The sequence below is a fragment of the Methylobacterium sp. FW306-05-D genome (assembly GCF_058782155.1).
In genome coordinates, this window is the sequence record NZ_JBYSXL010000022.1 from 1 (window position 1) to 55,499 (window position 55,499).

A 55,499-nucleotide genomic window follows, 5' to 3' on the forward strand; every position below is an offset into this window, starting at 1 on the left:
ATCGAGCGGGGGCCGGATCGGCGGCCGGGACCTCCGGGATCAGGTCGGGGTGTCGATGTCGTTCCAAGCCGTCCCGGAATCGTGCTGTTAGCCCGGGAGGCCATTCAGGGCGACATGGCGGTCCGCCACGACATCGCCGTCGAGCGGAGGGCCCTTCTGCCGGCTCCGCCGGACGGTCCCGGGTCGCTCTGCGCGATGCGGGCGGTGACGAGGCCGAGAGCCCGGAACGGGGTGCTGGCCGTCTCGCTTCGCTCGAACAGTCGCTGGAGGAGGTTCACCCTGGCGCCTCGTGCCGGGGCGTCGCGCCCCTCGTGCCGGTCACGAGGCGTCGCGGGACGCGCTGCAGGATCGGTCGTTTCGAGAGGGCCTTCTAAGCGGGTTCGCGCCAGCCCGCCACCGGGAACCGGGCTGAAATCTCGACGCGTCACGGGGCCGGCAGCCGAACCTCGGAAACGCCGGCACTCCTGAGACGCATCGCTCCCGGTAGACGGGCCGGATGCGGAAACGCCCCGCGTGCCGGGGGCGCGCAGGGCGTTTCGTTCCTTCGGTGCGAGGCTCGGCCTGCCGGGCGTGCCCGCGTCCGCGCTCAGCAATTGTCGGCTTTGTCACCCTTCACGACCTGCCCCTCGGCGGGCTTCTTCTCACCCGGCGCGGGCTGCGTGTTGGCGCCGACATTGTTCATCGCCCCGACGGTGCCGGGCGACTCGGCCTTGGCGCCGGGCGTCACCTTGGCAGCCGAACCGCCATCCACGTTGGAGGACTTGTCCATCGCGGCGGACTTGTCCTTCATGGAGCTGGTGGTGCCGGTCGCGCAGGGGGCTGCGAATGCGGTGGTGGCGGTCAGCATCAGGGCGGCGGTCGCGAGGGTAAGATTTCGCATGGTCGAATTTCCTCCAGGGATCATTGTTCTGGAGATCAAACCCGGTGTGCGCCCACACGTTCCAAAATTGGTCTTCTGCGACGCGGTCAGATATTCCGGCGGATACAGGCCGCCGGAATGCAATTTTGGGTTTTCGACTGGCCTCAGGCCGTCGCCAGAGCGGCCGCCATCTTCTGGGCGAAGGCGACGGGATCCCGCGGCGTGTCGCCATCCTGCACCCGGGCGAGGTCGAGAAGCGTCCCGGCCGCCTCGGTGATCGCTTCCTGCGCCTCGACCTTGGCGCTGAGGGCGCGGATCAGCGGATGGCGCGGGTTGATCTCCAGCACCGGCATGCCGCCACCGCCCCGGCCGGCCCGGCGCAGGAGGCGCTGCATCTGCAGGTCCGGGCCGTGGCCCGAGGCGGAGAGCACCACGGCGCTCTCGACGAGGCGGTCGGTGGCCCGCACGTCGGAGACGTCGGGGCCGAGCGCTTCCTTGAGGGCCGCGACCAGGGCCTCGACGGAGGCCGGTGCCTCTTCGCCCTCGGGCGTCTCGCCCGCGAACTTCGAGAGGTCGACGGCCCCCTGCGTCACCGAGCGCAGCGGCTTGTCGTCGAAGCGGGCCAGGGCTTCGGGCCAGAAGGCGTCGACGTGGTCGGAGAGCAGCAGCACCTCGATGCCCCGGGCACGGAAGCCCTCGAGCTGAGGTGAGCGCTTCAGGGCGTCCGCATCGTCGGCGACGAGGTAGTAGATCGCTTCCTGGCCGTCCTTCATCCGCGAGACGTAGTCGGGCAGAGAGGTCCAGCCCTCGACGGCCGAGGAGTGGAAGCGCAGCAGCGGGGCGATCTCGGCACGGCGCTCATGGTCCTCGTAGATGCCTTCCTTGAGGACGGGACCGAAATTCTCCCAGAACGGGCGGTAGCCCTCGGCATCCTTGGCCCGGGTGGTGAGTTCGGAAAGCACGCGGCCCGTGACCGCGCGGCGGATCTTGGTCAGCACCGGCGTCGCCTGCAGCATCTCGCGGGAAACGTTGAGGGGCAGGTCCTCGGTGTCGACCACGCCCTGGACGAAGCGCAGCCAGGAGGGGAGGAGCTCGGCCTCGTCGGTGATGAACATGCGCCGCACGTGCAGGCGCACCTTGCTGGCGCGCTCGCCCTCCACCGCCTGGAACGGCTTCATGCCGGGCACGAACAGCAGGGCCGAGAATTCCAGCGCGCCCTCCGCGCGCCAGTGCAGGGTCGCCCAGGGCTCGTCGAAGTTCATGCCGACATGGCGGTAGAACTCGGTGTACTGCTCCGGTGTGACCTCGGACTTCGCCTTGCGCCACAGGGCCGTGCCCTGGTTGGCGTTCTCCTCCTTGCCGTCCTCGCCGCGGATCGCGATCGGCACGGTGATGTGGTCGGCCCATTTGCGCACGACGTGGTCGAGCCGGTAGCTCTCCAGGTACTCGTCGGCATCCTCCTTGAGGTGCAGGACGATGTCGGTGCCGGGCTCGGCGCGGGTGGCGGGCTCGAGCGTGTAGCTGCCCTGGCCCTCGGAGGCCCAGGTCCAGGCCTCCTCGGAGCCGGCCCGGCGCGAGGTCACGGTGACCCGGTCGGCGACCATGAAGGCCGAGTAGAAGCCCACGCCGAACTGGCCGATCAGGCTCGGCTTGTCCTCGGGCTTGGCGTCGCTGAGGGTCTGGCTGAAGGCGCGGGTGCCCGAGCGGGCGATGGTGCCGAGGTTCTGGGCCAGTTCCGCCTTGGTCATGCCGATGCCGGCATCCGAGAGCGTCAGGGTGCGGGCGGCCTTGTCCGGAACGATGCGGACCCTGGCGTCGGCGGGCAGCGCGGAGGCCTGATCGGTCAGCGCCTCGAAGCGGCGCCGGTCCATGGCGTCTGCGGCGTTGGCCACCAGCTCGCGCAGGAAGATCTCCCGGTCGGAATAGAGGGCGTGGACCACTAGGTCCAATAGCCGCCCGACCTCGGCACCGAATTCGTGCCGTTCCACGGTGTCGCTCAAGGGAACGTCTCCTGATGTCGAAGAATGAATGAAGCGTGCGCGATATGCCGTCGCGTCCCGGCGAATTCAATGGCGGCCAAGGTCGAGCCGGGTCCGGACGCCTTCGCGGCGGAGGGTACCCGGGTCGACGCTCGGTTCATGGGAACGGTTCACGGGCACAGATCATGGGCACGGATCAGGGGGACGCACATTCGCGCCCCATTGCCTCGGATTTCACCGCGCCGGCACGCAACCTTCGCGGGTCTCGGGCGTAGCCGTGCCTTCACACGAAAGCGGGACGATTCCGATGGAACCGATGAAGCCGATGAAGCCCATGGAACCGATGAAACCCATGGAGCCGATGAAGGGCTCCGAGCCCTGGTGGCCACAGGAACTGGGGCAGCCCTCCACCAGCGGCGGCCAGAACGACATGCGCTACGCGTTCTTCCCCGACAAGCACCGCCTGCTGATCGAGCGGGACGGCAAGCTGACGACCTACGACAGCGGCGACCATCAGATCAGCGGCGTCTCGCAGTCGAACGGTCGCTCGCCGACCTTCTCGAGCCAGAACGGCGACGTCGCCCTGGACGACCTCAAGGTGGTCGACTGATCCGAAAGCCGCGCGCCGCACCGGCGCCGGACCCGCGATCGGGTTCGGCCGGCGGACCTGCTCGCGAGACTTGCTCGCGAGACGTGCCGGCAGGATGTCCCGCCGGCCTCGCGTCCGCGTCGGCCGGAACCGCCCCTCAGGCTACGGCTCGGGCGGCGTCGGTGTGCCCGCGCGACCAGCGCTCGATCGTCTTCGGTACGTCGGAGGCGGGGCTCGGCCGCGCGAAGAAGTAGCCCTGCCCCTCGTCGCAGCCCTCGCTGCGCAGCCGGTCGAACTGCGCCTCCGTCTCGATGCCCTCGGCGGTGGTGCGCATGCCGAGGCTGAGGCCGAGCCCGATCACCGCCCGGACGATGAGGCCGGAATCGGTCTTGTTGGTGATGTCGCGCACGAAGGACTGGTCGATCTTGATCTTGTCGAAGGGGAACGAGCGCAGGTAGCTGAGCGACGAGTAGCCGGTGCCGAAATCGTCCATGGCGATCCGCACTCCGAGGCGGCGCAGGGCGTAGAGCGTCGCCAGGGTCGCAAGATTGTCCTTGAGGAGCACCGATTCGGTGATCTCCAGTTCGAGCCGTCCGGGCGGCAGCCGACTCTGCGTCAGGGCCTGGCGCACGGCCTCGACGATGACCTCGTCGCGGAACTGCACCGCCGAGACGTTGACCGCCACCTTGATGCCGTCGGGCCAGCGCATCGCCTCGGTGCAGGCCTTGGTGAGGCACCAGGCACCGAGCGGCACGATGAGGCCGATCTCCTCGGAGACCGAGATGAACTCTCCCGGGGGAACGAGGCCGCGCACCGGATGGCGCCAGCGGACCAGCGCCTCGAAGCCGCCGATGCGCCGGGCGCGGAAATCGTAGATCGGCTGGTAGTGCAGCTCGAATTCCTCGCGCGCCAGGGCCTCGCGCAGGTCGAGCTCAAGGGCCCGGCGTGCCTGGAGGCTGACGTCCATCTCCGCCTCGAAGAAGCGCCAGGTGCCGCGCCCGTCCGCCTTGGCCCGGTAGAGGGCGACGTCGGCGTTCTTGAGGAGCTTGTCGCAGGTGGTGCCGTCGCCCGGCGCGAAGCAGATGCCGATGCTGACGCCGACGCCGGCCCGGTGCCCGTCGAGATCGTAGGGCGCGCTGATCACGTCCACGATCCGGCGGGCGAGCACGGCGGCATCCTGCGGCCGCTCGGCCTGCGACAGGATGATGGCGAACTCGTCGCCGCCGAGCCGGGCCACGGTGTCGACCTCGCGCACGCAGGCCCGCAGCCGGTCGGCCACCGCGCGCAGCAGGGCGTCGCCCACGGGATGGCCCAAAGTGTCGTTGACCTCCTTGAAGCGGTCGAGGTCGAGGCAGAGCACCGCGAACGGGCTGCCGCGCCCGAGATGGGCGACCGCCTCCTCGATCCGCTCGCCGAACATCGCCCGGTTCGGCAGGCCCGTGAGCACGTCGTGGCGGGCCATGAAGGCGATGCGCGCATCCGCCTCCCGGCGCTCGGTGACGTCCTCGTAGGTCGCCACCAGGCCGCCCCCGCGCACCGCCTTGTGCGAGACCGCGACCACGCGCCCGTCGCCGAGGTGCAGGAAGTCCGAATCGACCGAGCCTCCGCTGGCGGTCTCGGCCTGGGCCAGGGCGAAGGCGTCGGAATCCGGCTGCGGATAGTCGCCCCGCGTCGCGCTCAGGCCGGCGACCTCCCGGTAGGACAGGCCGAGGGGAAGCTCGTCGGCCCTCAGGCCGAAGATCTCGCAGTAGCGCCGGTTGACGACGATCAGGCAGCCGGCGGCGTCGAACAGGCAGAGCCCCTGGGACATGTTGTCGAGGGCGGTGTCGAGGCGCAGGTTGGTCGACTGGAGGACCGCCTCCTGCTGCTTGAGCAGGGTGATGTCGCTGCAGACCGCGATGAAGCCGCCCGTGCGCGTGGCGCTCCGGCTGATGCGGAGCCAGCGGCCATCGGCGAGGCGCAGTTCGCTGCGCTCGTCGGGCGTGGACAGGAGCGCCTGGGCGAGGCTGCCCGGACCGGATTCGGCCTGCGCGAGGGCGGCGATGGTGCGGCCCGAGGGCAGGGTGCCGGCGCGAAAGCCGAGGTAATCCTCGGCCTGGCTGTTGGTGAGCGAGATCCGCCCGGCCTCGTCGACGACGACGATGCCTTCGCGGGAGGTCTCCAGGGCATCGGCGAGGCGGTCCTCGGCGGAGATCCGCTGCGCCACCTCCTTCTCCATCGCCTGGCGGATGTTGTCGCGCATGGTGCCCATGGCGGCCAGCAGCGTTCCGACCTCGTCGGCCCCGCCGGCCGGCATGGTGCCGCTGAGGTCGCCTCCGGCGATGCGGGTGGCGGCCTGCGAGGCATCGGCCAGGGGGCCCATGATGCGGCGCGCCAGGCAGAAGGCCACGGTGCCGGAGAGGAGCACGGCGATCAGGGTGCCGATGAGGTTGAGCCGGGTCTCGCGGGCGACGATGGCCCGCGCCTGCTGGCGATAGATGAAGCCGTCGCCGGCCGTGTAGTTGATGAACAGGTCGAAGTTTTCCTCCGCCACCGCGGCGTGGCGGTCGAGTTCGGCGTAGGCGGCCTCGCTCCGGCCGAGATCCGTGATCCTGGCCCGGGCCTCCGTCCATTCGGACACCGCCCGCTCGGCGGCCTGCGCCGCGCCGGTCGCCCGCTCGGACTGCGCGCGCTCCACGGCGATCTCGAGGTCCTCGGCGAGGAGGCGCTGGAGGCTGGCGAAGCGCTCGTCGAGGAGCGTGCGGGCCGCCGGATCGGTGATCATCCAGCGTCGCGCCTCCACGGTGCGCATCCCGGCGAAGTCGGTGGCGGCGGCGCGGGCGTAGTTGATGGACATCAGCGAGCGGTCGAAGGTCTGGCTGACGAGCTCGTCCGCCCGGCGGATGCTCGACGCCGCCGAGAGCCCGAGGGCGCCCGTGATCGCGCTCATCACCAGGAACGCGATCACGATCCGGCCCCGGATCGTGCCGAGCATCGCACCCAGCCGGTCGACCAGCCAGCGGCCGGTGCGCGAACGCGATGGCATCGGGGTTTCGGGCGATGTCATCCAGTCTGTCCCGTCCAATGATGGAGGATAGGATGAATGATAGTTGTTAAGGCCGTCTTGAGATGCCGTGCGCGGATTCGGTTCTTAACCGGCAGTTCATCGGGGTATGAAACCCTATCTGCGGACGGGGCCGGCCTGATCTGTGACGCGGCTCGTCAGATTTCCACCGGGGATCATCTCGACCCTCATCATCGGATAACGGACGGAACGCGGATGCGGCGCCTCACACTCGTATGCGTGGCCTTTGGGATTGCCGGTGCGACCTGCGGTGGGCTGGCCTTGGCGGCCGTCGGAACGCCGAGCCTGCACGTGTCCCAGAAGGGGCGCGCCTTCCAGCCCAACGCCCTCACCGTCCGGCAGGGCACCCAGGTGGAGATCGTCAACGACGACGGCGACCTCCTCCACCACGTCTACATCGATTCGCCCGACTTCACCTTCGATTCCGGAGACCTGAAGCCCGGTAGCCGGACCCGGGTGGTCTTCGACGTGGGCGGGACCTTCGCGGTGCTGTGCGGGATCCATCCGAAGATGAAGCTGACGGTGCGGGTGGACGGCCGCTGAGGCGGCCGATCCCGGTGCCCGCGCCGGCGGCTCCTCAGGTCAGGGGCGCGCCCTGCAGCACGGCATGGGCGCCGTAATAGAGCCCGATGAAGGCCGCCAGGGCCGCTCCGTATCCAAAGGGGGTCACGGCGAGGTTGCGCAGGCGGTAGGGCGCGGAGGCGTTGTCGGCGGCCAGGGCCACCATGGCGACGATGATCGGCGCGTGCCCGATGGCGTCGACCTTCCCGAACTCGAAGATCGCCGAGATGAAGGTCGCGGCGAGCAGGATCGCGGAGATCCGACGCACCAGCGGCGTGCAGACCAGGGCGAAGGCGAGGGCGAATTCCACGGCGCCGGCGGCCTTCATGAAGTACTCGCCGGTGAATCCGAAGGTCATGCCCGGATGCTCGACGAAGAGCGGGAACGACCATTGCGGGTAGGCCCACTTCTCGACGGACGCCCACATCAGCGTGATGGCGGCGGTGTAGCGCACGACGTCGAGGGGCCGGATGTTGCCCGGCAGGGAAAGGCTGAGGCCGGTGAGCGCGCAATAGGCGGCGACGCCGAGGAACACCGGATAGTCCGCGAGGTGGAACGCGCCGTACTGGACCACGGCGGTCGTGAACAGCACGACGATGCCGAGGGCCGAGAACACCATCGTGCGCCGCCACAGGAAGCCGGCCGCGATGGCGAGCTGGAACCAGGGCAGCACGGTGTTGGCGGTCTTGAGCTCGGGCGTCAGGATGATGCCGCCCAGCGTCCACAGCGAGACGAAGAAGCCGCCCAGCACCGCGCGGAACAGAAGCTCGGTGTTTTCGCGCGCCCAGGCGGTGGTCCGGTCGAGGGATCGGGTCAGTGCTGCCCCCAGCACCGTTCCCTCCAGGAGACCGCCCACGATCAGGGCGAGGACGGACAGGCCGACCAGCTTCTCGAAGTCGGCGCACAGGACTTCGCCGAGATCCCGGGGCGCGCCGACGAGATCGTAGGCGCAGAACCATTTCACGTGAGCCATCGCGGCGCCGGAGCCCGCGACGGTGAGGACAGCCGTCGTCATCATGACTGCGACACGCGGCAGCCAGCGTCTTCCAGGTTGCATGGGGGGAGGCCCTGTTCACGAAACCGGCGCGGGGGCTTGCCGGCGCGATGAAAACTACGCGCCTTCTCCGGTTTGCGGAAGGAACTTGTTAATAGTCCTTGCCAAATGGTTAACCTGTGGCGTCTCGGCATCGGACGCCCGAGCGGGCTCGTCCGCACGAATGCACGGGGCCGTGTAACGGTTCGGTGACGATGCTTCTGAAAAGCTTTCGCGCGGAGAGCGTTTGCTAACCGTCCCGGCGCTAGCGAGGGGGACGAACCGTCTCACCCGAAGAGTTCGATGATCGCGACCCTGAGCCTGTCGAGCCTGATGGTGGGAACCGGACTGTCTTACGCGGCGATCCGGACGCCGAGCCGGGCCGAAAGCCTGGAGCGCTGGTCCGGGCGGCTCCTCCTCGGAGGGCTGGGACTGCTCGGGGCCGCGCTGCCGCTCTTCCGTTGACGGCGAAGTCACGGCCGGCGGAGGATCGCGGACGGGCCCGCCCGCTCAGTTGAGGCGGGGCGGCACCGCGAGGCTGGCGGTCCCGTCGGCGCTCAGGGTCTTCAGGAAGGCGATCAGATCGTGCTTCTCGGCCTCGGTCAGGCCGAGCGGCTTGATCGCCGGCGAGCGGCTCGGCCGGTCGATGCCGCCGCGATCGTAGAGATCGATGACCTCGCGCAGGGAGGCCAGCGAGCCGTCGTGCATGTAGGGCCCGCGCGTGGCCACGTCCCGCAGGGTCGGGGTCTTGAACGCGTAGCGCAGCTGAACCGAATCCGGAAAGAACGCGGCCCGGCCGATATCCGTGCCGGTGCCGACGCCGATGTCGTGGAAGGACCCGTCCGTGAAGGTCCAGCCGGAATGGCAGCCGGCGCACTGCGCCTTGCCGTTGAACAGCACGAAGCCGGCCCTAGCGCTCGGACCGATGGCGCCGGCGTCGCCCGCCACCCAGCGGTCGAAGGGCGTCTCGCCGGAGACGATGGAACGCTGGAAGGTCGCCAGGGCCAGCTCGACCGTCCGGCGGCCGATCGCGCCGTCGGAGCCGTCCGCGCCGACCCGGTCCGGGAACGCGGCCGCGAAGGCGCGGACGTAGCCGGCATCCGCCTTGAGACGCGCGATCAGCGTCTTCTCGGGCAGGTTCATCGCGTTCGTGCCGGTGATCGGCGTGAAGGCGACGTCCTCGAGGCTGCGGAACTTGCCGTCCCAGCCGAGAATCGGGATCTGGGCCACATCGAGCAGCGTCGGCGTGCGTACCTTCATCGCCGCGCCGGTCTCGCCGATGCCGCGGGGGCGGCCGTCGCTCCAGGACCGGGTCGTCTGGTGGCAGCTGGCGCAGCTCATGGTGCGCCCGCCCGAGAGCAAGGTGTCGAAGAACAGGCGCCGGCCGAGATCGGCCTTGGCCGGGCTGTAGGGATTCTCGGGCGGATGCAGCGCCTCGTCGACGCGCCGATAGGCCTCGCGCAGTGCCGACAGTTCGGCCTGCGTCGTGCTGGTATCCGCTCGTTCCGGCTCGCCAGCGCCCGAAGCGCGTAACCCGAGCCCGGTCGCCGCCAGGGCGACGAGGGCAAGGCCGGCGAACGCGGCGCTGACCTGTCTGCGCATCGCGATCTCCTGACCCCGCCAGCGCTATACCGAACCCGTTAACGAAGTCTCACGACGCTTGCCCCGGCCGATCTGTCGCATGATCGGTAATCGGCGAATTGGCGCGAACGTTGCTTATGCCGCCCCAGCCAGCGATGGCTGCGAATCCCGTCAGGTGTCCTGGGATGTCGCATCGCTTCAGGACGAGAGGCTCGGAATGACGAAATACAAACTCGAGTACATCTGGCTCGACGGCTACACTCCGGTGCCGAACCTTCGCGGTAAGACTCAGATCAAGGAATTCGACGCGTTCCCGACCCTTGAGCAGCTTCCGCTCTGGGGCTTCGACGGCAGCTCGACGATGCAGGCCGAAGGCGGCAGCTCCGATTGCATGTTGAAGCCCGTGCGCCACTTCCCGGATTCCACGCGCAAGAACGGCGTTCTGGTGATGTGCGAAGTGATGATGCCGGACGGCGTCACCCCGCACGCCTCCAACAAGCGCGCCACCATCCTCGACGATGACGGCGCCTGGTTCGGATTCGAGCAAGAATACTTCTTCTACAAGGACGGCCGTCCCCTCGGCTTCCCCGTCTCCGGCTACCCGGCCCCGCAGGGCCCGTACTATTGCGGCGTCGGCTACAAGGAAGTCGGCAGCATCGCCCGCAAGATCGTCGAGGAACACCTCGACCTCTGCCTCGATGCCGGCATCAATCACGAGGGCATCAACGCCGAGGTGGCCAAGGGCCAGTGGGAATTCCAGATCTTCGGCAAGGGCTCCAAGAAGGCCGCCGACGAGATGTGGGTCGCCCGCTACCTGCTCCAGCGCCTGTGCGAGACCTACGAGATCGACGTCGAGTACCATTGCAAGCCGCTCGGCGCGACCGACTGGAACGGCTCGGGCATGCACGCCAACTTCTCGACCGAGCACATGCGCACGGTCGGCGGCAAGGCGTATTTCGAAGCCCTGATGGCGGCCTTCAAGGAGAACCTCGACGACCACATCGCGGTCTACGGCCCCGACAACCACATGCGCCTGACCGGCAAGCACGAGACCGCGGCCATCGACCAGTTCAGCTACGGCGTCGCCGACCGCGGCGCCTCGATCCGCGTGCCGCACAGCTTCGTCAACAACGAGTACAAGGGCTACCTGGAAGATCGCCGTCCCAACAGCCAGGGGGACCCCTACCAGATCGCCTCGCAGATCCTGAAGACCATCGCCTCGGTCCCGACCGAGACGAGCCAGCAGGCAGCTGCCTAAGTTTTAATCTGTCTCGGGCGAAATTTGCTCCCGATCTAAGCAGAACCCGCCGCGGCGCCCGCGGCGGGTTCTTTTTTTGCCTCTCCAATGAACAGATCCACCGGGCAGCCAGCGGGTTCAGGCCCCGAAGATCGACCAGCCGAGACGCTTCGTCAGCATCTCCAGGGCGATCCGCCCGAGATGGGAATTGCCGGAGGCGTCGAGCCCGGGCGACCAGACGGCGATCGAGGCCTTCCCCGGCGCGATCGCCAGGATGCCCCCGCCGACGCCGCTCTTGCCCGGCAGGCCGACCCGGTAGGCGAACTCGCCCGAGCCGTCGTAATGCCCGCAGGTGAGCATCACCGCGTTGATCCGGCGGGCCCGCTCGGGCGAGACCACGGACAGCCCCGTCAGCGGGTTGCGGCCCGAATGGGCGAGGAAGCGTCCGGCCTGGGCGAGCTGCCGGCACGACATGCTGAGGGCGCAATGGTGGAAGTAGACGCCGAGGGTGAAGTCGACTGGATTATCGAGCACCCCGAAGGACTTCATGTAGTGGGCCAGCGCCATGTTGCGGAAGCCGGTGCGCAGCTCGGAGGCGGCCACCGCCTCGTCGATGGCGATGGTGGGGTCCTGCGCCAGGAACTGCATGAAGCGCAGGATCTCGCCAATGGCCTCGCGGGGCTGGTGCCCGGACAGGATCAGGTCCGTCACCGCGATCGCACCGGCATTGATGAAGGGATTGCGCGGGATTCCGCGCTCGCGTTCGAGCTGGACGATGGAGTTGAACGGGCTGCCGGAAGGCTCGCGCCCGACCCGGCGCCAGAGCCGGTCGCCGGCCATTCCGAGGGCGAGGGTCAGGGTGAAGACCTTCGAGATGCTCTGGATCGAGAAGGGTTCGTCGCAGTCGCCGGCGGCCGCGACCCGTCCCCCGGCGTCGATCACCACGAGGCCGAAGGCCTTGGCGTCGACCCCGGCGAGTTCGGGAATGTAGGTCGCCACCTCGCCCCGATCCGGCCTCTCCCGCATCGCGTCGGCGATCTCGCGGACGACAAGGTCGAGATCGGGCAGGTCTGACGGCATCGGGCAGCGCTTCCGTGGCGTGGACGAGGGGCGGGCCGACGCGCGCAAGCGCCGGGCCACGCTGGGGCTAGCGGAGTATCGTCCTGTACGATGAAGACCCGGTTCCGCGGGGCGCTTCACAGCCGCGGGCCGCCCGGGCCGCGCCCGGCTACTGTTCAGCTTGCCGACAGAATTACGAGACTATAGATTTTCAACGGCGACGCTTGACCGATGTATCGGCATTGTTTCTAACTGTTTCCAATCGATGCTCATGATCTTTCGCCTGCATTCGGCGGCTTAAGATCATATGAATGCTTTTTTCAGAGGTCGTTAAATCGCGCCGCCGTAGCACGGCCGCCGAAATGACGGCGCTCCGGACTCTCCGGCCCCGGCCGTCGAGCGATGAGCAGCAATGAGCATTGATTCGAGCGACCCGAACCGCCGCGGCGGACCTGGCGAGATCCAGCTCGCGGCGCCGACGACGTCCCGCCTCGCCGGGGCGACGTCGGTCCCGGCGGCAGGGGGGTGCCCGGACTTCGCCAAATCCGAGATCAGCGAGCCCGAAGTCGCGAAAGCCGACATCGCGCGCGCGACCGATCCCGGGCCCGCGCCTTCCGCTTCGGCCCCGTCCGACCCCGGCGAGGCCAGGATGACCGTGGAAGCCCGCCGGCGCATCGGACGCAACCTGCGCCTCCTCTACGCCGAGGTGCTGAACCAGCCGCTCCCCGACCGCTTCGACGCCCTCCTCGCCGATCTGGCCGCCCGCAGCACGACGCGAGGATCCTCATGAACAACGCGATGCCCAATCCTGTCGGCACGCCGCAGGGTGCCGACGACGAGATGCGCGAGCTCCTGCTTGGGGCGATTCCGGCCCTGCGGGCCTTCGCCTTCTCGCTGACCTACGATCTCGACCGCAGCGACGACCTCGTCCAGGACACCCTGGTCCGGGCCTGGACCAAGGCCGAGAGCTTCACCCGGGGCACCAACCTCACGGCGTGGCTGTTCACCATCCTGCGCAACCTGTTCTACTCCGAGCAGCGCAAGCGCAAGCGCGAGGTGGAGGACGCCGACGGCGCCCTGGCCGGGCGTCTGACGAGCCTGCCCGAGCAGGAGATCCGGGTCGAGATGCGCGAGTTCCAGGAGGCCCTGAACGAACTGCCGTTCAGCCAGCGCGAGGCCCTGGTCCTCGTCGGCGCGCAGAACTTCACCTACGAGGAGGCCGCGGAGATCTGCGGCGTCGCCGTGGGCACCATGAAGAGCCGCGTCAGCCGCGCACGCGGCCGGCTGATCGAGAGCCTCGGGATGAACGGCACCGACGATATCGGCGCCGATGCGTTCACCCGGGCGGCCTTGGGGCCGCCGCCCGGGTAGCGCACCTCATCGGCTGGGCGCCGGGCGAGACGCGCCCGACGCGCTCAGATCAGGGCGGCCCGCACCGCGCGGGCGATCTCGGCGGGCGGAGCCTCGTTGCGGTCGCCCAGGAGGCGCCGTCCGGAGGCGATCACCTGCAGGGCCTCGCGGCTGCTACCGTCGCGCAGGGCCACCGCCTCCAGGTCGCGCAGATACTCGATCACGCCCTCCCGGGCCTTGGCGTGGCGGGCGAGCACCGGCTCGACCCGCGACGTGACGTCGTTCGCCACCGAGGCCCAGAATGCGGCCGGTCCGGCGGAATTCTCATGCATCGTATCGCCTCCCTGACGTGTGCGGTCACGGCCAGGATCGAGGAGCCGCCGATCGGGCGGGGTGGCTTGCCCCGACGCGCGTTCGACCCTGCACCGGGTTAGCAAGGGAGAAGCGAAGTCCTGAATAACTTGGATCAAAGCCGAAGCAAAAACCACCGTTGGTTGTCGTTTGGCCGATTTCAAGAGTGTCGGTCGTGTCTGCTCCAAGTTCTGGATAAGTGTTCCCGGAGTTCCGTCTTCGGAACACGAAGCACGGGTGTCGGGTTTTCAAGATCTGCTCGAACCAACGCAGCGGCCGATCGGGCGCTCCCGCGGCGCGGCCCCTGAACCCGGGCATCCCGGTGGTGCGCCGCCGAGCAGGAAGGGCCGCCCGCCTCGGCGTGCGGCCCTTCGATTCCGCATCGAGGATGCCAGTGGAGGCAGCCATGGGCCTGTTCACCCGCGATATCAAAACGCTCGACGACCTCTTCGTGCACACGCTTCAGGACATCTACTATGCCGAGCACCAGATCACGAAGGCATTGCCCAAGATGATCGGTAAGGCGACCCATCCGGAACTGAAGCAGGGTTTCGAGACCCACCTGCGCCAGACCGAAACCCAGATCCAGCGCCTGGAAAAGGTCTTCCAGATGCACGGACACAGCCCCAAGGCAGTCACCTGCCCGGCGATCGACGGCATCATCGAGGAGGCGAACGAGCTCGCCGGCGAGATCGCCGACAAGGACGTGCTGGACGCCGCCCTCGCGGCCTCGGCCCAGGCTGTGGAGCATTACGAGATCACCCGCTACGGCACCCTGATCGCTTGGGCCAAGCGCCTGGGGCGGGACGATTGCGCCGGTGTCCTCCAGCAGAACCTCGACGAGGAAAAGGCGACCGACCACCTGCTGACCGCCCTGGCGGAGCGGCAGGTGAATCAGCGCGCGGCCTGATTCCGACCGGAGGCGCTCGTCGTTGCGCTGATCGGAGCCGTTGCTTTTTGGGCCGCGTCCCGCGCACCCTGGCGCGGCCCGGTCGTCCGTCCGCGGCGGATCGAGACCCCCCGACGAGAGGCCCATGGCCCGCAAGCGCGCGCGACCGACGAACGAGATCCTGCTGGAGGCAACGGTCCGCCTCGGCCTGCCGCCCCGGAGCGTCGAGGTGGATGCCCTGCGGCTCCATCTCGGCCTGCCCGACTATGGCGGTCTCGTCGAGGATGCGGTGGTCGCCAAGGCGCTGCGCGAGCTGAGGGCACGGCGGGCCTTCGCCGAGGGTGGCGCCACGGCCGTGAAGAAGGCGGTGCCGGCCCTGCGCGCCGCGGTGATGCGCGACGGCGGCATCGCCTGGACCATCCGGACCCTGATCCCCGTCCTCGATGGCGGGCGCCTCGACCTGCGGATCGACGCGACACCCGAGACCGCGATCGCCGGCATCCTCTCCGGCATGGCCTACCGCAACGATCCGAACTGGCGCCTTGAGGAATTGCGGGCGGCCGTCGCCGAGACCCAGTTACGCACCGCCAAGTCCCTTCGCCGTGCAGTGGAGCGGTTGCGCGACCAGGTCGCCGAGGATCTGCGCGAGGTCGGCGCCGATGCCGCCACCTATATCGACCATCTCGACCGGTCGCTGCGCTCGCGTGCCTTCCTGCTCTCGCCGAACCTCAACCAGTCGCTCACCGACACCCTGAAGGGCGTGCGCGCCCGCGCCCGCAGCGTGGCGCGGGAGGATTCGCGCCTGCGCCGCCTGCGCGACCAAGTCGGCTTCGGGGCCTATATCGAGAAATTCACCGCGGCCCGGCGCCTCGGCCGGCGCATCATCTTCCATATGGGGCCGACCAATTCCGGCAAGACCTACGCGGCCCTGGAGATGCTGCGTGCCGCCCCCACCGGCACCTACCTCGCCCCCTTGCGCCTGCTGGCGCTCGAAAACTACGAGGCCCTGGCCGAGCGCGGCCTGCGCGCCGGCATGGTGACGGGCGAGGAGACGCTGGGCGACCTCAATCCGACCCACACCGCCCGCACCATCGAGACCGCCGACCTCACCCGGCCCGTCGACGTGGCGGTGATCGACGAGATCCAGATGATCGGCGATCCCGACCGGGGCTGGGCCTGGACCAATGCCCTGTTCGGCGTGGCCGCCCATACGGTGGTGGTCTGCGGCTCGGACGATGCGCTGGCCGCCGTGCGCCGCGCCGCGGAGGCCGCCAACGAGTCCCTCGAGGTCGTCACCTTCGTGCGCAAGACGCCGCTGGTGCTGCAGGAGACGCCCGTCCCCCTGGAGAAGGTGATGCCGGGCGACGCGGTGGTGGCGTTCTCGCGCCGGTCCGTCCACGAGAACCGCGAGATCCTGGTGGCGGCCGGCCACCGGGTGGCGACGATCTACGGCGCACTCTCGCCCGAGGTGCGGCGCGCCGAGGCCGCGCGCTTCCGGGCCGGCGAGGCCGATGTCCTCGTCACGACCGACGCCATCGGCATGGGCCTCAATCTCGGCCCCCTGAAGCGGATCGTCTTCTCGGCGGTGCGCAAGTGGGACGGGGTCGGCGAGCGGGCGCTGACCAATTCCGAGATCCGCCAGATCGCCGGCCGCGCCGGCCGCTTCGGGCACCAGGACGAGGGCTACGTCGCCGCGATCGACGAGACCGGGCTGGAGCCGATCCGGGCCGCGCTGGCCGGCGCACCCACGGCCCCGGCCGCCGATACGCGCTTCTTCGTGCGCCCCGACCTCATCGCGATCAATTCCGTGGCCGAGGAGATGCGCACCGACAGCCTGCGCGAGGTGCTGGCGCACTTCGCCCGCGCCACCTTCTATGCCGGCTCGCCGTTCCAGCCCTCCGCCCTGGAGGAGATCCTGGAGATCGCCCGCGTGGTGGACAAGGCGCGGCTGCCGATCGCGGAGAAGTTCGCCTTCTCGGTCTGCCCGGTGGATCGGCGCGACCCCGTCTCCCTCGGCATGCTGGAGCGCTGGACCCAGGCCCGGGCAGCGGACACCACGGTGCCGGCCCTGCGGGCGAACCTCGCGGGGGAACTGGACTACCAGGAACGGACGGTGAAGCTCGCCAGCGCCTATCTCTGGCTGTCCCGGCGCTTTCCCGAGACCTTCGACGACGCCGAGGCCATGCGCACGATGCGGGCCCGCGCCAACGGTGAGATCGAGCGCCATCTCCGGGAGACGGCGACCCGCAAGGTCGAGCGTCGGACGCGGCGGGCCGGCACACGGGGCTGATGTCTGCCTCAGGCGGGCCGGGACGACCGGTGGGCCAGGGGAGGGACGATCCCTCCCCGACGCCGATCCGGGTTCTGCGCGCGATAAGCTTCGCTCAGGCCGACTTGAGGTGGGCGGCCAGGTGCTTGTTCATCTCGAACATGGTGCACTTGTCCTTGCCGAAGACCTTCTTCAGCTTGTCGTCGGCCAGGATCTCGCGCTTGTTCTCGGGATTCTGGAGGTTGTGCTTCTTGATGTATTCCCAGACCTTGCTGACCACCTCGCCACGCGGCAGGGCGGCATCGCCGACGACGGCGGCGAGTTCCGAGGAGGGCTTCAGCGGCTGCTGCAGCGCGTTGGGCTTGGCGCCGTCGCCCTTCGGCGCAGCGACCTTCTTGCCCTTGGCGGCGGGCTTCTCGGCGTCCTTCGGGGCCGCCTTGGGAGCGGCTTTCGGGGCGGCCTTCTCGGCGGTCTTGGTGGTGCTCTTTGCCATGGGGTCTTCCTCCGGATGTCGACGGTGAGCGCCGGTACGCCCACGGCCGGTGGCCTCGCAGCGCATAGCTGCAACAACTAAGCGGTGCCGCGAGCGTTCCAAGGGGAAACCGCCCGCGGCCAGCCCGTCATCCACAGGCGCGGGGCGCCGTGTGCGGACGAGGCGACCCCGCGCCGAGATCGAAGGCCCACGACTTGGCCCTGAACTTGATCGGCCCCGCACTGTACTTCGCGACGGCATCGACGTGGGCCGACGGCGCGACGACACAGGCCGGCCTCCGGAAAAGCGGTGTGGATCAGGAGTTTAAGCCGCCGCCGCCGCCGAGGCGCCCGTCTCGGCCCGGGCGGAGACGCGCCCGCTTCGCCCGCTCGGACCGCGTCGCGCCGGGGCGATGCAGACCCGCGCGCGCGCCCGGTCCTGAAGGGCGCCCCCATCCGATCAAATATTTCGCGCTGCGATCAAGAATTTCGACCCACGACGAAGAATTGAAGGGAATAACGAGGTGCCCGCCGGCTTCAAGGCCCGGTCGGCGGCCGGGCGATCGAATTCGGGACAGGGCCGGGCCGGAGGCATCATCGAACCTTAAGGGCGATCGGCGACGCTGCGGGCATGATCCTCATCGCGTTCACGCTCTCGCTGGGTGCCGCCGTCGCGCTCATCATCGGCCTCGGCACGCTGGTCTCGATCGAGGCCGAACCCGCGACGGCCGCGCGCGTCGATGCCGGCCTGATCTGACGGCCGGCGCCCGAACCGGCCGCCGCCTCGAAGCGTTGCGCCAGGGTTCCTTCCCGGTCCCGATCGCTCCTGCATGTTCGACAACTCCGTCGCCTCGTCCCTCGACAGCACAGCCCACATCATCCAGATCGCGCTGACGCCCGTCTTCCTGCTCTCGGGCATCGCCACGCTTCTGAACGTGTTCGGTACCCGCCTCGCCCGGGTGGCCGACCAGGCCGAGCGCATCTCCCAGGCGATCGACGGCGCCTCCGGTCACGAACAGGTCCGCCTCGCCCGCCGCATGAACGCCCTGCGCCGGCGCTCCCTCGCCCTCGACGCCGCCGTGATCCTCGGGGCGCTCGGCGGGGTCGCCACCTGCGGGGCGGTGCTGACCCTGTTCGTCGGAGCCCTGCGCGACGCCACCGTGGCCGACATCCTGTTCGTGCTGTTCGGCCTCGCGATCCTCTGCACCCTGAGCGCCCTGATGGTGTTCGGCTTCGAGATGCTCCTGGCGAGCCGCGGCATGCGCCAGTGGGTGGCCGTGCGCCAGATCGAGGTGGCCGAAGAGACCGGGGTGCCGGTGGACGAGCGGGCGTAAGGCCGGAACCCCTGCGCGGCTCGCGGGCTTGTCCGGTCTGGCGCCGCGCGCGGCGCCCCCGGGTCGCCGAACCCATCCTCAAGATTCCATCCACCAAGAGGAATGCGCATGCCGACGGACCTCCCGAACGAGCGCAGCATCCGCCCGGCCGGCTCCATGGAGCTCGATCCCTCGGCCGAGGGCGTCGCCATCGACGAGACCCGGCGCCTGATCGCCTCGAACAAGGTCGAGGGCACGGCAGCCTATAGCCGCGAGGGCGAGTCGATCGGCACGGTCTACAACTTCATGGTCGACAAGGTCTCGGGCCAGGTCGCCTACGCCGTCATCGCGTTCGGCGGCTTCCTCGGTCTCGGCGAGAGCTACCATCCCGTGCCCTGGCGGGCGCTGACCTACAGCGTCGAGCTCGGCGGCTACATCGTCGACATCGACCGCGACACCCTGGCGGGCGCGCCGACCCATGGCCCCGGCGAGGACCCCTTCGCCGATCCGGCCTTCGGCGAGCGCGTCGATGGCCATTACGGTGGCGCGAAGGTGCCCACCGCCTGAGGCGCCGAGGGGGGGCTTCAGCTCTCGGGCCGCGCCAGGATCCGGTCGAAGTCGAGGAGCGCCGTCTCGATGACGATCTGCGTGCGGCTGATCACCTCGAGCTTGCGCAGGATCTCGGAGACATGCGCCTTCACGGTGGAATCCCCGACCTGAAGCTCGTGCGCGATCTGCTTGTTGAGCTTGCCCTGGCGGATCATCACGAGCACCCGTACCTGCTGGGGCGTCAGGCTCGCGACCCGCTCGGCGATTGGCGCCTTGCGGGCCGATGGGGGGGCGAGCGTCCCGCTCGTCAGGCTGGCCGGCACCGAGAGGCCTCCCGCCAGCACGTCCGCGATGGCCCGCGTCAGCGTGGCCTTGTCGACGGCCTTCGGCACGAAGCCGGCCGCGCCGTGGTCGAGCGCCTCGCGGATGATGCGCGGATCCTCCAGGCCCGAGACGACGAGGATCGGCACCCGCGGCGCCTGGGCCCGGATCGCCAGCAATCCCTCGAAGCCGGTGACGCCCTGCATCGACAGGTCGAGGAGGATGATCTCGATGGCGGGCTGGGCCGCCAGCACCGCGCAGGCGCCGGCGATGCCGTCGGCCTCGTGCCGCGTCGCGTCCGGGTAGGCGAGGCCCACGGCACTGGCGAGCGCGTCGCGAAACAGCGGATGATCGTCGACGATGAGGAGATGCATGCCCGTTCCGCCCGGTGCGCGCGCCCCTGTCCCGGAGCTGTTCGGTGCCGCATTGCGCCGGTACCGGCCGACCGCCATACTCGTGTCATCGCGTAGAACCGGGCGTCAAGTGCGGCCCGCGTCGAGACAGCGGGGGAACGCGACGTGGCAGGGGGGACGCAGATGCGCACGCATCTGTGCGGCATCACGACGACCTGGACGGACGCCGCCACGGCCGAGGCGGCGGTCGCCGAGATCGGCGCGGCCGTCGGCCCGCGCCCCGTCGCCCAGATCGTGGCCTTCTTCTCGGCGGATTACGACGTCGAGACCCTCAATCGTGCCCTCTGCGCACGCTTTCCCGAGGCGGGCATCGCCGGCTGCACCATGTCGGGCGGCATCTCGCCGGCCGGCGGCCTCGACCGCGGCCTCGTCGTCATCGCCTTCCCGAAGGCGGGCTTCCGCATCGTCTCGACGCTGCTGGACGCCATCGACCACCTCGACGTGGAGCGGACCGCCTCCAGCGTGCGGGCCCTGCGCCGGAGCCTCGACGGCGCGGGCGCCGATCCGCCCTCCGGGCGCCGCTTCGCCCTCTCGCTCATCGACGGGCTCACCAACGCGGAGGAGACGGTGGTCTCGGCCATTGCCTGGGCCCTCGACGGCATTCCCCTCGTGGGTGGCTCGGCGGGGGACGACCTCACCTTCCGCGAGACCGTGCTGCTCCATGACGGCCGCATCCACCGGCGCGCCGCCGTGCTGCTGCTGGTCGAGACGGATTTCCCGATCCAGATCTTCAAGAGCGACAATTTCGAGCCCACCGACACGAAGTTCGTGGTCACCGCATCGGATGACGAGCAGCGCACCGTGCACGAGCTCAACGCCGAGCCGGCGGCGCGCGAATACGCCATGGCGGTGGGCCTCGATCCCGAGCGGCTCTCGCCGATGAGCTTCGCCGCCTATCCCCTCGCGGTGAAGGTGGGCGGCGAGTATTTCTGCCGGTCGATCCGGCGCATGAACGCCGATGGCTCGCTCAGCTTCTTCTGCGCCATCGACGAGGGGGTCGTACTCACCCTGGCGCGCCCCCGCGACATCGTGGCGGCGACGGAGGCCGAACTCGCGCGTCTCGACGCGGCCCTGGGCGGCATCGATCTCGTCATCGGGTTCGAATGCGTGCTGCGCCGCCTCGACGCCGAGAGCCGGCAGGTGCGCCACGGCATCGTCGACCTCTACCGGCGCTACGACATCGTCGGCTTCGACACCTACGGCGAGCAGTACCGGTCGATGCACCTCAACCAGACCTTCACCGGCATCGCGATCGGACGAGGCGAACCGGAGTCGGGCGAGGCGGGCCACCGCGGAGCCGGACCATGATCGTCCCGCCGTCGGCGGCCGCCCCGCCCGCCGCGGGGGAAGACGCGAACCTGCAGCGGATCGCCAAGCTGGAACGCATCAACGCGGCCCTGATGGCCCATGTCGAGCGCAGCATGGACCAGCAGGGCGGCGCCTATTCCCTGTTCCAGACCGCCACCATGCTGGAGGGCCGCGTCCGCACCCGCACGGAGGAGCTGACCGGGCTGATGCACCGTCTGGAGCGCTCCAACGAAGCCCTGGTGGCCGCCAAGGAGGAGGCGGAGAACGCCAACCGCTCCAAGACCCGCTTCCTCGCCGCCGCCAGCCACGACCTCCTCCAGCCCCTCAACGCGGCCCGGCTCTCGGCCTCGGCCCTGGCCGACCTCCCCCTGGGGCCGGAGGCGGCGGCGATCTCGGGCCAGATCGAGCGCGGGCTCCAGATCATCGAGGACCTGATCAAGACCCTCCTCGACATCTCGAAGCTCGATGCCGGTGTGGTGCGCCCGGTGATCAAGCCGGTGAGCCTCGGCGAGATTCTCTCCGGTATCGTCGCGAGCTTCCGGCCCTTCGCCGAGCGAAAGGGCCTGCGCCTCGCCCTGCGCGGGCCCGACCTCGTGGTGGCCAGCGATCCGATGCTGCTCCAGCGCATCCTGCAGAACCTCGTCTCGAACGCCATCCGCTACACCCGGCAGGGCGGCGTGCTGGTGGCGGTCCGGCGGCGCGGGGACGCCTGCCGCATCGAGGTGCTCGACACGGGCTGCGGCATCGCCCCGGCGGAGCAGGACCTCGTCTTCGAGGAATTCTTCCGCGGCGGCGCGGAAGGCGAGGGGGGCGAGCCGGGCCTCGGCCTCGGCCTCTCCATCGTGCGCCGCATGGCCCAGGCCCTCGACCATCCCCTCGCCCTCGCCTCGCGGGTCGGTCGCGGCACCCGCATGACCCTGACCGTGCCGGTGAGCCCGACGCCGCCGGAGCGCGCGGCTCCGGCGGTCCCGGTGGCGACCCGGCTGACGGGCGCGCGGGTCTTGGTGGTGGAGAACGACCCGCCCACGGCCGATGCCCTGGAGCGGCTGCTGCGGGCCTGGGACGCCGAGGTCTCCGTCCACCGCGACCTCGCCGCGGTCGAGGCGGCGTGCGCGGCCGACTTAAGCCCGCCCGATCTCTTCATCCTCGACTATCATCTCGACAACGGCGCCTGCGGGCTCGACGTGGCGACCCGTCTCCGGGACCGCACCGGGTCCCGTCTGCCGGTGATCGTCACCACGGCCGATCACTCCCCCGAGATCGAGGCGCAGGTCGCCGCCCTCGGGGGCCAACTCGTCCACAAGCCGGTCCGGCCGGCCCAGTTGCGGGCGCTCCTGACCTACTTGCTGGCGTAGGGGCATATCCCGCGCGGCGCACCCAAAGAGTATTTTGAATAATCTTGGCCGTTCCGGAGGCATCGTTCCGTTTTGGTGGCGCTCGGAGGGAGAAACGGGAAATCTTCTGCCGCCCGCGTTGAGTTCAGTTTGATCCTCGATTGAAAAATTTGCATTGCACCAAGATCAAATTGCGCTGCAACGACACTTGAAGTGCCCTTGCGGAGATTCCTGGTGATCTTTACCCTGGCCCGCCAGAACAAGACTTCCCCATGCGCCCCGCTACAGGCTCCGACCTGTCGCCCGTCGTCGGCCTGGGGTGTGGAGGACGGCCCGGTTCATGAAGAAAAACAAGGTCATCACGGCCGGCGAGGCGATCGCGCTGATCCGGCACAACGACGTGGTCACCACGACGGGCTTCGTCCAGAGCTGTATTCCCGAAGCCCTGCACGCGGCCCTGGAGAAGCGCTTCGTCGACACCGGCGCGCCCCGCGACCTCACCCTGATCATGACGGCGGGGGCCGGTGACAGCAAAGGCCTCGGCACCGGGCGCCTGCACCACGAGGGCCTGCTCAAGCGCGTCATCGCGGCCAATTTCGGCCGGATGCCGAAGGTCGCCAAGGCCGCGCAGGAGAACAAGATCCTCGGCTACAACCTGCCCCAGGGCGTGATCTCCCAGCTCTACCGGGCCTGCGCCGCCGGCCAGCCGGGACTGTTCTCGAAGGTGGGCCTGCACACCTATGTCGATCCGCGCCACGGCGGCGCCCGGGTCAACACCGTGACCCAGGACGAGATCGTCAAGCTCGTGGAGGTCGATGGCGAGGAGTGGCTGTTCTACACCGCCACCAAGATCGACGTGGCCTTCATCCGCGGCACCTCCGCCGACCCGTCGGGCAACATCTCCTTCGAGAAGGAGGCACTGACGCTGGATTGCCTCGCTCAGGCCATGGCCGCCCGCAACAACGGCGGTATCGTCATCGCCCAGGTCGAGCGTATCGTCGACGACGGCTTCCTGCTGCCCAAGGACGTCCGCGTCCCCGGCATCCTGGTGGATTGCGTCGTCCTGGCCGAGCCCGAGATGCACCGCATGAACTACGGCGTGCAGCACGATGCGGCGCTGGCCGGCCAGATCCGCGTCCCCGTGAGCGGCATGAAGAAGATGCCCCTCGATGCCCGCAAGGTCATCGCCCGGCGCGCGGCCTTCGAATTGCCGCCCAACGGCGTCGTCAACCTCGGCGTCGGCGCCCCCGAGGGCATCTCGGCGGTGGCCAACGAGGAGAAGGTCACCCCCTACATCACCCTGACCACCGAGGCCGGTGCGGTGGGCGGGGTGCTGGCCTCCGGGTCGAGCTTCGGCGCGGCGACGAATGCCGACTGCGTCATCGACCAGAACCAGATGTTCGACTTCTACGACGGCGGCGGCCTCGACATGACCTGCCTGGGTCTGGCCGAGTGCGACCAGCACGGCAACGTCAACACCAGCATGTTCGGCGGCCGTCTCAACGGCTGCGGCGGCTTCATCAACATCAGCCAGAACGCGCGCTCCGTGGTCTTCGCCGGCACCTTCACGGTGGGCGGCCTGGAGACCGTGATCGAGGACGGAAAGCTCCGGATCGTCACGGAAGGCCGCTCGCAGAAGTTCCTGCCGCAGGTGGAGCAGATCACCTTCAGCGGGCACTATGCGCAGATGCGCTCGCAGCCGGTCATCTACGTCACCGAGCGCTGCGTCTTTCAGCTCACCGACGAGGGCCTGGAGCTGATCGAGGTGGCGCCGGGCATCGACATCGAGCGGGACATCCTACCCCACATGGGGTTCCGGCCGATCATCAAGCAGCCGATGCCGATGGACGCGCGCCTGTTCCGCGACGAGCCGATGGAACTGCTGGCCGACCTGCTCAACCTCAACCTGGCCGAGCGCGTGAGCTACGATTCCGAGCGCAACATCCTGTTCGTGAACCTGGAGGGCTGGCACGCCCGGGCCAAGAGCGACCTCGACGACCTGCGCATGGTGCTGGTGGGCGCTTGCAAGAAGGCCGGCCAGCGGGTCAACACGGTCGTCAACCACGACGGGTTCCGCATCAACGAGAACCTGTACGACGACTACGCGCACATGATCCAATACCTGCAGGCGAACTACTATCTCACCACCACGCGCTACGCGACCAGCGCCTTCCTGCGCCTCAAGATGGAGGAGGCCCTCAACCGCCGCGGTCTCGCCCCGCACGTCTTCGAGCGCAAGGAGGACGCGCACGCCTTCCTCGAGGGCGCCGGCAAGGTCCGCCGCGCCTCGACGGCCATCGCCTCGGCGGCGTGAGCCGGGGCGCGAGGCCGGACTAGGCGCCGGCATCGCGCCACGGTGAGGCGCGCTCATGGTGCTTGCGTCGGCGTCCCCGCGCCGGCACAACCGGTCCGTGCCGCCCCCTCGTCCCAGCCTGCCGGCCCTCGGCGCTTTCCTGGCGATCGCCAAGCATCGCAGCTTCCGGCGGGCGGGTCTCGATCTGGGCGTCAGTGCATCGGCCCTGAGCCATGCCCTGAAGGGCCTGGAGACGCAGCTCGGCGTCCGCCTCCTCAACCGGACCAACCGGAGCGTCACCCTCACCGCCGCCGGCGAGGACCTCTTCGCGTCCCTCGACGGACCCTTCGCGGCGATCGGGCAGGCCATCGAGGCGCTCAACCGCCATCGCGGCGCGCCGGCCGGGCGCGTGCGCCTCAACGTGCCGGAGCACGCCAGCACGCTCCTCTTGGGTCCGGTCCTCCCGGTTTTCCTCGAACGCTACCCGGGCATCGCCATCGATCTGCGCGTGTCGAACAGCCTGCTCGACGTCGTCGAAGCGGGTGCCGATGCCGGAATCCGCTACGGCGACACGGTCCCGGAGGACATGATCACCCAGCGCCTTTCCGCCGACCTCCGCTGGGTCGTGGTCGGCGCGCCCGCCTATCTGGAGCGCTTCGGGACGCCGGCGCATCCCAACGACCTCCTCGCCCATCGCGGCCTTCGCATCCGGCTCGGCGACGACCGCATCTATCGCTGGGAATTCGAGCGGCGCGGCGAGGCTGTCGCCGTCGATGTGCCGGGGGCGCTGACTCTCGACGATACCGGCCTCGCCATCGCGCTCGCCCGGGCCGGCGCCGGCCTCGCCTACCTGCCCGAACCCTGCGTGACGCCGCTGATCCGCGAGGGCGCGCTCCGGTGCGTGCTCGGAGACTGGTCCCCGGTCGGCGCCGGTTTCCACCTCTATTATCCGGGGCGCCGGCAGCTTCCGACCGGACTGCGCCTGCTCATCGCCCTCATCCGCGAGATGCGGCCGCTCGGTCTCTAGGATGCCTCTGATCGGCCGGGCACGATGAACGCCCCTCATCGCTCCGATGAGGGGCTGCCCGCTCACGCCCCCCGGCCGCCCCGCCTAAATCCAGGCGGGCGCTCCGGGACGAGGGGCCGATGGCGACGCGGCCATCGGGACACCCTCCGGATCCGGGGCGCCCAGCTCCCCGAACCCGTAAGGTCCCGCCATGTCCCGTCCCGATCGTTTCACCGGCCGCGTCGCCTTCGTCACCGGAGCCGCCAGCGGCATCGGGCGTGCCACCGCCGTGGCCTTCGCCGAGGAGGGGGCCCGCGTCGCCATCCTCGACCGGTCGAGGGAGGCCCTGCAAAGGACCGCAGAGGCGGTCCGGGAGGCCGGCGCCGAGGTGCTGGTCCTCGCCTGCGACATCGCACGGCCCGAGGAGGTCGCGGCGGCGGTCGCCGAGACCGTCGCAACCTTCGGCCGGCTCGACATCGCCTTCAACAATGCCGGCGTGGAGAACGTCGCCGCGCCGGTGGCGGAGATCGCGCTCGAGGACTGGGACCGCATCCTCGACATCAACCTGCGCGGCACCTTCGTCTGCATGAAGCATGAGATCGCGCAGATGCTGCGTCAGGGCGGCGGGGTCATCGTCAACACCGCGTCGGGCGCCGGCATCCGCGGCGTCGCGGGCGGCGCCGGCTACGCCGCCTCGAAGCACGCCGTCATCGGCCTCACCAAGTCGGCCGCCCTCGACTATGCCACCGCGAACATCCGGGTGAACGCCGTCCTGCCGGGCAACATCGCGACGCCGATGATGGACCGCTTCACCGGAGGCGACCTCCGGAAGGCGATCGACCTGGAGCCGGTCGGGCGCCTGGGCCGGCCGGAGGAGATCGCCGAGGCGGTGCTGTGGATGAGTGCCGATCTCGGTGCCTTCGTCACCGGCGCCGCGATCTCGGTCGATGGCGGCTGGTCGCTCTGAGCGTCCGGGCCGCGGATCACATCGGTCCGACAGGGGCGGTCGCGCAGTTGCGGGGTGTGCCGCGGCCTGAGAAGACGGTGGGATGATCGTCCGTTCGCGCCCCAGCCTCTTCGACATCCTGTTCACCCTGCGGGGCTCGATCCTGCCGCAGGTGGCGCTCAAGGTCCTGGGGATCACCGCGATCGCGGTGGGCGTGGTCGCGGTGGAGCGGCGCTGGCCCGAGGCGTTCCCGATCACCGCCGGCGTCGGGCCCTTCACCCTGATCGGCATCGCCTTGTCGATCTTCCTGAGCTTCCGCAACAGCGCCTGCTACGACCGCTGGTGGGAGGGCCGCCGCGCCTGGGGCAGCCTCGTGGTCGAGGCGCGGGGCCTCGCCCGGCTCGTCAATGCCCTGCTGCCCGGCGAGGCCGAGACGGCCCTGCGTGGGCGCTGCCTGCGGCGTCTCTCGGCCTTCGCGCACGCCCTGCACGCGCAACTGCGCGGGGGCACGCCGAGTGCGGCCGCCGGGCCCTGGCTTCCCGCCGACGAAGCAGCTGCGCTGGTCCTGCATCCGAGCGCCGCGGATGCGGTGCTCGCCGGCCTCACCGGCGATCTCGCGGAGGCCTATCACCGGGGCGTCCTCACCGACGTGCTTCTCGCCGCCCTGGAGCACAAGATCGCCGCCTTGGCGCAGGTCCAGGTCGTGTGCGAGCGCATCCAGAACACGCCGTTGCCCTTCGCCTACACCCTGCTCCTCTACCGCACGGCCTGGATCTACTGCCTGCTGCTGCCCTTCGGCCTCGCGGCGTCCCTGGGCTGGGCGACGCCGGTGGCGACGGCCCTCGTCGCCTACACCTTCTTCGGCCTCGATGCGCTCGGCGACGAGCTTGAGGAGCCCTTCGGCCTCGCGCCGAACGACCTGCCCCTCGACGCGCTGCTGCACACCATCGACGGCATCGTCCTCGACGCCCTGGGTGAGACCGCGCCGCCGCCCCGGATGCCGGAACGCTTCCTGCTGACGTGAGGGCGCCGCCGCGTGCATCCGAGGGTGCCGGCCCGGTCCGGCTGAGGTCCGGGAGGGGCGCAGAACCAGCCGGGGACGCGAGACAGGCGGCCTTTGCGCAGGGTTATTTCAGCGGCAGGAACACCTCCGCGACCGCCTCGTGCTCCGGCACCTCCGGGAAGAACGAGAGGCGCTGGCAGTAGAGCGGGAAATCCCGCGCCTCCTCACCGCTGGCCGGGAGCCACGTGCGATCGAGATAGCGTGCGGGAGGCTCCAGGTTGTCGGTGCTGCCAACGACCCGCAGCACCGCGCAGCGTCCGCCGGGGATTTCGCCGACCCTGATTGGCGTCCCGTTCGCCGCGATCGGCTGGTCGGTTCCGACACAGAGGTCAACGCGATAGTCGGCCGGCGACGCGGGACGCCGCTCGGACCGCCAGACGTTGAAGGTCGGGTTCGTGCCGGGGTGCAAGCCAGCGGCCTTCCGCCATTCGATGAATTGCCGAAGGGTGGTACCGAGCGCCGCTGGATCACCGCGGTGCTCCATGATCGCCACCCGCGTCGATGGTACGTCGCGGATCGTCACATCGTCGGGCGTGAATGGTCTCGGCATGAGCTTGGTCCTTGCGTTGTCGAGTGGCCCGAAGGCCGCAAGCCACGATCCCCAGTCGGGAGCCTTGCTGAAGGACGACGGCGATTGCCCAAACCGTTGCCGAAAGGCGCGGGCGAAGGCGTCTGGTGCGTCGTAGCCGGCATCCATCGCGATTTCAGTGACGCTTTGGGCGTCCCTGTAGGCCAGCCGGTAGGAAGCGCGCTTCATGCGAGCAAGCTGAACGTAGCGGTGCACGGACAACCCGAAGGTCGCCGTGAACTGCCGATGGAAGTGGAACTTCGAGAAAGCCGCGATGGCGCTGACCGTCTCCAGGCCGAGATCGTCGTCCAAGTGCCGATCGATGTGATCCAGCACCCTGCGCATCCGGGCGTGGTAGTTTCTGAGCGCTGCACGCATCGTCCCAACCTTCGTGGCGCGACCAGCTAGGCGCACACGGGCATGGCTCGCTCGACCGATCTTGCGGTTCGGGCGGCGGCTGTAGGCTGCTTCGAAGTCTGTTCGCGGGCGGCCGTATCCTGGCGTGAAGGGCAGCTTCGGGTCGACGGCGGGCACCTCCCGAAGCGTCCGCCGTCGACCCGAGCCGCTCAGTATTCCCAGAAGATCCGCTGCAACTCCTTGGTGTCCTGCGTCTTCGTGAGCGCCACGGCGGCGAGGATCTTGGCCTTCTGCGGGTTCAGGTCGTGGGCCACCACCCAGTCGTACTTGTCGTCGGGCTGCTCGGCGTTGCGCAGGACGAAGCCGTCGCCGACGCGGGACGAGCGGATGATCTGCACGCCCTTGGAACGGAGGTCCTTAAGGGTGTCGACGAGGTAGCCGGCCACCGAGCCGTTGCCGGTGCCCGCATGGATGATTGCCTTGGCGCCCCCCGCCACGGCCGTGGTGTAGGGCTCCGGGTGCATGTTGCCGGAGCCGTACACGATGGCGACCTCGGGCAGGCTGTCGATGCCGTCGATGTCGAACTCGGAGGTGGTGCCGTGGCGCTTGACCGGCGCGCGGAACCAGTAGGTCTTGCCCTCCACCACCATGCCCAGCGGACCCCACTGGCTGAAGAAGGCCGAGGGCTTGATGTTGACGCGCTTGGTGGTGTCGCGCCCGGCCTGGATCTCGTCGTTCATGGTCAGGAGCACGCCCTTGGCGCGAGCATCCTTGGCGCCCGCCACCGTGACGGCGTCCAGGAGGTTGAGGGCGCCGTCCGCCGAGATCGCGGTGGAGGGGCGCATCGAGGCCACCATCACGATGGGCTTGTCGGTCTTCACCACGAGGTCGAGGAAGTAGGCCGTCTCCTCCACCGTGTCGGTGCCGTGGGTGATGACGACGCCGTCGACATCGTCGCGCTTCACCAGGGCGGAGACCTTCTTGGCGAGCTCGATGAGCTGCGCGTTGGTGAAGCTCTCCGAGGCGATCTGGAAGGCCTGCTCGCCGCGCACGTCCGCCACCGCGGCGATGGCGGGCACCGCGGCGATCAGCTTGTCCACCGGCACCTTGGCGGCCTGGTAGGTGGCGCTGTTGGCCGCATCCGCGCCGGCCCCCGCAATGGTGCCGCCGGTGGCGACGATGACGACGCGGGGCTTGGCCGTGGCTGCGGGCGCCGTGGCCGTCGCGCCGGGCTTGGCCGGGATCGGCCCCTCCAGCGCGCGCGCAGGCAGGACGGTGCCGGCCATCAGGGCCATCAGGGCGATCGGCAGGGTACGGCGCATGGGGATTCTCGGGTCGTTTCGGGAGCCGCATTGTGGCGCCGCACACCGGCGAGGCCCAGCCGAAAAACGCGGCTGTGGCGGATCAAACCCGAGGCATCGCGGAAAATGTCACCCGTGGCGGCTCGATCGCGCGCTGCCGGGCTCCTGTGGGGTCCGCCTCGCTCGGAAGATCCGGCGGGGGCCTTGCACACCCGCGCGTCCGGAGCGAGGAGGCTGACGCGGTGCTGCGGGGATCGAGCGGAACGAACCGATCATGACCATCGATCACATCGATCTGTCCCGGGTCGACCTCAACCTGCTCGTCGCCCTCGATGCGCTTCTGGCGGAGCGCAGCGTCACCCGGGCCGCCGCCCGCATCGGCATCGGCCAGTCGGCGATGAGCAGCAGCCTCGCGCGCCTGCGCACCCTGTTCTCCGACGAGCTCCTGACGCGGGCGCCCGAGGGCATGCGCCCGACCCCGCGGGCCTTGGCCCTCGCCGAGCCGGTGCGGACCCTGCTGCGGCAGATCCAGGCGCTGGTGCGGCGCGATGCCGAGTTCGATCCGGCGACCGTGACCCGCACCTTCACCATCGGCTTGCCTGACAGCGCCGAGGTGCTGATCGGCCCGCGCCTCCTCGCCCACCTTCGGAGGGAGGCGCCGGGCATCAGCCTGCTCCTGCGCTCCATCGACCGGATCCGCATCCTGCAGGAGCTCGATGCCGACCGGGTCGACCTCGGCATCGGCTTCTTCTCGGACGGGCAGACCCACCACAAGCAGCGCCTGCTCTACCGCGACAGCTACCTCTGCATGTTCAACGCCGACCTCGTCGGCCTGGCGCCGCCGATCTCGCTCGACGACTACCTGCGCTTTCCGCACGTGCTCACCAGCCTGAAGGAGACCGCCTACGGCGTGGTCGACGATGCCCTGGCGCGGCTCGGGCGCCGGCGCACCCTGGCGGCGACGACGCCGCGCTTCCTCGCGGTGCCGTTCCTGGTACGCAGCGCCCCCGTGCTGACCACCATGCACGCCCGGCTCGCGACCTTCTTCGCGGGGGCGCTCGGCCTCACCGTGAGCCCGGCTCCGGTGGACCTGGAGGACGTCGCGATCTCGATGCTGTGGCACGCCTCCTACGACGACGACCCCGCCCATCGCTGGCTGCGACGGACCCTCCGCACCCTGGTGGAGGAGCCGACCGGGACGATCTGATCACCGGACGCCGGCGCGCAGCCACGGAAGCGGCACAATCCTGCGCGATTTGCCATCGCACGTGAGGATTCGCACGGATGTGATTCGTTCGCGGGCGGGGTTCGTTACCGTTCATCAACCGTTCGGTGATTCCCTCCGACAGTGACGCTTCTGGATTTGCACAGGCTCTTCGGGATCAAAGGAACGGAGCTATGAAGAACTCGCTGGTCGCGGCCCTCGTGGCCGCCACGGTCGCCGTCGCGGCGATCCCGGGCGCCCAGGCGCGCGATGGCATCAGCCCGGGTGGCGCGGCCGCCCTCGGCGTGCTCGGCGGCCTCGCCGTCGGCGGCGCCATCGCCTCGTCGCAGAACGATGGCGGCTACTACCCCGGCCGCCCGGTCTACCGGGCCCCGCGCCCGGTCTATGTCGAGGAAGAGGTGTGCCACATGGAGCGCCGCGGCTACGTCGACGCCTACGGCTACGAGCACGTCCGCCGCGTCCGCGTCTGCGAATAGGCCACGCCTCCCGACGCGACGACCGCGCCGTTCCGGCACGGTCGGCATCCCTGAATGAACGACGGCTCCGCCTTCCCGGCGGGGCCGTCGTCGTTTGCGGGGACCGTCCGGCGGACCTCGCGCCGGGCGGCCCGGAACATGTAATTGTATTAGTTCTAAAATGTTGCACCGTAAGCACGTCGTAAAAGGGAAAGGTTTTGCCCGGTACTTCGCTCGTTGACGGGCCACACTTTTTGTTTCACCTGACAAAAATACATTTGGCCATAGGTTGAAACGTGCCTCGCTCGTCCGTGCTTTCCTGCGTGCAACCGTCGATTGGTCCGTTCAGCTTGCGGGCGACGCTGTTCTGCTCGGTGGCTGCTCTCGCCATCGGTGCCGTTTCTTCGGCGACGGCGCAGCAATCCAGCCCGCCGAGCGCGTCGAGCGTGACCCTGGATACCCTGGAGGTCGTCGGCGACCGCCGGGGCGGCACCGCGATCGGCGCGGCCGAGGACCCGCGCGGACCCGTCGCCGGCTACGTCGCGACCCGCTCCGTCTCCAGCACCAAGACCGACACCGCGATCATCCGGACGCCGCAGGCGATCTCGGTGGTGGGGCGCCAGCAGATCGACGACCAGAAGCCGGCCTCGCTCGCCGAGGCCACGCGCTACGCGCCGGGCGTGCGCGGCGAGACCTTCGGCGCCGACCCGCGCAACGACTGGTTCCTGATCCGCGGCTTCACCGCCCAGGAATCCGGGTACTTCCTCGACGGGCTGCAGCTGTTCACCTCCGCCTTCGCCACCTGGAAGCTCGAACCCTTCGGCCTGGAGCGGCTCGAGATCCTGCGCGGTCCGAATTCCGGCCTCTACGGCGGCGCCAGCCCCGGCGGCATCATCAACGCGGTGAGCAAGCGGCCGCCGATCGTGCCGATCCGCTACGTCGAGACCGGTGTCGACAATTACGGCAACGCCTATGCGGGCTTCGACATCGGCGGGCCGGTGGACGCGCCGGGCACCGAGGGCAAGCTGTTCTATCGGCTCGTCGGCCTCGGCCGGGCGGGCGGTACGCAGGTGGACTACGTCAACAACGACCGCTTCTTCTTCGCGCCCTCGATCACCTGGAAGCCCGACGCCGACACCTCCCTCACCGTCCTCGCCCAGGTGCAGCGCGACCGCGCCGGCACGCAGAACTTCCTGCCCTACGAGGGCACGGTGACGCCGGCCCCCTTCGGCTTCATCAAGACGAGCCGCTTCACCGGCGACCCGGCGACCGACCGCCTGACGCGGGCCCAGGATTTCGTGGGCTACGAATTCGAGCACCGCTTCGACAACGACATCAAGTTCCGTCAGAACGCCCGTCACGGCAGCGTGAGCGTCAACCTCGCCAACCGCTTCGGCGTCGGTTACGCGACCACCCCGGCCGCAGGCGACCTCGGTCGGTTCGACTTCCTGGCGCGTAACACCGGCGTGCAGAGCGACATCGACAACCAGATCATCATCCCGTTCCGGACGGGTGATTTCGGGCACACGCTGCTTGCCGGCTTCGAGTACCGCCGCTACCAGCTCGACGACTTCCAAGTGGGCGGCAGTGGCCCGTCCCTGAATCTCATCCGGCCGATTTACCCGAACACGCCGCTCAACCTGTCCGGTACCTTCAACAACTCGGTCGTCACCCAGAACCAGTTCTCCGCCTACTTGCAGGATGAGATCACGTTCGGCAATTTCACCTTGCTGCTCACGGGTCGCAACGACTGGGTTGCGACCGACAACGATCCCCGTACCCCCAACGCCATCGGCCAGAGCCGTGACGTCAGCGCCTTCACCGGCCGCGCCGCTCTCATCTACAACGACGAGTCGGGTCTAGCGCCCTACGTCTCCTACGCACAAGGCTTCACACCGCTCGTCGGGGTCAACACCTCCCTCCAGCAGCTCTTTCTGCCCGAGAAGAGCGAGCAGACCGAGGTCGGTCTAAAATATAAGCCCCCTGGTTTCGACGGATACTTTGCTGCCGCCTTGTTCGACCTTACCCGTACGAACGTGCTGACAGCGAACCCGGCGAACGTACTTCAGTCCATTCAGACGGGCGCGGTCAACTCGCGCGGTGTGGAAGTAGAGGCCGTGGCCAACCTTGCACCTGGCTTGCGTGCCGTGGCATCCTACACCGCCTACGACCTCGCTGTGACCCGTGACGGGACCGCGGCCAATATCGGCAAGGTCCTGGTCAATACGCCGGAGCAGTACGGCTCGCTCTTCGTTGACTATACGATCCAGAGCGGAGATCTGCGCGGGCTGGGCTTTGGCGGAGGCGTGCGCGGCGTCGGGCGCTCCTTTGCCGACCAGCTGAACCAGTTCCGCGTACCGGGTTACGTCGTCGGCGACCTCGTCGCTCATTACGACTGGGAAGGTTGGCGCTTCGCCCTCAACGTTGCGAACGTCTCGGACGAGCGCATCGTGAGCAGCTGCAATTCGGTCACGGCCTGCTACTACGGCGAGCGCCGCCGGGTGCTGGGCAGCATCGGCTACCGCTGGTAGCCGTCAAGACCGGCCCGTAGGGGCCCCTTCAGAGCGGCTGGTACGTGTGCTCCTCGGCCGGGAAGGTGCCGGAGCGGACCTCCTCGGCGTAGTCCTTCACCGCGGCCTCGATCTGGCCGCGCAGGGTGCCGAAGCGCTTCACGAATTTCGGCACGCGGTCGCTCAGGCCCAGCATGTCCTCGAGGACGAGGATCTGCCCGTCGCAGGCCATGGTGGCGCCGATGCCGATGGTGGGCGTGGTGATGTCGGGGGAGGTGGCGATGGCCCGGGCCACCGGCTCGACGATGCCCTCCATCACGATGGCGAAGGCGCCGGCGTCGTTGATGGCGCGGGCATCGGCCATCAGGCGGCGCTCGCCATCGGCCTCGCGGCCCTGCACCTTGAAGCCGCCCATGGTGTTCACCGACTGGGGCGTGAGGCCGATATGGCCCATCACCGGCACGCCGCGCTCCACCAGGAAGGCCACGGTCTCCGCGAAACGCGCGCCGCCCTCCATCTTGATCGCTCCGGCACCCGTCTCCTTGAGCACGCGGGCGGCGTTGAGGAAGGCCTGCTGCGGGCTCGCCTCGTAGGAGCCGAACGGCATGTCGACCACGACGAGGGCGCGCGAGGTGCCCCGGATCACCGCCTGCGCCTGGACGATCATCATCTCCAGCGTCACCGGCAAGGTCGATTCCATGCCGTGCATCAGCATGCCGAGGGAATCGCCCACGAGGATGAAGTCGCAGTAGGGGTCGAGGATGCCGGCGGTGTGGGCGTGGTAGGCGGTCAGCGCGATGATCTTGCGCCCCTCGGCCTTGCGCTTGGCCAGGTCGATCGCGCGGATGCGGCGGGACTGAACGGCTTGCGACATGCGACTCCACCCGGCTGGTGCGGACCGCCGGAACGCGGCGGGCCGTCTGCTGGTGGCGTCTCTATACACGGCCTCGCCGACGAGCGCGCGCGCCGAAGATGACGGTCGCACGGCATTGTCGCCATGAGGCGATGGCCCGGTCTCGCGCCCGGAAGGATCTGATTGTCCGAATGGTATACCAGATGTCGGATGACTCGGCGCAGCAATGTCCGGCAAAGACAACTATGCCGAAAGTCTTGCCCAGGGCTCGATAGCAGCGATGGCGTCGCTGCTCCGTGCTCTCTCCGGGCGTTTCCTCCCTAGACTTTCGGGCGCCGCTGGATGCCTTTATTCCGCCACAACAGGACCGCTGTCAACGGTGGTGGCACTGGTATTCCTGCACAGGCGTGCTGATAAATTGAGCGTGGCCGCGGGACCCGGAAACATCGTGCTCTGCGAGCCGGTACGCTCCACCCGCGTGTCGCCCGGGCGGCTGCCTCAGCGTTGCGCGTCGGTCCCGGCGCGGGCGCTCCAGGCGGGGTCCTCGGAGATCACCGTGGTCGGGTGGCGCTCCTGCCAGCCCTCGATGCCCTCGGGGAACCAGTGCACGCGGGTATAGCCCTGGAGCACCAGCCGCTTGGCCGCGTTCCAGCTGCCCCAGCACTCCGGGTGGCAGAAGGCCACGACGGCCCGGCCCTTGTCGCCTCCGGTCAGTTCCGCGACGCGCTTCAGGAACAGGGCTTCCCGGGCCGGGTCGAGAGGCGCGGCGCCGGCATTGGCCATCCAGACCGCGCCGGGGACCGAGCGGTGGGCCGGCAGCCAGGGCCGGTCGTCCGGAAACCCCGCCGGGCGCCGGTCGGCCAGCGACACGTCGAGGAGCACCGGCCGGTCGCGGGCGATCAGGGCATCGAGGGCGTCGATGTCGATGACGCTGGCCCCGGCCAGGGTCGCGGGGGTGTAGCCCCGCTGCGGCCCGGTCCAGATGCCGTCCGGCTCCGGCACGTTCACGGGGGAATCCGCTGGGCTGGCCGCCGCCAGGAGGAGCAGGGCGGTGCCTGCCGCCGCGATCCGGAGGAGCTGCTGCCGCATCGCCCGCTCAGTTCGTCGCGCTCGGCGCCGTGAAGCTGTGCTCCCAGCGGCCGTTCTGATTGTCGGTGGCGACCACCTTGATCGGCCCCTGGCCCTCGGGCCGCAGGCCGAAATTGATCACCGGGTTCGAGGCGATCGAGATGTCCCCGTCGAGGGTCAGCACGGCCTGGTCGCCGCGGGTGATCGCGACCTTGTTGATGTAGCGGGCCGGGGTGTAGTCGCGGGTGATCTGGTTCATCTGCATGCCGCTGAAGTTCGGATGGCGGATCATCAGCGTCGCCTCCACCGGGCGTCCGGGCTGGCCTTCCGCGAATTTCAGCTTCATGTCGCCCATGCCCTTCATCGCCTCCTCGTCGCTCATGCCCATGGGGGCCGAGCAGCCGCCCGACGCCTTCACGAACTTCGTCGTCTCGAAGAGCTGCCCGTCCTTGGTCTCCACCACCGCGTGGATGTTGGTGTAGTTGTTGACCCGCACCCGGAGCTTGATCTCGCCGGCATCCGCCCCCGGGCCGAAGGCGATGTGAGCGGCGTAGGGCGAGGGATTGTCGTCGATGACGAGGTGGACGCCGGCGATCCGGTCCTTCTCGGGCATCGTCAGGGTGATCGGCACCAGGGCGGCGTCCATCGCCCGCACCGGGGCGTCGATCTTCACCAAGCTGTCGGTGGGCGCGATTCGGCGGTCCCCGAAGATCGACGCCTGGATCTCCTTCCAACGCGCGAGGCGCTCGGATTCGTCGTCGCTCGCGCCGGCGGCATGGACCGCGCTCGGACGGAGCGCGGTGCCGGCGGTGGCCAGGGGCAGGGCGAGGGTCAGCGCCGCGAGGACGGAGCGGACGAGGACGGGTTTGGCTGGGCGCGTCACGGCGTTTCTCCTGGTGAACGATCGTTGTCGAATCTTTGCATCATCATGTGGCGTGGGCGATGCCGGGCTCAAGTTGCCGGCTCATTCCCATTCCAGTTCCTTGAAGGCCTGGGTGACGTTGCGGCCGTTATAGGTGTCGAACAGGACCCACCGGTCGCGCTCCGACTGGCCGACGGTCTGCACCGCCTTCTCGATCGGTACGTCCGCCGCGATGGCCTTCCGGGTCTCGTCCCGGAGCGTCGCGAGGTAGCGGGTGAGGTCGTCCAGGGCGGGCGCGAGGTCGACCAGCCGTGGCCCGTGGCCCGGAACGGCCTTGGCGGCCCCCATCGCGCGCAGGCGGTCCGCCTCCTTGAGCCAGCCGAGGAGGCTGCCGTCGAGGGAGGGGATGCGGGTCACGAAGAGGAGGTCGGCGGGAAACAGGATGCCGCTCGCCGAGTCGCGCATGGAGAGGTCGCAGTTCGTATGCGCCGCGCCGTGGGCGGTGAAGCGCAAGGTTCGCCCGCCGAGATCCACCGCGGCGCCATCCGCCACCTCCAGGGTGGGATAAACCACGCGGCCGGCCTGGTCGGCACCCAGGATCTCGGCGAGGCGGCCGCGGTAGTATTCGCCCCGGGCGTCGAGGGCGGCGCGCAGGGCATGGTGGCCGACATAGACCGGGTTGTCCTCGGCGAAGGCCGACGCCCCGAAGCAATGGTCCGGGTGGACATGGGTCAGCACCACGTGACTGACCGGCTTGTCGGTGCGCTTCCGGATCTCCGCGCGCAGCCAGGCTCCGTCGGCGAGGCTCCCGCCCGACTCGGTGACGAGCACGGACCGGTCGCCAACGATGAAGCCGATATTGGCGATGGCGTCGTTGTTCTCCGGGGTCGCCTCGGCGTCGGGGCCGCGCCGGATGAAGATGCCGGGGCCGACCTCCTGCAGGTCGAAACCCTCGGCGGACCGTCCGAGGGTGGGCAGGCAGCACAGGCACAGGCCACCGAACAGGGCGCTGCGCCGCGTGCTGCTCCAGCGTGATCGGCCGGCATCCGCCCGCATCGTCGTCCTCCGTTTTGTTATTCTACCAATTAGTAGGTAGATTTTTTGCCGCGTCAACGGCATAAGCCGGGAGGCCGGCTGCCGACCGATCACGGCTGCGCGTGCGGGCACCGGCGGACGAGGGCGGCGGTCCACCAGGAGACGACCAGTCGATGAGGGATACCCGTGCCGAGCTGTTGCTGCAGGCCGAGACCCTGGTGCGGCGCCGGGGCTATGCCGGCTTCAGCTACGCGGACCTCGCCGAAACGGTCGGGATCCGCAAGGCGAGCATCCACCACCACTTCGCCACCAAGTCCGACCTCGCCCACGCCCTCGTGGAGGCCTACGACGCCCGCTACGACGCGGAACTGGCCGAGATCCGGGCCGGCGAGCCGGACGCGATCGGCCGGATCGCCGCCTACGGGGCGCTCTATCTCGGCGGCGTCGAGGCGGGCCTCGGCTGCCTCTGTGCCGTCCTGGCCATCGAGGGAGACGCCCTGCCGGATTCCTTGCGCGCCGACATCGCCCGCTTCTTCAAGAAGCACATCGCATGGCTGGAGGGCGTGCTCGCCGAGGGCATCGCCGCGGGGTGCATCCGCGCCTCCGCCGAGCCCGGACCCAGCGCCCGCATGGTGATCGCCGCCCTCGAGGGGGGTCTCCTCATGGAGCGCCTGCTCGCCGGGCCGACGGGCTTTCGCGGCACGCTCGCGGCGCTCTGCGACGGTCTACGGGCCGGCGGGGTTGCGTCCGGTCGGGGTTCCATCCCACCGAACTGATACAATATAACAGGCTGCAGCGACGCCTCCCGCGCCATCGACGAAGAGCGACCATGTCCGACAGCCCGAACACCGCCTCCGCCAAGATCCCCGTCACCGTGCTCACCGGCTACCTGGGGGCGGGCAAGACCACGCTCCTGAACCGCATCCTCACCGAGAACCACGGCAAGCGCTACGCGGTGATCGTCAACGAGTTCGGCGAGATCGGCATCGACAACGACCTCATCATCGGCGCCGACGAGGAGGTGTTCGAGATGAACAACGGCTGCGTCTGCTGCACCGTGCGCGGCGACCTCATCCGCATCATGGACGGCCTGGTGAAGCGGCGCGGCAAGTTCGACGCGATCATCGTCGAGACCACGGGCCTGGCCGATCCCGCCCCCGTCGCCCAGACCTTCTTCATCGACGAGGATGTGGGCGCCGCCGCCCGCCTCGACGCGGTGGTGACGGTGGCCGACGCCAAGTGGCTCTCGGACCGCCTCAAGGACGCGCCCGAGGCCAAGAACCAGATCGCCTTCGCGGACGTGATCCTGCTCAACAAGGCCGACCTCGTGGAGGAGGCCGATCTCGCCCGGGTCGAGGCCCAGATCCGGGCGATCAATCCCTACGCCAAGGTCCACCGCACCGAGCGCTGCGCGGTGCCCCTCGAGGCGGTGCTGGAGCGCAACGCCTTCGATCTCGGCCGCATCCTCGATATCGAGCCCGACTTCCTGGAGGAGGGCCATCACCATCACCACGACGACGACATGCAGTCGGTCTCGGCCAGCATCGACGGGCCCGTGGACCCGGAGAAGTTCATGCCCTGGATCTCGACCCTGACCCAGGTCCAGGGCCCCGACATCCTGCGCTGCAAGGGCATCGTCGCCTTCCCGAACGAGCCGCAGCGCTTCGTCTTCCAGGGCGTGCACCAGATCCTCGACGGCGACCTCCAGGGTCCGTGGAAGGACGGCGAGCCCCGGGTGTCCCGCGTGGTCTTCATCGGCCGCAAGCTCGACCCGGCGGAGATCCGGGCCGGGTTCGAGGATTGCCGGGCGGCCTGATCGACCTCAGGCGGCCTTCACGCCGGCCAGGAACGCCGACACTTCCTGCCCGAGGTTCTCGGAGTAGCGCGACAGTTCCTTCGCGGCGCCGAGGACCTGGGTGGCGGCGGCCCCGGTGGAACTCGCTCCGGTCCGCACGGTCTCGATGCTGCTCGTCACCTCCTGGGTGCCCTGTGCGGCCTCCTGGACGTTGCGGGCGATCTCCCGGGTGGCGGCCCCCTGCTCCTCCATCGCGGCGGCGATGCCGTTGGAATAGGTCGACATGTCGGCGATGGTCCTGCCGATGCGGGTGATGTCGGACACGACCTCGCCGGTCGCGTCCTGGATCTGGCCGATCTTGGTCCGGATGTCCTCCGTGGCCCGCGTCGTCTGTCCGGCGAGTTCCTTGACCTCCGTGGCCACCACGGCGAAGCCGCGGCCCGCCTCGCCGGCCCGCGCCGCCTCGATGGTGGCATTGAGCGCGAGCAGGTTGGTCTGGCCGGCGATGGTCGAGATGATCGAGACGACGTCGGTGATGCTGTCGGCGACCTCCGTCAGCCGCTTCACCGTGGTCTCGGTGCGGCGGGTGTCCTCAACGGCCTGGGTGGCCTTGATGGAGGACTGGCTCACCTGGGTCACGATCTCCTGAATCGAGGCGGACATCTCCTCGCTGGCGGCGGCGACCGTATGGACGTTGGCGGAGGTCTCCTCCGCCGCGGTCGCCACCGTGGTGGCCTGACGGATCGACTGGTCGGCGGTGGCCGAGAGCGACTGTGCGGTGGCCTCCATCTCGGTGGCGGCGCCCGCCAGTCCCTGGGTCAGGGTCGAGACGTTGGCCTCGAACCGCTCGGTCAGGTCGCTGAGGATCTCCGCCCGGCGCATCTTGGTCCGGTTCTCCGCCTCCTGCTCCGCCGCGAGTCGGCGCGCATCGATCGCGTTGCGCTTGAATACCTCGAGGGAGCGCGCGAGCAGGCCGATCTCGTCCTTGCGATCGGTGCCCTCGACGGCGATGTCGAGGTCGCCCGCGGCGAGCCGGGACATCGCGGCCGTCATGTCCTTGACGGGCCGCGTAATCCCCCCGACGACGATGACGACCGCAATGGCCAGCGCCGCCAGGAGGCCCACGACGGCCGAACCGATCAGCAGCATCGACGCCGAGGAAGCGCGCTCTTCGGCGCGGTCGCTGCTGGCCTTCAACTCCTGATCGATCGCCGCGATCCGCTGCGAGATCTGCTCGCGCAGTTTCGCGCGCAGGGGTGAGGCCTCCTCCTGCGCGATCTTCATCCCGGCCTGACGGTCGTTCTTCAGGCCGGCTTCCGTCGCGCGGGCGAGGACGGCGAAATAGGCGTTCACCGCGTCCCGAAGCGCGGTGTTCGTCGCCACCCGTTCCGGCGTGTCGGCCAACTTCGCGAGGCTCGCCTGGGCTTCCAGCGCCGACCGGACCGCCGCCGCCTCTTTGGCCGTGTAGCCGGCCATCTTCGCGGCGGCCGTCTCCAGCAGGATGTTCCGGTTCTGGACGGTCGCTTCGGTGAGGCCGATCTGCAGGTTGAGAACAAGGCCCTGTCGCGCGGTCTGGACGTTCACGATCTCCTGCGTCTGAGCGGCGATCATCGCCATCGAATGGCGCGCATAGGCCACGAGCCCCGCGGCGACCAGCGCCGTCAGCGCCAGCGGAATGATGATCTTGGTCAAAATGCTTAGATTACTGAACGATCTCATCGGGGTTTCCTAATTCGTCGGAGGTTGACCGAATTGAGATGAGTTGCGCCAGTTAAAGTATAACACTAAATTAATATAAAGGCGTTGGGCGGCACCGCGGATCATACCTGCGCTTGTGTGTATTCGGATGTCTTGAAACCGATGATCCGAGTCGAAGATGTTTTCCCGGAGAGGATTCGTTTTCATAACGAAAGTCGTGGCCGGAACTCGGCGCAGATGTTGTCCGGCGGGACAATGAAGAGCCTGCGCCGTCATCCGGTAGAGTGTGACGTCGGGGATCGTTGCGGCGGCTCGGAAACGATGGCCTCCGGTCGAGCGCGCGGTCCGCCGAACCGATCGTCCTGCGCGCACGAGTCCGGATCTTCGCGCTTGGCCAGCGGAGGCGACGGCAGCGGATGACCGGGCCGGATGCAAGGATTGGTTTACCATTCCGGCACAGGATCGAATCCGTGCCGGCCCGAGGCTGCCGGCCGCGTTCGGCTGCCCCGTTCGGGCGCCGTGAGGCTCCGGAGAGTGCTGATCCCATGATGTCCCGCGCCGAACGCACGCCCCTGACGGATTGGTGGTGGACCGTCGACCGCGGCCTCCTCGCCGGGCTCGGGGCGCTCATGGTAGCGGGCCTCGTCTTCCTCATGGGCGGTGGGCCGCCGGTGGCCGAGAAGATCGGCCTGCCGACCTTCCACTTCCTCAACCGGCAGGCCCTCTACCTCGCGCCCACGATCCTCATCATCGTCGGCGTGTCCTTCCTGTCCCTGCGCCACATCCGGCGCGTCGCGCTCTTCACCTGGATGATGGGCGTCGCCCTCTGCATCCTGGCGAGCAAGTTCGGGCCGGAGATCAAGGGCGCCCATCGCTGGATCCAGTTCGGCGCCATCGGCATCCAGCCCTCGGAATTCGTGAAGCCCGCCTTCGTGGTGGTGGCGGCCTGGGCCTTCTCGGAGGGCGCCCAGCGCCGCGACATGCCGGGCGGCCTGCTGGCGATCCTGCTCCTGCCGGTCACCATCGTGCCCCTCGTGCTGCAGCCCGATTTCGGCCAGACCATGCTCATCACCATCGTGTGGTGCGCGCTGTTCTTCGTGGCCGGCCTGCACTGGTTCTGGGTGGCGGGCCTCGGTGCCGGCGGCCTGATCGGCGTCGCCGCCGCCTACCGCTTCCTGCACCACGTCCGCGAGCGCATCGACCGCTTCCTCGACAGCGATTCCGGCGACAACTTCCAGGGCTACTGGGCCCGGCAATCCTTCAATTCCGGCGGCTGGTTCGGCACCGGCCCGGGCGAGGGCGTCGCCAAGCGCCACCTGCCCGACGCCCATACCGACTTCATCTTCTCGGTGACGGGCGAGGAATTCGGCACCATCGTCTGCCTCGGGCTCGTCCTGCTCTTCGCCTACATCGTCATGCGCGGCCTCAAGCTGGCCCGCCGCACCGACGACACCTTCTCGCGGTTGGCGATCACGGGTCTCACCACCCTGTTCGGGCTCCAGGCCTGCATCAACATGGCGGTGAACGTGCGGCTGATGCCCGCCAAGGGCATGACGCTGCCCTTCGTCTCCTACGGCGGCTCCTCGCTGATCTCGCTGGCCCTCGGCATGGGCTTTCTCGTGGCCTTGACCCGCAAGCGCCCCCGGACCACCACCCTGAGCCAGAAGCCGCCGGGCACCGCCCCGGCGACGATCGCCGGAGTGATGCGTTGACCGTTGCGACCGCCACGATCCTGCTCTGTGCCGGCGGCACGGGCGGGCATCTGTTCCCCGCCGAGAGCCTGGCGCATGCCCTGCGCGCCCGGGGCGTGCGGGTGGTGCTGGCCACCGATGCGCGGGTGGATTCCATCGCCGCCGGCTTCCCGGCCTCCGAGATCGTCACCATCGCGTCGGCCACGCCCTCCGGCCGTTCCCTGATCCAGCGCGGTGCCGCGCTCCTCACCCTCGGGCGGGGCTTCGGCGTCGCCGCCCGGCAGATCCGACGCATCAACCCGGCCGCCATCGTGGGGTTCGGCGGCTACCCCACGGTGCCGCCGATGCTGGCGGGGCAGCTCCTGCGCGTGCCGACCGTGCTGCACGAGCAGAACGCCGTGATGGGGCGGGCCAACGCCTTCCTGGCCCGGGGTGCCCGGGCCATCGCCACGGGTTTTCGCGACGTGCGCGGCGTGCCCGCCAAGGCCCTCGCCCCCCGGACCCATACCGGTAATCCCCTACGCCCGGCGGTGCTCGAGGCGGCGAAGAGTTCCTACCCGCCGGTGGGCGCCGGCGATCCCCTGCATCTCCTCGTCTTCGGCGGCAGCCAGGGCGCACGGGTGATGGGCGAGGTCGTGCCCGGCGCCATCGCCAACCTGCCCGCCGACCTGCGTGCGCGCCTCCACCTCGTGCAGCAGGTGCGGGCTGAGGATCTGACGCAGGTCCAGAACCTCTATCTCGGCCTGGGCCTCGCCGGCCTCGAGGCTGCGCCCTTCTTCAAGGACCTGCCCGCCCGCATGGCGGCGGCCCATCTCGTGATCGGCCGCTCCGGCGCCTCGACCGTCTCGGAACTCGCCGCCATCGGCCGGCCCGCCATCCTGGTGCCGCTGCCCGGCGCCCTCGACCAGGACCAGGCGGCCAATGCGGCGACGCTCGCGACCATCGGTGCCGCGCAGGCGATTCCGCAATCCGCCTTCACGCCGGACCGGCTGACGGCGGAGCTGGTCGACCTCTTCACCAATCCCGAAAAATTGACCGCGGCGGCCTCAGCCGCCAAAAGCGCTGGAATTCACAACGCCGCCGAGCGGCTGGCCGACATCGTCGTCGCGACGGCGGCGAACCCTTGAGCCCTTCCGCCCGGTAGATCCCGTCGGCGCCCATTCGTCCGCGCCCGACGCCCCTGAGACTGGTCCTTCCCATGAAGCTGCCCGACAAGCTCGGCCCCATCCACTTCATCGGCATCGGCGGCATCGGCATGTCCGGCATCGCCGAGGTGATGCACAACCTCGGCTATACCGTGCAGGGGTCGGACGCCAACGACAACGCCAACGTCCGGCGCCTGGCCGAGAAGGGCATGCGCACCTTCATCGGCCACGAGGCCGGCAACGTCGAGGAGGCCGCCCTCGTGGTGGTCTCAACCGCGATCCGCCGCGACAACCCCGAACTCGTGGCCGCCCGCGAGCGCCGCCTTCCGGTGGTGCGCCGGGCCGAGATGCTGGCCGAGCTGATGCGCTTCAAGTCCTGCGTCGCCATCGCGGGCACGCACGGCAAGACCACGACGACCTCCCTCGTCGCCACCCTGCTCGACGCCGGCAACCTCGACCCCACCGTGATCAACGGCGGCATCATCAACGCCTACGGCACCAATGCCCGCATGGGCGAGGGCGAGTGGATGGTGGTGGAGGCCGACGAATCGGACGGCACCTTCCTGAAGCTGCCGGCGGACGTCGCCATCGTCACCAACATCGACCCCGAGCACCTCGACCATTTCGGCTCGTTCGACGCGGTCAAGGACGCCTTCCGCCGCTTCATCGACAATATCCCGTTCTACGGCTTCGCCGTGATGTGCATCGACCACCCGATCGTGCAGGACCTCGTCGGCCACATCGAGGACCGCCGCATCATCACCTACGGCGAGAACCCGCAGGCCGATGTCCGCCTCATCGACGTGGACCTGCGTGGGGGCATGAGCCGCTTCCGCGTGATGATCCGCGACCGGCGCCCGGGCTTCCGCCTCGAGATGGAGGACCTCGTCCTGCCCATGCCGGGCAAGCACAACGCGCTGAACGCCACCGCGGCGCTCGCGGTGGCCCACGAGCTCGGTGTCGAGCCGGAGGCGATCCGCAAGGCGCTGGCCGGCTTCGGTGGCGTCAAGCGCCGCTTCACCCGGACCGGGGAGTGGAACGGCGCCCTGATCTTCGACGATTACGGACACCATCCGGTGGAGATCAAGGCGGTGCTGAAGGCCGCCCGCGCCTCCACCGAGGGCAACGTCATCGCCATCGTGCAGCCGCACCGCTACACGCGCCTCGCCACGCTGTTCGACGATTTCTGCACCTGCTTCAACGATGCCGACACGGTCATCGTCGCCCCCGTCTACGCGGCGGGCGAGGCGCCGATCGAGGGCATGGACCGCGACGGTCTCGTCTCGGGACTGAAGTCGCGCGGCCATCGCGACGCCATCGCGCTGCAGCGCTCCGAGGACCTCGCCGGCATCGTCGCCGGCCGCGCCAAGCCCGGCGACTACGTGGTGTGCCTGGGCGCCGGCAACATCACGCAATGGGCCTACGCCCTGCCGGGCGAACTCTCCGCCCTGGACGGCGTGAAGGCGTGAGCCGCCGGTGCGCGCCGCTTCGAAGGCGCGCACGCGCGTCCGCCGGACCCCCCGGGCCAACGAGACGGAGGCCGAGCACCGCCTCTGGTCGCACCTGAGGGAGCGGCGACTGGCTGGCTTCAAGGTCGTTCGGCAGGAGCAGATCGGCTCCCATGTCACGGACTTTGTCCGTCGCGAGGCGCGGATCATCGGCGAGGCGGATGGCAGTCCGCATGCCGAGAACGGGCGCGATCACGTCAGGGATGCCTGGCTCGCCGCACGCGGCCACCGCGTCCTGCGCTTTTGGAATACCGACATCATGCAACAGACCGAGTGTGTCACCGCGACGATCCGCGCGGCCCTTCCAGCCTCTCCCCGCCTGCGGGGAGCGGCCGTCGAACCCGACGCGGGGAGAGGGGAGGTGTGCGTATGACCGCCTTCCCGGACATCACCCCCGACATCCGCGCCCGGTCGCCGCGCTTGCGCGGACGGCTCATCGCCAACCAGCCCCTGTCGGACCTGACTTGGTTCCGGGTCGGCGGTCCGGCGCAGGTGCTGTTCACGCCCGCCGATGCGGAGGATCTCGGCCTTCTGCTGGCGGCCCTGGACCCGGAGACCCCCGTCACCGTGATCGGGCTCGGCTCGAACCTCATCGTGCGCGACGGTGGCGTGCCGGGCGTCGTGATCCGCCTCGGCGGCCGGGCCTTCGGAATGGTGGAAATCGACGGCGAGACCCTGCGGGTCGGCACGGCGATGCCCGACATGCGCCTCGCCAAGGCGGCGGCCGAGGCCGGGCTCGACGGGCTGGCGTTCTTCCGCGGCATTCCCGGCTCGGTCGGCGGCGCGCTGCGCATGAATGCGGGCGCACACGGCGGCGAGACCACCGACGTGCTCGTGGAGGCCCACGGCGTCGACCGCCGGGGGCAGGCGCGCCGCTTCACCCATGCGGAGATGGGCTTCGCCTACCGGCACAGCGGCGCCCCCGAGGATGTGATCTTCACGAGCGCGGTCTTCCGGGGCCGCCCGGGGAACCGCGAGACGATCGAGGCCGAGATGGAGCGGGTGACGGCGGCCCGCGAGGCGGCCCAACCGATCCGCGAGCGCACCGGCGGCTCCACCTTCAAGAACCCGCCCGGAGGCAAGGCCTGGCAGCTCGTCGACGCGGCCGGCTGCCGCGGCCTGACGGTCGGCGGCGCGCAGGTCTCGGAGATGCACTGCAACTTCCTGATCAACCGCGACAACGCGAGCGCCGCCGACATCGAGGGGCTCGGCGAGGAGGTGCGCCGGCGCGTGCGCGAGACCTCCGGCGTCGAGCTCCACTGGGAGATCAAGCGCATCGGGATATCGACACGGGCGCAGTAAGGCGGTAAGACGTAAGTATTCCAGCGGGAGGGTGCCGATGACCGGACGGGACGTCCTGACGACCTACTCGAAGGTCTCCGTGAAGAGCCAGACTGTTCTCCCGGCCGAAGTTCGCGAACGCCTCGATATCCGCCCGGGTGATCGCCTTCGCTACGTGATCACCCCGGACGGTATCCGTATCGAGAAGGCGCGGCCCGAGGGCGAAGACCCCTTCGTGACGTTCACGGAATGGGCCGGTGCCGCCGACGAAGAAGCCTATGGCAATCTCTAGGGACCCCGGCGGACGCACGTTCCCCGCCGGGACCGTGGTGGTCGTGCCGTTTCCCTACTCCGATCGTCTCGCCGAGAAGCGTCGCCCGGCCGTCGTGATCTCGGGGCAGGCCGTCGCCGAGGCGGGATTCGTCTGGATCGCGATGATCACCAGCGCGAACAACCCCGCCCTCGGAGGCGATCTGGCGATCGACGATCTTGCCGCCGCCGGACTGGATGCGCCGTCTGTCGTCAGACCCGTCAAGCTGGCCTGCATCGAACCGGCTCGCATTCTCCGGCGGATCGGGACGCTGCCGTCGATGGCGGCTGGCGCGGTTTTCGATGCGATCCACGACAGGATAGGCCCGCGAAGGCCGGCGTGACGACGTAATCCATGTTCGCGCAATTCCCAGGAGTCCCCATGTCCCAGCACGTCGCCGTCCTCATGGGCGGGTGGTCCTCCGAGCGGCCGGTCTCCCTGAATTCGGGCCATGCCTGTGCCGATGCCCTGGAGGGGCAGGGCTTCCGCGTCACCCGCGTCGACGTCCAGCCGGACATCGCGACGGTGCTCACCGACCTGCGGCCCGACGTGGCCTTCAACGCGCTGCACGGGCCGGCGGGCGAGGACGGCACGATCCAGGGCCTGCTGGAGCTGCTGCGCATCCCCTACACCCATTCCGGCGTGCTGGCCTCGGCGCTGGCGATGCACAAGGAACGTGCCAAAGTGGTCATGCGGGCGGCCGGCGTCAGCGTCCCGGAGGGCCGCGTCGTTAACCGTCATGAGGCCGCAAAGTCACACGTGCTGACGCCGCCCTACGTGCTGAAGCCGGTGGCCGAGGGCTCCTCCATGGGGGTCATCATCGTGCGCGACGGACGCTCCCATCCGCCCCAGGAGGTGGGCCGGGAGGATTGGGGCTATGGCGATGAAATCCTTGCGGAAACCTACGTCGCCGGGCGCGAGCTGACCTGCGCCGTGATGGGCGACAGGGCCCTCGGCGTGATCGAGATCAAGCCGGCTTCGGGGGAGTGGTACGACTTCGACGCGAAGTACGCCGAGGGGGGGTCGATCCACGTCCTCCCGGCAGAAATTAAACCAAATCTTTACCAGCGTGTCCAAGAGTTGTCGTTAACGGCGCATCAAGCACTCGGGTGCCGGGGCATCAGCCGTGCGGACCTTCGCTACGACGACACACCGGGGGGAACCGGTGCCCTCGTCGTGCTGGAGGTCAACACGCAACCCGGCATGACGAAGACGAGCTTGGTCCCGGAGATCGCAGCCCACGCGGGCTATAGTTTCGGTGAGCTCGTCCAATGGATGGTGGAGGACGCAACGTTGGGCCGGTAGGGGCCGAAGGCCCGTTCGGCGGCCAAGGTCCTCTGGGCCAGGGTCCGCTCGGGCCCGCCGCCGGGACGATCGCCTCCGTCCGCGCGGCGCTCGGCGCTCGCCTGCGCCGCTTCGCGCCGCCCGGCCGCCGCTCCCGTCTCGCTCTCCCGATCGAGCGCCGCGTCCCGCGCCACCTCGGCACGGCGGGCTTCTCCGTCTCCTTCGCGGCCCTCGCCCTTGCGGGCTTCGTCGGCAGCGGCGCCTATGACCGCTTCGTGGCGGAGCACGGCCGCCCCCTCGACATCATGGCGCGGCTCGCCGGCTTCGGCGTCGAGCGCGTCACCATCTCGGGCATCGCCCGCCTCTACGAGCGCGAAGTGCTGCAGGCCGCCGGCATCGACGGCCATTCCTCGGTGGTCTTCCTCGACGTGGCGGAAGCCCGCGAGCGCCTGCTGGCGGTGCCGCTGATCGCCAGCGCCTCCGTGCGCAAGGTCTATCCGAACGAGATCGTCATCACCCAGGTCGAGCGCGAGCCCGCCGCCCTCTGGCAGCGCAACGGCGAGATCGCCGTGATCGCCGCCGACGGCACGGTGATCGACCAGATGCGCGACGACCGCTACGCCGCCCTTCCCCTCGTGGTCGGCGACGACGCCAACCTGAAGCTCAAGGACTACCTCGCCCTGATCGAGGCGGCCGGCACCCTGGCCGAGCGGGTCAAGGCCGGCACCTACGTCTCCGGCCGCCGCTGGACTCTCAAGCTCGACGGCGTCGACATCCGCCTGCCCGAGACCGGCGCCACCGAGGCCCTGGCCCGGCTGGTCAAGCTCGAGCGCGACAACCGCATCCTCGAGAAGGACATCATCGCGGTGGACCTGCGCATGCCCGACCGGGTGGTGGTGCGGCTCACCGAGGAGGCGGCCGCGGCCCGCGCCGAATCCCAGAAGAAGTCGAAGCCCAAGGGGACCAGCACATGAGCCGCACGATCCGTCCGGCGCATCCCGCGTCCCGTCCCCTCCACACCCGCTCCGCCCGGTAGCCCGATGCACGACCCGCACGGCCTCACCCCACGCCTGAAACCACTCTCCGCCCGGCGCAGCACCACCCTCTCGGTGCTCGATATCGGAACGAGCAAGGTCGTCTGCCTCATCGCCGAGCTCCAGCCGGCCGAGGCCCTCACCACCCTGCGCGGGCGCACCCACTTCGCCCGCGTCATCGGCATCGGCCACCAGCGCTCGCAGGGACTCAAGGGCGGCGTCATCGTCGACCTCGAGGCCGCCGAGGGCGCGATCCGCCAGGCGGTCCACGCCGCCGAGCGGATGGCGAAGGTCGAGGTGCAGTCGGTCATCGTCAACATGTCCGGCGGCCGCATCGGCTCGCAGCACTTCGAGGCCCGCGTCGGCACCCGCACCGGCACCGTCACGGGCTCCGACGTGGAGCGCGTGCTGGAGACCGCCTCGGCCCACGGCGTCAGCCCCGGCCGGGCCGTGCTCCACGCCCTGCCCACGGGCTATGCCATCGACGGCCAGGGCACGGTCATCGATCCGTCCGGCATGATGGGCGACGCCCTCGGGGTCGACCTGCATGTGGTCACCGGCGAGGCGGCCGCGGCCCGCAACCTCATGCTCGCCGTCGAGCATTGCCACCTCGGCGTCGAGGCGGTGATCGCCACCCCCTACGCCGCCGGCCTCTCGGCGCTCGTCGACGACGAGGCCGAGATGGGCGTCGCCGTGGTCGACATGGGCGGCGGCACCACCAGCGTCGGCGTGTTCTCCGGCGGCCATCTCGTCCACGTGGACGCGGTCGCGGTCGGCGGCCACCACGTCACCATGGACATCGCGCGCGGCCTCTCCACCCGGGTCGCCGCGGCCGAGCGCCTCAAGACCCTCTACGGCTCGGCCATCGCCACCGCTTCCGACGAGCGCGACATGATCGCGGTCCACGGGGTCGGCGAGGACGAGGGCGACGCGCCCAACCACGTGCCGCGCTCGCAGCTCGTGCGGATCATCCGCCCGCGCGTCGAGGAGGTGGTGGAACTGGTGCGCGACCGCCTGCGCGCCGCGGGCTTCTCGGCCCAGGCCGGGCGCCGGGTGGTGCTGACGGGGGGCGCGAGCCAGCTCGTCGGCCTGCCGGAGGTCGCCCGCCGGGTGATGGAGGGCCAGGTCCGCATCGGCCGGCCGCTGGGCATCCGCGGCCTGCCGGAGGCCGCCAAGGGCCCCGCCTTCTCGGCGGCGGTGGGCCTCCTGGTCTACCCGCAGGTGGCGCATGCGGAGCATTTCGAGCCGCGGGGCCACGGGGCCTTCGCCGGCACGGGAACGGACGGCTACCTCTCGCGCGTCGGACGCTGGATCCGCGAGAGCTTCTGAGACGACCGCCGGAATGCCCGAAACCCCGCGGGGTGGGTGGAACGGCCAGACCCAAATCGGCGCTCCTGGCTTCAGGCAGGCGTCAAACGAAACGTGAAAGGCACGAGAGGCTCGACATCATGGCCATCAGTCTGCAGGCGCCGGATATCCGGGAACTCAAGCCCCGCATCACCGTCTTCGGTGTCGGCGGAGCCGGCGGCAACGCCGTGAACAACATGATCGAATCCGGCCTGCTGGGCTGCGAGTTCGTGGTCGCCAACACCGACGCCCAGGCGCTGACCTCCTCGAAGGCCGAGCGCGTGATCCAGATGGGCCTCGGCGTGACGCAGGGCCTCGGCGCCGGCTCGCACCCCGAGGTCGGCTCTGCGGCCGCCGACGAGGTGATCGACGAGATCCGTGACCAGCTCTCCGGCGCCCACATGTGCTTCATCACCGCCGGCATGGGCGGCGGCACCGGCACCGGTGCGGCCCCCGTCATCGCCCGCGCCGCCCGCGACATGGGCATCCTCACCGTCGGCGTCGTCACCAAGCCCTTCCAGTTCGAGGGCGTGCGCCGGATGCGCACGGCCGAGGCCGGCATCCAGGAGCTCCAGGCCGCCGTCGACACCCTGATCGTGATCCCGAACCAGAACCTGTTCCGGGTCGCCAACGAGAAGACCACGTTCGCCGACGCCTTCGCGATGGCCGACCAGGTGCTCTACTCGGGCGTCGCCTGCATCACCGACCTGATGGTCAAGGAAGGCCTGATCAATCTCGACTTCGCCGACGTCCGCGCGATCATGCGCGGCATGGGCAAGGCCATGATGGGCACCGGCGAGGCCTCGGGCGAGAACCGCGCCAACCGCGCGGCGGAAGCCGCCATCGCCAACCCGCTCCTCGACGACGTCTCGATGAAGGGCGCCCGCGGCCTGCTGATCTCGATCACCGGCGGCAACGACCTCACGCTCTACGAACTCGACGAGGCCGCCACCCGCATCCGCGAGGAGGTCGACTCGGACGCCAACATCATCCTCGGCGCCACCTTCGACGAGAGCCTCGACGGCATCATCCGGGTCTCGGTGGTCGCCACCGGCATCGAGCCGGCCCTGATCGCCGCCAACTCCCAGAACAACCCCGACATCGTGCAGACCGAGCAGCGCATCGCCGAGGTCGCCGAGCGTCTGCGTGCGGAAGCGAGGGCGCGGGCCGCACAGCCCGCCTCCACCTTTCGCCCCGTCGGACAGGACGGAGCCGTAGCGGCCCCGGCCGCGCAGCCCGCCGCCCCGGCGTCGCTCCAGGCTGCGTCGCTCCAGCCCGCCCCGGTCCAGGCGCCGGTGCAGCAGACCCTGCGCGCCCCCGAGCCGGTGGCCCTCGCCCCCGAGCCGATGCGGGTCGAGCTGCCGCAGGCCCCGGTGATGCGCGACGAGGTGATGCTGACCCAGACCCAGCCGCGCGCCGCCATGTCCTACGAGCCCGCGCCGATGCCGGCCCCCGAGCCTGCGCCCCAGCATGCCGCCGGCCCGTTCGTGCCGCCCCGGCCGGCCGTGGCCGTGGCCCGCGCCCCCCGCATGCCGCAGATCCAGGACCTGCCGCTTCCCGCCCAGGCCCAGCTCCGGGCCCGCGAGGAGCAGCCGGCGGAGCCGGTCGGCGACTCCAAGCGCATGACGCTGCTGCGCCGTCTCGCGACGGTGGGCTTCGGCGGACGCCGCGAGGATGTCGAGGCCGCGCCGCTCCCGCCGATGCGGGCGCCCGCCGCCCCTGTCCCGCAGGCCGCCCCGCCCGCGGACTACGCCAAGCGCGTCCCGGTGCAGGCGCCCCCGGCATACCGCCCGGCCCAGGGCAACCTCGATCCTCAGGGTCGCGTCGCCCCCCAGGCCCGCATGATGGACGACGATCAGCTCGAGATCCCGGCCTTCCTGCGCCGCCAGGCGAACTGAAACCGGGGTCCGGCGGACCCTTCAACACCCGGGCTGAGATATTTCAGCCACAGGCCCGGAGCCTCGCGGCTCCGGGCTATGCCTATTGTTAAATCGTTGTTTCAAAACGAGATTCGGATTCGCTGGTGGAAACCGCGGCTGTAACACAGCGTAAGAATCCGTGATTTGGCCTGCCTTTGAGGCGCGGCTATACGAATTTTGGAACGACAAGGCGCGGTGGTTTCGGCCATCAGACGCCGGCAGGGGCTTCAAGCAGCGGACGGATCGCAAGGGGCGAACAGCGCATCCCAACGGGATGCGCGCGCCCGATCACGGCCGAGGGCTATGGAATGCGAACGAACCAACAGACGACCCTCAAAGCCCCCGCGACCCTGAGCGGCATCGGCGTCCACTCCGGGAATCCGGTCGAGATCACGCTGCATCCGGCCCCCGCCAACCACGGCATCGCCTTCCTCCGCACCGGAATGCCCACCGGCAACGACCGGCTCATCAAGGCCCACCACGCCTGCGTCTCCGCCACCGAACTCTGCACCGTCATCGGTGACGTCGAGAGCGGCGCCGTCGCCACCATCGAGCACCTGATGTCGGCGCTCTACGGCCTCGGGATCGACAACGTCCTCGTCGAGATCGACGGCCCCGAGATGCCCATCCTCGACGGCAGCGCGCTCCCCTACGTACAGGCCATCGACGGCGTCGGCACCGCGACCTGCGGCGCCGCCAAGCGCTGGATCAAGGTCCTCCGCTCCGTCCGCATCGAGGTCGGCCGGGCCTTCGCCGAGCTCCGCCCCATCGACCGGGGCTTCCGCCTCGACGTGGAGATCGATTTCGAGAATCCGGTGATCGGCCGCAGCCGCAAGGCGATGGACCTCACCCCCTCCGCCTACCGCCGCGAGATCGCCGGCGCCCGCACCTTCGGCATGATGCGCGACGTGGAGCGCTACTGGAAGGCTGGCTTCGCCCTCGGCGCCTCCCTGGAGAACACCGTCGCGGTCGGCGAGACCGCCGTCGTGAACCCCGAGGGCCTGCGCTACGCGGACGAGTTCGTCCGGCACAAGTTCCTCGACGCCGTGGGCGACCTCGCCCTCGCCGGGCTCCCGCTCCAGGGCGGCTACCGCTCCTATTGCGGCGGCCACCGCATGAATGTCGGCGTCCTCACCGCCCTGTTCTCCGATCGCGCCAACTACGCCATCGTCGAGGGGCCCGGTGCCCGCCGCGAGGCCAGCCTGACCGAGTTCGGCGCCAGCCTCGGCATCGCCGCCTTCGTCGGCGATCTGTAGCGCCACCGACACACAGCCTTCGTTTCTGTGAAGGGCGTGGCCCGCCCGCCGCTTTCGCGCCCAAATCGCGCTCCACGGTGAATCGAGCGTGAAACGGGACGTCCGTCCGGTGTGCAGCGCACCCGGATCGTGGCATGAGGCCGTCAGCCACGCGACCGACCTTTGTGATGGCTTGACGACGCGCGCCTGAGGACAGGCCCGTCTGTTGGGGGAAGACCGGAATGCGCCTGAACCAACCCAAAAGCGGTGCGATGGCGGCCGTGCTGGTGACCCTCGTCGGCTTCGGCCTCGGCGGCTGCGACGCCCTCGACTCGATCAATCCCTTCGCCGAGAAGTACAAGCCCGAGGTCATCCCGGACGTTCCGGCCGACAAGCTCTACAGCGAGGGCCTGGCGCGGATGGAGGACAAGGACTACGAGGGCGCGTCGAAGAAGTTCGGCGAGCTCGACAAGGCCTACAGCTACTCCGACTGGTCGCGCAAAGCGCTGCTGATGACGGCCTACGCCAATTACGAGGGCGCGAAGTACGACGACGCCATCAACGCCTCGAAGCGCTACCTCCAGCGCCACCCGGCGAGCAAGGATGCGGCCTACGCCCAGTACCTGATGGCGATGTCGCACTATAAGCAGATCCCCGACGTCACCCGCGACCAGGACCGGTCCGAGAAGGCGCTCGCCGGCCTGCAGGAGCTCGTCCAGAAGTATCCGACCTCCGAATACGCGGCCGACGCCAAGGCCAAGATCCAGATCACCCGCGACCAGCTCGCCGGCAAGGAGATGGAGGTCGGACGCTTCTACCTGGAGCGCCGCAACTTCCCGGCTGCGATCAACCGGTTCCGCGACGTGGTGAGCAAGTACCAGACGACCCGGCACGCCGAAGAGGCCCTCGAGCGCCTGACCGAGGCCTACATGGCGCTGGGCCTGACCCAGGAGGCGCAGACCGCCGCCGCGGTGCTCGGCCACAACTTCCCCGACAGCCCCTGGTACAAGGACGCCCATGCGCTCCTGCAGAACGGGGGCCTAGAGCCGCGCGAGGAGAAGACCTCCTGGCTCAGCAAGGTCTATCGCGGCGTGATCGGGCGCACCGCCGAGGCCCAGTAGGTCTCCACGTTCCACGCCCGTCGAGTGCCGCTTTGCCGCTCCCCGAGGGGGGCGGCATC

Annotated in this window: 51 protein-coding genes; 35 read left to right on the top strand and 16 right to left on the bottom strand. The window is 69.4% G+C overall.

The window, feature by feature from the left end; all coding sequences use genetic code 11:
- Window positions 1–586 precede the first annotated feature (586 nt).
- Together AC3WLN_RS10090 and htpG are read right to left on the bottom strand one after the other, a co-directional pair.
- Window positions 587–880, bottom strand: coding sequence for a hypothetical protein (locus tag AC3WLN_RS10090; protein WP_492480878.1), 294 nt, complete (start codon window positions 878–880; stop codon window positions 587–589).
- Between the two features lie 143 nt (window positions 881–1,023).
- On the bottom strand, window positions 1,024–2,859 hold the full coding sequence (gene htpG, locus AC3WLN_RS10095; protein ID WP_492480880.1) for a molecular chaperone HtpG: 1,836 nt from the start codon (window positions 2,857–2,859) through the stop codon (window positions 1,024–1,026).
- Between the two features lie 286 nt (window positions 2,860–3,145).
- On the opposite strand from htpG, the gene AC3WLN_RS10100 reads away from it, so the two are divergent.
- Window positions 3,146–3,448 (top strand): hypothetical protein, encoded by a 303-nt coding sequence (locus tag AC3WLN_RS10100; RefSeq protein WP_492480882.1) that lies wholly within the window; start codon window positions 3,146–3,148, stop codon window positions 3,446–3,448.
- Between the two features lie 136 nt (window positions 3,449–3,584).
- Here the strand turns inward: AC3WLN_RS10100 and AC3WLN_RS10105 are convergent, their stop codons facing one another.
- Window positions 3,585–6,473 (bottom strand): EAL domain-containing protein, encoded by a 2,889-nt coding sequence (locus AC3WLN_RS10105; protein ID WP_492480884.1) that lies wholly within the window; start codon window positions 6,471–6,473, stop codon window positions 3,585–3,587.
- Window positions 6,474–6,686: 213 nt separating this feature from the next.
- On the opposite strand from AC3WLN_RS10105, the gene AC3WLN_RS10110 reads away from it, so the two are divergent.
- The gene (locus tag AC3WLN_RS10110; RefSeq protein ID WP_492480886.1) at window positions 6,687–7,034 is read left to right on the top strand and encodes a cupredoxin domain-containing protein; all 348 of its coding nucleotides are present in this window, start codon (window positions 6,687–6,689) and stop codon (window positions 7,032–7,034) included.
- Between the two features lie 34 nt (window positions 7,035–7,068).
- Here the strand turns inward: AC3WLN_RS10110 and AC3WLN_RS10115 are convergent, their stop codons facing one another.
- Entirely contained in the window at window positions 7,069–8,070 is a 1,002-nt protein-coding gene (locus AC3WLN_RS10115) for a hypothetical protein (protein ID WP_492480888.1), read from the bottom strand.
- Between the two features lie 318 nt (window positions 8,071–8,388).
- Between AC3WLN_RS10115 and AC3WLN_RS10120 the strand changes: the two genes are divergently transcribed.
- Window positions 8,389–8,550 (top strand): hypothetical protein, encoded by a 162-nt coding sequence (locus AC3WLN_RS10120; protein ID WP_463772597.1) that lies wholly within the window; start codon window positions 8,389–8,391, stop codon window positions 8,548–8,550.
- A 45-nt stretch (window positions 8,551–8,595) separates the two neighbouring features.
- On the opposite strand, the gene AC3WLN_RS10125 is transcribed toward AC3WLN_RS10120, so the two are convergent.
- Complete coding sequence (locus AC3WLN_RS10125; protein ID WP_492480890.1) at window positions 8,596–9,687, bottom strand: cytochrome-c peroxidase; 1,092 nt, start codon at window positions 9,685–9,687, stop codon at window positions 8,596–8,598.
- A gap of 196 nt (window positions 9,688–9,883) precedes the next feature.
- Here AC3WLN_RS10125 and AC3WLN_RS10130 point away from each other — a divergent pair, with 196 nt between their 5' ends.
- Window positions 9,884–10,924, top strand: a complete 1,041-nt coding sequence (locus AC3WLN_RS10130) for a glutamine synthetase beta-grasp domain-containing protein (RefSeq protein WP_492480892.1) — start codon at window positions 9,884–9,886, stop codon at window positions 10,922–10,924.
- A 117-nt stretch (window positions 10,925–11,041) separates the two neighbouring features.
- Here AC3WLN_RS10130 and AC3WLN_RS10135 read toward each other — a convergent pair whose 3' ends face one another.
- On the bottom strand, window positions 11,042–11,971 hold the full coding sequence (locus tag AC3WLN_RS10135; protein ID WP_492480969.1) for a glutaminase: 930 nt from the start codon (window positions 11,969–11,971) through the stop codon (window positions 11,042–11,044).
- A gap of 403 nt (window positions 11,972–12,374) precedes the next feature.
- Between AC3WLN_RS10135 and AC3WLN_RS10140 the strand changes: the two genes are divergently transcribed.
- Both AC3WLN_RS10140 and AC3WLN_RS10145 read left to right on the top strand, forming a co-directional pair.
- On the top strand, window positions 12,375–12,752 hold the full coding sequence (locus tag AC3WLN_RS10140; protein ID WP_492480894.1) for a NepR family anti-sigma factor: 378 nt from the start codon (window positions 12,375–12,377) through the stop codon (window positions 12,750–12,752).
- Window positions 12,749–13,333 (top strand): sigma-70 family RNA polymerase sigma factor, encoded by a 585-nt coding sequence (locus AC3WLN_RS10145; protein ID WP_492480896.1) that lies wholly within the window; start codon window positions 12,749–12,751, stop codon window positions 13,331–13,333. The genes AC3WLN_RS10140 and AC3WLN_RS10145 overlap by 4 nt, the downstream gene beginning before the upstream one ends.
- Before the next feature lie 44 nt (window positions 13,334–13,377).
- Here the strand turns inward: AC3WLN_RS10145 and AC3WLN_RS10150 are convergent, their stop codons facing one another.
- A complete protein-coding gene (locus tag AC3WLN_RS10150; RefSeq protein ID WP_492480898.1) occupies window positions 13,378–13,644 on the bottom strand; it encodes a hypothetical protein in 267 nt (88 codons plus the stop codon).
- Between the two features lie 425 nt (window positions 13,645–14,069).
- Here AC3WLN_RS10150 and AC3WLN_RS10155 point away from each other — a divergent pair, with 425 nt between their 5' ends.
- Complete coding sequence (locus tag AC3WLN_RS10155; RefSeq protein ID WP_492480900.1) at window positions 14,070–14,573, top strand: YciE/YciF ferroxidase family protein; 504 nt, start codon at window positions 14,070–14,072, stop codon at window positions 14,571–14,573.
- Between the two features lie 124 nt (window positions 14,574–14,697).
- On the top strand, window positions 14,698–16,842 hold the full coding sequence (locus AC3WLN_RS10160; RefSeq protein ID WP_492480902.1) for a helicase-related protein: 2,145 nt from the start codon (window positions 14,698–14,700) through the stop codon (window positions 16,840–16,842).
- A gap of 94 nt (window positions 16,843–16,936) precedes the next feature.
- Here the strand turns inward: AC3WLN_RS10160 and AC3WLN_RS10165 are convergent, their stop codons facing one another.
- Window positions 16,937–17,314, bottom strand: coding sequence for an SWIB/MDM2 domain-containing protein (locus AC3WLN_RS10165; protein WP_492480904.1), 378 nt, complete (start codon window positions 17,312–17,314; stop codon window positions 16,937–16,939).
- 609 nt (window positions 17,315–17,923) lie between these two features.
- On the opposite strand from AC3WLN_RS10165, the gene AC3WLN_RS10170 reads away from it, so the two are divergent.
- The 3 genes from AC3WLN_RS10170 (at window position 17,924) to AC3WLN_RS10180 (ending at window position 19,172) form a co-directional block, all read left to right on the top strand.
- Complete coding sequence (locus tag AC3WLN_RS10170; protein ID WP_492480906.1) at window positions 17,924–18,049, top strand: hypothetical protein; 126 nt, start codon at window positions 17,924–17,926, stop codon at window positions 18,047–18,049.
- 73 nt (window positions 18,050–18,122) lie between these two features.
- Window positions 18,123–18,626: a DUF2721 domain-containing protein gene (locus AC3WLN_RS10175; protein WP_492480908.1), complete on the top strand. Its 504-nt coding sequence runs from the start codon at window positions 18,123–18,125 to the stop codon at window positions 18,624–18,626.
- A gap of 108 nt (window positions 18,627–18,734) precedes the next feature.
- On the top strand, window positions 18,735–19,172 hold the full coding sequence (locus tag AC3WLN_RS10180; RefSeq protein WP_492480910.1) for a PRC-barrel domain-containing protein: 438 nt from the start codon (window positions 18,735–18,737) through the stop codon (window positions 19,170–19,172).
- A gap of 17 nt (window positions 19,173–19,189) precedes the next feature.
- On the opposite strand, the gene AC3WLN_RS10185 is transcribed toward AC3WLN_RS10180, so the two are convergent.
- Window positions 19,190–19,849, bottom strand: a complete 660-nt coding sequence (locus tag AC3WLN_RS10185; RefSeq protein ID WP_492480912.1) for a response regulator — start codon at window positions 19,847–19,849, stop codon at window positions 19,190–19,192.
- Window positions 19,850–20,011: 162 nt separating this feature from the next.
- Between AC3WLN_RS10185 and AC3WLN_RS10190 the strand changes: the two genes are divergently transcribed.
- The 6 genes from AC3WLN_RS10190 to AC3WLN_RS10215 all read left to right on the top strand — a co-directional run bounded on the left by AC3WLN_RS10190 (window position 20,012) and on the right by AC3WLN_RS10215 (window position 27,799).
- Window positions 20,012–21,196 (top strand): FIST N-terminal domain-containing protein, encoded by a 1,185-nt coding sequence (locus tag AC3WLN_RS10190; protein ID WP_492480914.1) that lies wholly within the window; start codon window positions 20,012–20,014, stop codon window positions 21,194–21,196.
- Entirely contained in the window at window positions 21,193–22,551 is a 1,359-nt protein-coding gene (locus AC3WLN_RS10195) for an ATP-binding response regulator (RefSeq protein WP_492480915.1), read from the top strand. Before AC3WLN_RS10190 ends, AC3WLN_RS10195 begins: the two co-directional genes overlap by 4 nt.
- A gap of 319 nt (window positions 22,552–22,870) precedes the next feature.
- Complete coding sequence (locus AC3WLN_RS10200) at window positions 22,871–24,844, top strand: acyl CoA:acetate/3-ketoacid CoA transferase (protein WP_492480917.1); 1,974 nt, start codon at window positions 22,871–22,873, stop codon at window positions 24,842–24,844.
- A 97-nt stretch (window positions 24,845–24,941) separates the two neighbouring features.
- Window positions 24,942–25,850, top strand: coding sequence for a LysR family transcriptional regulator (locus AC3WLN_RS10205; RefSeq protein ID WP_492480919.1), 909 nt, complete (start codon window positions 24,942–24,944; stop codon window positions 25,848–25,850).
- A gap of 190 nt (window positions 25,851–26,040) precedes the next feature.
- On the top strand, window positions 26,041–26,796 hold the full coding sequence (locus AC3WLN_RS10210; RefSeq protein ID WP_492480921.1) for a glucose 1-dehydrogenase: 756 nt from the start codon (window positions 26,041–26,043) through the stop codon (window positions 26,794–26,796).
- A gap of 82 nt (window positions 26,797–26,878) precedes the next feature.
- A complete protein-coding gene (locus tag AC3WLN_RS10215) occupies window positions 26,879–27,799 on the top strand; it encodes a bestrophin family protein (RefSeq protein ID WP_492480923.1) in 921 nt (306 codons plus the stop codon).
- A 103-nt stretch (window positions 27,800–27,902) separates the two neighbouring features.
- On the opposite strand, the gene AC3WLN_RS10220 is transcribed toward AC3WLN_RS10215, so the two are convergent.
- Window positions 27,903–28,784: an AraC family transcriptional regulator gene (locus tag AC3WLN_RS10220; RefSeq protein ID WP_492480925.1), complete on the bottom strand. Its 882-nt coding sequence runs from the start codon at window positions 28,782–28,784 to the stop codon at window positions 27,903–27,905.
- Window positions 28,785–28,972: 188 nt separating this feature from the next.
- Window positions 28,973–30,085 carry a type II asparaginase gene (locus tag AC3WLN_RS10225; protein WP_492480926.1) on the bottom strand — a complete coding sequence of 371 codons (1,113 nt, stop codon included), beginning with the start codon at window positions 30,083–30,085 and terminating at the stop codon, window positions 28,973–28,975.
- 253 nt (window positions 30,086–30,338) lie between these two features.
- Between AC3WLN_RS10225 and AC3WLN_RS10230 the strand changes: the two genes are divergently transcribed.
- The 3 genes from AC3WLN_RS10230 to AC3WLN_RS10240 all read left to right on the top strand — a co-directional run bounded on the left by AC3WLN_RS10230 (window position 30,339) and on the right by AC3WLN_RS10240 (window position 34,275).
- A complete protein-coding gene (locus AC3WLN_RS10230; RefSeq protein WP_492480928.1) occupies window positions 30,339–31,271 on the top strand; it encodes a LysR family transcriptional regulator in 933 nt (310 codons plus the stop codon).
- Window positions 31,272–31,462: 191 nt separating this feature from the next.
- The gene (locus tag AC3WLN_RS10235) at window positions 31,463–31,765 is read left to right on the top strand and encodes a hypothetical protein (protein ID WP_463772663.1); all 303 of its coding nucleotides are present in this window, start codon (window positions 31,463–31,465) and stop codon (window positions 31,763–31,765) included.
- A 425-nt stretch (window positions 31,766–32,190) separates the two neighbouring features.
- Entirely contained in the window at window positions 32,191–34,275 is a 2,085-nt protein-coding gene (locus AC3WLN_RS10240; RefSeq protein ID WP_492480930.1) for a TonB-dependent siderophore receptor, read from the top strand.
- A gap of 28 nt (window positions 34,276–34,303) precedes the next feature.
- Here the strand turns inward: AC3WLN_RS10240 and panB are convergent, their stop codons facing one another.
- The 4 genes from panB to AC3WLN_RS10260 all read right to left on the bottom strand — a co-directional run bounded on the left by panB (window position 34,304) and on the right by AC3WLN_RS10260 (window position 38,093).
- Entirely contained in the window at window positions 34,304–35,128 is an 825-nt protein-coding gene (gene panB / locus AC3WLN_RS10245) for a 3-methyl-2-oxobutanoate hydroxymethyltransferase (RefSeq protein ID WP_056277125.1), read from the bottom strand.
- Window positions 35,129–35,605: 477 nt separating this feature from the next.
- Entirely contained in the window at window positions 35,606–36,196 is a 591-nt protein-coding gene (locus AC3WLN_RS10250) for a rhodanese-like domain-containing protein (RefSeq protein ID WP_492480933.1), read from the bottom strand.
- 7 nt (window positions 36,197–36,203) lie between these two features.
- Window positions 36,204–37,058: a quinoprotein dehydrogenase-associated SoxYZ-like carrier gene (locus AC3WLN_RS10255; protein ID WP_492480935.1), complete on the bottom strand. Its 855-nt coding sequence runs from the start codon at window positions 37,056–37,058 to the stop codon at window positions 36,204–36,206.
- Between the two features lie 81 nt (window positions 37,059–37,139).
- Window positions 37,140–38,093: a quinoprotein relay system zinc metallohydrolase 2 gene (locus tag AC3WLN_RS10260; RefSeq protein WP_492480937.1), complete on the bottom strand. Its 954-nt coding sequence runs from the start codon at window positions 38,091–38,093 to the stop codon at window positions 37,140–37,142.
- A gap of 152 nt (window positions 38,094–38,245) precedes the next feature.
- On the opposite strand from AC3WLN_RS10260, the gene AC3WLN_RS10265 reads away from it, so the two are divergent.
- Window positions 38,246–38,848, top strand: a complete 603-nt coding sequence (locus tag AC3WLN_RS10265; RefSeq protein ID WP_492480939.1) for a TetR/AcrR family transcriptional regulator — start codon at window positions 38,246–38,248, stop codon at window positions 38,846–38,848.
- Between the two features lie 53 nt (window positions 38,849–38,901).
- The gene (locus AC3WLN_RS10270) at window positions 38,902–39,888 is read left to right on the top strand and encodes a CobW family GTP-binding protein (RefSeq protein ID WP_463772686.1); all 987 of its coding nucleotides are present in this window, start codon (window positions 38,902–38,904) and stop codon (window positions 39,886–39,888) included.
- 6 nt (window positions 39,889–39,894) lie between these two features.
- On the opposite strand, the gene AC3WLN_RS10275 is transcribed toward AC3WLN_RS10270, so the two are convergent.
- Window positions 39,895–41,559, bottom strand: a complete 1,665-nt coding sequence (locus tag AC3WLN_RS10275) for a methyl-accepting chemotaxis protein (protein WP_492480941.1) — start codon at window positions 41,557–41,559, stop codon at window positions 39,895–39,897.
- Between the two features lie 551 nt (window positions 41,560–42,110).
- Here AC3WLN_RS10275 and AC3WLN_RS10280 point away from each other — a divergent pair.
- The 13 genes from AC3WLN_RS10280 (at window position 42,111) to AC3WLN_RS10340 (ending at window position 55,440) form a co-directional block, all read left to right on the top strand.
- Window positions 42,111–43,277 (top strand): FtsW/RodA/SpoVE family cell cycle protein, encoded by a 1,167-nt coding sequence (locus tag AC3WLN_RS10280; protein ID WP_056476877.1) that lies wholly within the window; start codon window positions 42,111–42,113, stop codon window positions 43,275–43,277.
- The gene (gene murG, locus AC3WLN_RS10285) at window positions 43,274–44,383 is read left to right on the top strand and encodes an undecaprenyldiphospho-muramoylpentapeptide beta-N-acetylglucosaminyltransferase (RefSeq protein WP_492480943.1); all 1,110 of its coding nucleotides are present in this window, start codon (window positions 43,274–43,276) and stop codon (window positions 44,381–44,383) included. The genes AC3WLN_RS10280 and murG overlap by 4 nt, the downstream gene beginning before the upstream one ends.
- Window positions 44,384–44,454: 71 nt before the next feature.
- Window positions 44,455–45,870: a UDP-N-acetylmuramate--L-alanine ligase gene (gene murC, locus AC3WLN_RS10290; protein ID WP_492480945.1), complete on the top strand. Its 1,416-nt coding sequence runs from the start codon at window positions 44,455–44,457 to the stop codon at window positions 45,868–45,870.
- Window positions 45,871–45,877: 7 nt separating this feature from the next.
- Complete coding sequence (locus AC3WLN_RS10295; RefSeq protein WP_492480947.1) at window positions 45,878–46,282, top strand: endonuclease domain-containing protein; 405 nt, start codon at window positions 45,878–45,880, stop codon at window positions 46,280–46,282.
- Window positions 46,279–47,211, top strand: a complete 933-nt coding sequence (murB, locus tag AC3WLN_RS10300; RefSeq protein ID WP_492480949.1) for a UDP-N-acetylmuramate dehydrogenase — start codon at window positions 46,279–46,281, stop codon at window positions 47,209–47,211. Before AC3WLN_RS10295 ends, murB begins: the two co-directional genes overlap by 4 nt.
- A gap of 37 nt (window positions 47,212–47,248) precedes the next feature.
- The gene (locus AC3WLN_RS10305) at window positions 47,249–47,482 is read left to right on the top strand and encodes an AbrB/MazE/SpoVT family DNA-binding domain-containing protein (RefSeq protein WP_492480951.1); all 234 of its coding nucleotides are present in this window, start codon (window positions 47,249–47,251) and stop codon (window positions 47,480–47,482) included.
- Complete coding sequence (locus tag AC3WLN_RS10310; RefSeq protein ID WP_492480971.1) at window positions 47,469–47,843, top strand: type II toxin-antitoxin system PemK/MazF family toxin; 375 nt, start codon at window positions 47,469–47,471, stop codon at window positions 47,841–47,843. Before AC3WLN_RS10305 ends, AC3WLN_RS10310 begins: the two co-directional genes overlap by 14 nt.
- A 38-nt stretch (window positions 47,844–47,881) precedes the next feature.
- A complete protein-coding gene (locus AC3WLN_RS10315) occupies window positions 47,882–48,805 on the top strand; it encodes a D-alanine--D-alanine ligase (protein WP_463772709.1) in 924 nt (307 codons plus the stop codon).
- The gene (locus AC3WLN_RS10320) at window positions 48,772–49,758 is read left to right on the top strand and encodes a cell division protein FtsQ/DivIB (protein ID WP_492480953.1); all 987 of its coding nucleotides are present in this window, start codon (window positions 48,772–48,774) and stop codon (window positions 49,756–49,758) included. The genes AC3WLN_RS10315 and AC3WLN_RS10320 overlap by 34 nt, the downstream gene beginning before the upstream one ends.
- A 66-nt stretch (window positions 49,759–49,824) precedes the next feature.
- Window positions 49,825–51,147 (top strand): cell division protein FtsA, encoded by a 1,323-nt coding sequence (gene ftsA / locus AC3WLN_RS10325; protein ID WP_056215981.1) that lies wholly within the window; start codon window positions 49,825–49,827, stop codon window positions 51,145–51,147.
- Between the two features lie 119 nt (window positions 51,148–51,266).
- Window positions 51,267–53,063, top strand: a complete 1,797-nt coding sequence (gene ftsZ / locus AC3WLN_RS10330) for a cell division protein FtsZ (RefSeq protein ID WP_492480955.1) — start codon at window positions 51,267–51,269, stop codon at window positions 53,061–53,063.
- A 329-nt stretch (window positions 53,064–53,392) separates the two neighbouring features.
- A complete protein-coding gene (gene lpxC / locus AC3WLN_RS10335; RefSeq protein ID WP_492480957.1) occupies window positions 53,393–54,340 on the top strand; it encodes a UDP-3-O-acyl-N-acetylglucosamine deacetylase in 948 nt (315 codons plus the stop codon).
- 221 nt (window positions 54,341–54,561) lie between these two features.
- Window positions 54,562–55,440, top strand: coding sequence for an outer membrane protein assembly factor BamD (locus AC3WLN_RS10340; protein ID WP_492480959.1), 879 nt, complete (start codon window positions 54,562–54,564; stop codon window positions 55,438–55,440).
- Window positions 55,441–55,499 lie beyond the last annotated feature (59 nt).

What these genes read in the sequence shown, in the direction of transcription:
- AC3WLN_RS10090 (WP_492480878.1), bottom strand. Translation starts at nt 880, where the DNA reads ATGCGAAATCTTACCCTCGCGACCGCCGCCCTGATGCTGACCGCCACC.
- AC3WLN_RS10100 (WP_492480882.1), top strand. Translation starts at nt 3,146, where the DNA reads ATGGAACCGATGAAGCCGATGAAGCCCATGGAACCGATGAAACCCATG.
- AC3WLN_RS10105 (WP_492480884.1), bottom strand. Translation starts at nt 6,473, where the DNA reads ATGACATCGCCCGAAACCCCGATGCCATCGCGTTCGCGCACCGGCCGC.
- AC3WLN_RS10110 (WP_492480886.1), top strand. Translation starts at nt 6,687, where the DNA reads ATGCGGCGCCTCACACTCGTATGCGTGGCCTTTGGGATTGCCGGTGCG.
- AC3WLN_RS10115 (WP_492480888.1), bottom strand. Translation starts at nt 8,070, where the DNA reads ATGATGACGACGGCTGTCCTCACCGTCGCGGGCTCCGGCGCCGCGATG.
- AC3WLN_RS10120 (WP_463772597.1), top strand. Translation starts at nt 8,389, where the DNA reads ATGATCGCGACCCTGAGCCTGTCGAGCCTGATGGTGGGAACCGGACTG.
- AC3WLN_RS10125 (WP_492480890.1), bottom strand. Translation starts at nt 9,687, where the DNA reads ATGCGCAGACAGGTCAGCGCCGCGTTCGCCGGCCTTGCCCTCGTCGCC.
- AC3WLN_RS10130 (WP_492480892.1), top strand. Translation starts at nt 9,884, where the DNA reads ATGACGAAATACAAACTCGAGTACATCTGGCTCGACGGCTACACTCCG.
- AC3WLN_RS10140 (WP_492480894.1), top strand. Translation starts at nt 12,375, where the DNA reads ATGAGCATTGATTCGAGCGACCCGAACCGCCGCGGCGGACCTGGCGAG.
- AC3WLN_RS10145 (WP_492480896.1), top strand. Translation starts at nt 12,749, where the DNA reads ATGAACAACGCGATGCCCAATCCTGTCGGCACGCCGCAGGGTGCCGAC.
- AC3WLN_RS10150 (WP_492480898.1), bottom strand. Translation starts at nt 13,644, where the DNA reads ATGCATGAGAATTCCGCCGGACCGGCCGCATTCTGGGCCTCGGTGGCG.
- AC3WLN_RS10155 (WP_492480900.1), top strand. Translation starts at nt 14,070, where the DNA reads ATGGGCCTGTTCACCCGCGATATCAAAACGCTCGACGACCTCTTCGTG.
- AC3WLN_RS10160 (WP_492480902.1), top strand. Translation starts at nt 14,698, where the DNA reads ATGGCCCGCAAGCGCGCGCGACCGACGAACGAGATCCTGCTGGAGGCA.
- AC3WLN_RS10165 (WP_492480904.1), bottom strand. Translation starts at nt 17,314, where the DNA reads ATGGCAAAGAGCACCACCAAGACCGCCGAGAAGGCCGCCCCGAAAGCC.
- AC3WLN_RS10170 (WP_492480906.1), top strand. Translation starts at nt 17,924, where the DNA reads ATGATCCTCATCGCGTTCACGCTCTCGCTGGGTGCCGCCGTCGCGCTC.
- AC3WLN_RS10175 (WP_492480908.1), top strand. Translation starts at nt 18,123, where the DNA reads ATGTTCGACAACTCCGTCGCCTCGTCCCTCGACAGCACAGCCCACATC.
- AC3WLN_RS10180 (WP_492480910.1), top strand. Translation starts at nt 18,735, where the DNA reads ATGCCGACGGACCTCCCGAACGAGCGCAGCATCCGCCCGGCCGGCTCC.
- AC3WLN_RS10185 (WP_492480912.1), bottom strand. Translation starts at nt 19,849, where the DNA reads ATGCATCTCCTCATCGTCGACGATCATCCGCTGTTTCGCGACGCGCTC.
- AC3WLN_RS10190 (WP_492480914.1), top strand. Translation starts at nt 20,012, where the DNA reads ATGCGCACGCATCTGTGCGGCATCACGACGACCTGGACGGACGCCGCC.
- AC3WLN_RS10195 (WP_492480915.1), top strand. Translation starts at nt 21,193, where the DNA reads ATGATCGTCCCGCCGTCGGCGGCCGCCCCGCCCGCCGCGGGGGAAGAC.
- AC3WLN_RS10200 (WP_492480917.1), top strand. Translation starts at nt 22,871, where the DNA reads ATGAAGAAAAACAAGGTCATCACGGCCGGCGAGGCGATCGCGCTGATC.
- AC3WLN_RS10210 (WP_492480921.1), top strand. Translation starts at nt 26,041, where the DNA reads ATGTCCCGTCCCGATCGTTTCACCGGCCGCGTCGCCTTCGTCACCGGA.
- AC3WLN_RS10215 (WP_492480923.1), top strand. Translation starts at nt 26,879, where the DNA reads ATGATCGTCCGTTCGCGCCCCAGCCTCTTCGACATCCTGTTCACCCTG.
- AC3WLN_RS10220 (WP_492480925.1), bottom strand. Translation starts at nt 28,784, where the DNA reads ATGCGTGCAGCGCTCAGAAACTACCACGCCCGGATGCGCAGGGTGCTG.
- AC3WLN_RS10225 (WP_492480926.1), bottom strand. Translation starts at nt 30,085, where the DNA reads ATGCGCCGTACCCTGCCGATCGCCCTGATGGCCCTGATGGCCGGCACC.
- AC3WLN_RS10230 (WP_492480928.1), top strand. Translation starts at nt 30,339, where the DNA reads ATGACCATCGATCACATCGATCTGTCCCGGGTCGACCTCAACCTGCTC.
- AC3WLN_RS10235 (WP_463772663.1), top strand. Translation starts at nt 31,463, where the DNA reads ATGAAGAACTCGCTGGTCGCGGCCCTCGTGGCCGCCACGGTCGCCGTC.
- panB (WP_056277125.1), bottom strand. Translation starts at nt 35,128, where the DNA reads ATGTCGCAAGCCGTTCAGTCCCGCCGCATCCGCGCGATCGACCTGGCC.
- AC3WLN_RS10250 (WP_492480933.1), bottom strand. Translation starts at nt 36,196, where the DNA reads ATGCGGCAGCAGCTCCTCCGGATCGCGGCGGCAGGCACCGCCCTGCTC.
- AC3WLN_RS10260 (WP_492480937.1), bottom strand. Translation starts at nt 38,093, where the DNA reads ATGCGGGCGGATGCCGGCCGATCACGCTGGAGCAGCACGCGGCGCAGC.
- AC3WLN_RS10265 (WP_492480939.1), top strand. Translation starts at nt 38,246, where the DNA reads ATGAGGGATACCCGTGCCGAGCTGTTGCTGCAGGCCGAGACCCTGGTG.
- AC3WLN_RS10270 (WP_463772686.1), top strand. Translation starts at nt 38,902, where the DNA reads ATGTCCGACAGCCCGAACACCGCCTCCGCCAAGATCCCCGTCACCGTG.
- AC3WLN_RS10280 (WP_056476877.1), top strand. Translation starts at nt 42,111, where the DNA reads ATGATGTCCCGCGCCGAACGCACGCCCCTGACGGATTGGTGGTGGACC.
- murC (WP_492480945.1), top strand. Translation starts at nt 44,455, where the DNA reads ATGAAGCTGCCCGACAAGCTCGGCCCCATCCACTTCATCGGCATCGGC.
- murB (WP_492480949.1), top strand. Translation starts at nt 46,279, where the DNA reads ATGACCGCCTTCCCGGACATCACCCCCGACATCCGCGCCCGGTCGCCG.
- AC3WLN_RS10305 (WP_492480951.1), top strand. Translation starts at nt 47,249, where the DNA reads ATGACCGGACGGGACGTCCTGACGACCTACTCGAAGGTCTCCGTGAAG.
- AC3WLN_RS10310 (WP_492480971.1), top strand. Translation starts at nt 47,469, where the DNA reads ATGGCAATCTCTAGGGACCCCGGCGGACGCACGTTCCCCGCCGGGACC.
- AC3WLN_RS10315 (WP_463772709.1), top strand. Translation starts at nt 47,882, where the DNA reads ATGTCCCAGCACGTCGCCGTCCTCATGGGCGGGTGGTCCTCCGAGCGG.
- AC3WLN_RS10320 (WP_492480953.1), top strand. Translation starts at nt 48,772, where the DNA reads ATGGATGGTGGAGGACGCAACGTTGGGCCGGTAGGGGCCGAAGGCCCG.
- ftsA (WP_056215981.1), top strand. Translation starts at nt 49,825, where the DNA reads ATGCACGACCCGCACGGCCTCACCCCACGCCTGAAACCACTCTCCGCC.
- ftsZ (WP_492480955.1), top strand. Translation starts at nt 51,267, where the DNA reads ATGGCCATCAGTCTGCAGGCGCCGGATATCCGGGAACTCAAGCCCCGC.
- lpxC (WP_492480957.1), top strand. Translation starts at nt 53,393, where the DNA reads ATGCGAACGAACCAACAGACGACCCTCAAAGCCCCCGCGACCCTGAGC.
- AC3WLN_RS10340 (WP_492480959.1), top strand. Translation starts at nt 54,562, where the DNA reads ATGCGCCTGAACCAACCCAAAAGCGGTGCGATGGCGGCCGTGCTGGTG.